A 56,990-nucleotide genomic window follows, 5' to 3' on the forward strand; every position below is an offset into this window, starting at 1 on the left:
GCCGTGGATCGCAAGGCGGAGGAGGGAGACAACGCGGAGCGTTGGCGACCGACGACAACGCGGCGAGGCGCGGTGCCAGGGCACGCGAGCCCGGCCTGATCGACAAGACACCCCCTAGAGCGGGCGCTCGTGGCCCTTCCAGTACGGGGCGCGCAACCGCCGCTTGTAGAGCTTGCCGTTGGGGTCGCGCGGCATGGCGGCGATGAAGTCGACCGACCTGGGGCGCTTGTAGCCGGCGAGGCGCTCCTCGCAGTGCGCCAGGATGTCCGCGGCGAGCGCCTCGTCCGGCTCGTGGCCCTCCGCGACTTCGACGACGGCCTTGACCTCCTCGCCCCAGTCCGCGTGCGGGATGCCGAAGGCCGCGGCGTCCGCGACCGCGGGGTGGGTGAGGAGCGCCGACTCGATCTCGGCGGGGTAGATGTTGACCCCGCCCGAGATGATCATGTCGATCTTGCGGTCGCGGAGGAAGAGGTAGCCGTCCTCGTCGAGGACGCCCAGGTCGCCGACGGTGAAGAAGTCGCCGATGCGGCTCGATGCGGTCTTCGTCTCGTCCTTGTGGTACGAGAATCCGCCGGTGGTCATCTTCATGTAGACGGTGCCGAGTTCACCGGGCGGGAGGCGGTTGCCGTCGTCGTCGAAGACGGCGAGCTCGCTGATCGGCCAGGCCTTGCCGACCGTGCCGGGCTTCTTCAGCCAGTCCTCCGCCGTGGCGAAGGCGCCGCCACCCTCGCTCGCCGCGTAGTACTCCTCCACGCAGGTGCCCCACCAGTCGATCATCGCCCGCTTGACGTGATCGGGGCAGGGCGCGGCGCCGTGGATGGCGTGGCGCATCGACGAGACGTCGTACCGGCTCCGTACCTCCTCAGGAAGTGCGAGGAGCCGGTGGAACTGGGTCGGGACCATGTGGGTGTGGGTGCAGGCGTACGTGTCGATGAGCCGCAGCATCTCCTCGGGGGTCCACTTGTCCATGAGGACGAGCGGATGGCCGATGTGCAGGGCGGCGCCCGCGAACTGGAGCACGGCCGTGTGGTAGAGCGGCGAGCAGACGAGGTGAACGTTTCCGTCGAACGGCCGGATCCCGAAGATGCCGAGGAAACCGCCGAGGTACGTCTCCTCGGGCAGCTTGCCGGGCAGCGGACGGCGGATGCCGCGGGGCCGGCCCGTGGTGCCCGAGGTGTAGTTCATGACCCAGCCGAGGGTGCGTCCCTCGGGGGCGGACTCCGTGAAGCCGTCGAGGAGTTCGGCGTACGGGCGGAAGCCGGGGATCGTGCCGACGGCGTGACGGTGCGAGGCGGGCAGGGCCGCCTCGTCGGCGGCGGCCGTCGCGGCGGCCGCGAACCGCTCGTGGGCGATGAGGACCTTGGCGCCGGAGTCGGCCACGATCCAGGCGATCTCCGGTCCGACCAGGTGGTGGTTGACGGGGACGAGGTAGAACCCGGCCTGGGAGGCGGCGAGATGGGCGGTGAGGAACTCGACACCGTTGGGCAGGACGACGGCGAAGGCGTCCCCCCGCTCCAGACCGGCCGCGCGCAGCCCGTGGACCATGCGGTTGACGTCGGCGTGGAGGCGGCCGGCGGTCCACTCCTCGCCGTCGGGCGCGATCAGGACCGTACGGGCCGGGTCGGCGGCGGCCTGGGACCAGAAGCCGTTGAGTTCGCTCACGGTGCGCTCCGTCCGGCGATGCGGTTGATGCGGTCGACGGCCTTCTCGAAGCCGCGGGTGAGTTCGTCGAAGACCTGCTGCACGCTACGCTCGGAGTTCATCCGTCCGACGATCTGCCCGACGGGCGTGCCGAGCAGCGGCTCGACCTCGTACTTCTGGATACGGGAGACGGCCTCGGCGACCAGCAGTCCCTGCAGGGGCATGGGGAGGGTGCCGGGCCCGTCCGGGTCGTCCCAGGCGTCAGTCCACTCGGTGCGCAGCTGGCGGGCGGGCTTTCCGGTGAGCGCGCGGGAGCGGACGGTGTCTCCGGAGCCGGCCGCGAGGAGTTTGGCGGTCAGGGCGCGCGAGTGGAGTTCGGCCTCGGTGGTGGTGAGCCAGAGGGAGCCGAGCCACACGCCCTGGGCGCCGAGCGCGAGCCCGGCGGCGATCTGTTCGCCGCTGCCGATGCCCCCGGCGGCGAGGACCGGCAGCGGGGAGACGGCGTCGACGACCTCGGGGGTGAGGACCATGGAGGCGATCTCGCCGGTGTGGCCGCCGGCCTCGTAGCCCTGGGCGACGACGATGTCGATGCCGGCCTCGGCGTGGTGGCGGGCGTGCCGGGCGCTGCCGGCGAGGGCCGCGACGAGGACGTCGTGGTCGTGGGCGCGGGCGACGACGTCGGCGGGCGGGGAGCCGAGGGCGTTGGCGAGGAGCTTGATGGGGTAGTCGAAGGCGACGTCGAGCTGGTTGCGGGCGACCTGTTCCATCCAGCCGGTGATGCGCCAGCCGGAGGCCTCGCCCTCGGCGAGTTCGGGGACACCGTGCTTGGCGAGGGTGGTGCGGACGAACTCCCGGTGCCCTTCGGGGATCATCGCCTCGACGTCGGCCTCGCTCACCCCTTCGACCTTCTTCGCGGGCATCACGACGTCGAGGCCGTAGGGCAGCCCGTCGGTGTGGTCCTGCATCCAGTCGAGGTCGCGGGCGAGGTCGTCGGGTGCGGTGTAGCGCACCGCGCCGAGGACGCCGAATCCGCCGGCTCTGGTGAGGGCGGCGGCCACCGCGGGGAAGGGCGTGAAGCCGAAGATGGCGTGCTCGATCCCCAGTTTTTGGCTCAGCTCCGTCTTCATGGGCGGCAGGATGCCGCAAGGGACCGGCCGAGGGAAGAGATTTTCTGATGCAGCGTCAGATTCTTTGCCCTGTCGGCCGCTTCCTCGACCCGCCCCCACCCGGTAAGAAAGTTTCAGACGTCGCGCGTGTGTCCGAAGGATTCTTTCAGAGGCATGGGAGAGGGTGAGGGATGATGGAGGAATCGGCGGGGAGAGCGGCGGGCCGGGGACTCGGCCGTCGCGCGTTCGGCGGCCGGCTGCTGGCCCTGGGAGGTGCGTTGATGGTCGGCTCGATTCCGGGGGCCGCCGCGGCCTCCGCGCCGGGAGGCGGGCGGACGACCCTGCGGCACGGGTCCGCCGAGCGGGCCGGGCTGCTGCCCGAGCATCTCGACCGGCTGGTCGCCGACGCCGAGGCCTTCCTCGCCCCCTCCCCCACGCACCCCTGGTACGCGGGGGCGGTGCTGCTCGCCGGGCGGGGCGGAACGGTCGCGCTGCACCGTCCGATCGGCATGGCGGTGCGGTACTCCGGATACGACGAGAAGACGGACACCGGCATCGAGCTGCCGCCGGACCGGCAGATCCCGATGGCCGAGGACACGGTCTTCGACCTGGCGTCCGTCTCGAAGCTCTTCACGTCGATCCTGGCTGTCCAGCAGATCGAGCGCGGAGCGCTGGACCTCGAGGCGAGGGTCACGACGTATCTGCCGGAGTTCGGGGGCGGTGGCAAGCAGGACGTCACGGTACGTCAGCTCCTCACCCACACCTCCGGGTTCCGTGCCTGGATTCCGCTGTACAAGGAGCCGACGCGGGAGGGGAAGCTGCGCCTGCTGTGGAACGAGGCTCCGGCGAGCGCGCCGGGGACCCGCTATCTGTACTCGGATCTGAACCTGATCTCGCTTCAGCTGGTCCTGGAGGAGATCACCGGTCACCCTCTGGACGCACTGCTCCGGAACGAGATCACCGCTCCCCTCGGGATGCACCGCACGCGCTTCAATCCCCCGCTCTCCTGGAAGCCGAAGATCGCGGCGACGGAGGACGCCCGGCTCCCCTGGTCGGGTCTCGACCGGGGCATGGTGTGGGGCGAGGTCCACGACGAGAACGCGTACAGCCTGGGCGGGGTCGCCGGCCACGCCGGGGTCTTCTCCTGCGCCTGGGACCTCGCCGTGCTCGCCCGTACGCTGCTCGACGGCGGGGCGTACGGCGGCGCCAGGATCCTCTCGCCCGAGTCCGTGGATCTGATGTTCACCGACTTCAACACCGCCTTCCCGGGTGACGAGCACGGCCTCGGCTTCGAGCTCTACCAGCACTGGTACATGGGCGCGATGGCGACCCCGCGCACGGCCGGCCACACCGGGTTCACCGGCACGAGTCTGGTCCTGGACCCGACCACCGACGCGTTCCTGGTCGTCCTCGGCAACTCCGTCCACCCCGTCCGCGGCTGGCGCTCCGGCTCCGCTCCCCGGGTCGCCGCGGCCGACAACCTGGCCCGCGCCGTCCCCGTCCGCCCGGCCCGGGGGCGCACGGCCTGGTTCTCCGGCATGGCCGGCGCCACCACCGCCACGCTGACCTTGCCGGACCTCCCCGAGGCCGCACGCCTCGAGTGCGCCCTGTGGTGGGACACCGAACCGGTCGCGGACGGCGTCTTCCTGGAGGCGTCGACGGACGGCGGGGCGAGCTGGACGGCGGTGCCGTTCACGACCGCGCGGCCCGGCCAGGAGCCCCGGTCGCACCCCTCGGGCGCGGCGAGCGGCTGGTCCGGCCGCGTCTGGCACACCGTCAGGGCCGCGCTGCCCGGGGATCCGGCCACCGGCCCCGTACGGCTGCGCTGGCGCTGCACGACCGACCGGCGGTACGTCGGACGGGGCGTGTACGTGGACGCGCTGCGGGTCCTCGACGCGGCGGGGCGCCCGCTCTTCGACGAGGTACGGCCCGCGGACGGGGCGCGCGTCGAGGCGAAGGGCTGGGTCCGGTCGGCGGACTGACCGGCGGAATGAGCGGAGTGGGGCGGGGCGGGCGACACGGGGCCCGCACAGGCGGACGGGGTGCGTCCGCATGATCATCCGGTATACCGTCCACCGAGAAGATCTCACCGCGGGGACGAGACGAACGCGAAGGCGAGCGTCTGTCGCGTCGCCCGTCGTCGGTGACCTTTCCTCGCGCGGGGGTCGCCGCAACCGACCCGCCCACGAACGGCACAACCGTTCGAGGCCCAGCCGCCCCACCGTCCTCCGCCTTCGTACCGAGGTGTCACTTCATGCTGCCGCTTTCCGAGCGCCGCCGGCCGGGCGCGCGCCGATTCGTCCTGTCCGCGTGGGTGTGCGCGCTCGCCCTGGCCGTCCTCGCCGCGCTCGTCGCGGCGCTCGTGCCGCCGTCCCCCGCGGCCGCCACGACCGCCACAACCGCCACAACCGCCGCAACCGGCACCGAGAGCGCGGTCCCGGCCCAGCTGTCCACGCCCTTCCCGGCGAACACGGCCTACCCGGCTCCGGTGGGCCAGACCTACTACTGCACGCGGATCCCGGCCGTCGTCACCGCCCGCGACGGCGCTCTGCTCGCCTTCGCCGAGGGACGCGTGCGGCACACGAGCGTCCGCTGCCACGACGTCGGTCACAACGACCTCGTGCTGCGGAGGTCCACCGACGGGGGCAAGACCTGGCAGCCGCTCCAGGTGGTGGTCGGCGCCACGGACGTGCTCGCGCACGGCAACCCCGCCCCGGTCGTGGACGCGGTGACCGGCCGGATCACCCTGCTGTACTCCAGCAGCGACTGGAACCGCAACGAGCTCGCCCCTCACCGCGACGGGCCCGCCTACCCCCGTACCGTGCACGCCGTCCACAGCATGGACGGCGGCGTGACCTGGTCGCCGAGCGTCGCCCTGCCGCAGCTCAAGGCCACCGGATGGGTCTGGGTGTCCACCGGTCCCGGCCACGGCATCCAGCTCACCCGCGGAAAGCACCACGGCCGGCTGATCGTTCCGGGCGACCACACGGCGGGCGGCAACACCACCGCCGGCGGCCAGCTGTACTACAGCGACGACGGCGGCCTCACCTGGGAGCTCGGCGCCACCTCCGAGGTGAGCAAGACCGGTGCGTACCCGGGCGAGCTGACCGTCGCCGAGACCGTCGACGGGTCCGTCTACGTCAACGCCCGCAACTCCGAGCCCACCCGCTGCACCACCAACGAGCACCGGCTCGCCACCACCAGCGACGACGGCGGCGCCACCTTCGCCGCCCCGTTCACCTCGGTGCCCAACCTGGACACCTCTCCCGTCTTCGGCTCGCTGCTGCGCCTGCACGCCCAGGACATGGACGGCAAGCCCAACCGCCTGCTGTACTCGGGCCCTTCCCGGCTCGGGCCCAGCGTGCTGGAGGACCGGCGCGAGCTGGCGATCCGTTCCTCCCTCGACGAGGGCCGCACCTGGCAGACCGTCGGCACCCTCGTCTCCGCCGGCCGCACCGGCTACTCCGATCTGACCGTCCTGGACGGCGGCTCCATCGGCGTGCTGTACGAGACCGGCGTCAACGTCCCGCACGCCAACATCGTCTTCACCGCGTTCGACGAGGCCGGCATGGACGCCGCCAGGACCGAACTGCGCCGCCCGCGCACGACCGACACCGGCGTCAATGCCCACCGCAACCACGCGATCGTGCACGGCGGAGCTCAGCTCGGGACGCGCGGCACGGGCGCGGCCATGGAGTTCGACGGCCAGGACGACTATCTGCGTCTGGTCTGCCGGAACTCCCTGCGCGTGACGGCGGACTTCACCGTCACCGCCTGGTTCCGGCACTCGGCGACCACCGGCACGCTGCCGATCGTGTGGGCGTACGGCACCCCCGCCACCGGCACGACGGTCCGGCACTTCTCCGTCCGCGCCGAGTTCGCTCCGGGGGAGACCGGCCCGGGCGTGCTGCGCGCCACCGTCGGCACGGACAAGGGAACCGGCGAGGTGACGCTGCCGTCCTCGTACAACGACGGTCGCTGGCACCATGTCGTGTTCAAGCGCCAGGGCACCACGCTCGTCCTCGCCGTGGACGGCGGCACGGAAGCGGCAGGCGGTGCGGAGGCCACGGCGACCGCCGACGCCGGGAGTGTCACCCCCGCCGGCGAGTTCAACGTCCACATCGGCGCGCGGCCGGACTTCCCGAACCAGGCGGCCGGGGTCAAGGCGCTGTTCCGGGGCGGTCTCGACGATGTCCGCCTCTACACGACGGCGCTGAGCTCCGCTCAGGCGCTGGCCGTCAAGAACGGCGCCCTCGACGTGGCCACCGCCGACGAGCAGGTCGTCCTCGGGTTCAGCACCCTCTGGTGAGACCGCTGAGGCCGCCGGGACCCGGCGGCCTCAGTCCCCCGAGGCGGCCGCGTCCCGCAGGGCCGCGAGGACCGGGCTGATCAGCGGGTGGTCCTCGGCTCCGCGCCGTACCGCCGCGAAGACCCGGCGAGTGGGCGCCACGCCGTCCACCGGGCGGATCAGCACCTCGTCGAGCTCCATCCCGCGCAGTGCCGAGCGCGGGACGAGCGCCACGCCCGCCCCGGCGGAGGCGAGGGCGACCACGGCCCGGAAGTCGTCGGAGGAGTGTTCGAGACGGGGTGCGAATCCCGCGTACTCGCAGGCCAGCACGGTCACGTCATGGCAGGGGTTGCCCGCGGACTGCCCGATCCAGGCGTCCTTGGCGAGGTCGGCGAGCGCGACCCGCTCGCCGCCGCCGAGCCGGTGCCCGAGGGGCAGGACGGCGTCGAAGGGCTCCGCGTACAGCGGTACGCGGGTGAGCCGGGCGTCGTCCTCGCCGGGCGCCCCGCGGTACTCCACCGCCACGGCCACGTCGACCTGCCGGTCCAGGACCATCAGCAGGCTCTCGTCGCCCTCGGCGTCCCGCACCCGTACCCGGATGCCGGGCGCGGTCCCGGCGAGCTGGGTGATGGCCGGGGCGACGACCAGGCCGATGCCGGTGGCGAAGGCCGCCACCGTGACCGTGCCGGCCTCGCCGGAGCCGTAGGCGGCGAGCTCCGACTCGGCGCGCTCCAGCTGCGCCAGGACGGCGTTGGCGTGGGAGAGCAGGATCTCGCCGGCCGGGGTGAGCCGGGCCCCGCGGGCGCTACGCTCGACCAGCCGGTGGCCGGTCTCCTGCTCAAGCGCCGCGAGCTGCTGGGAGACCGCCGAGGGGGTGAGGTAGAGCGCGGCGGCAGCGGCCGTGACCGTGCGGTGGTCGGCCACCGCCCGGAGGATGTGCAGCCGCCGCGCTTCGATCATGCCCCTAGGGCCCTTCTTTCGGATCAGGCCGGATCAGCGAGCGGCGTCTGGTGCGTGCAGATGCAAGGCGGAGGAGGGAGTCCATGCGAAGCATAGGCGACCGACGACAACGCGGCAGATGCGCGTGCCAGACGCCGCGAGCCCGGCAAGATCCGGAAGAAGGGCCCTCAGTCTCGCAGGGCGGCGCGGGCGTCGACGAACGCGTCGACCGCGCGGTTGACGTCCTCGGTGGAGTGCGCCGCCGAGAGCTGGACGCGGATGCGCGCCTGGCCCTGCGGAACGACGGGGTACGAGAAGCCGATCACGTACACACCGCGCTCCAGGAGCAGCTCCGCCATCCGTCCGGCCTCGGACGCGTCGCCGATCATGACGGGCGCGATGGCGTGGTCGCCGGGGAGGATGTCGAAACCCTCGGCCGTCATGCGGGTCCGGAACAGCTCGGTGTTGGCGCGCAGCCGGTCGCGCAGGTCGCCGGCCGACTCCAGAAGGTCGAGGACCTTCAGGGAGGCGGCGGCGATCACCGGGGCGAGGGTGTTGGAGAAGAGGTACGGGCGGGAGCGCTGGCGCAGCAGGGCGACGATCTCGGCGCGGGCGGCGACGTAGCCGCCGGAGGCGCCGCCGAGGGCCTTGCCCAGGGTGCCGGTGATGATGTCGACGCGGTCCATCACGCCGTGCAGCTCGGGGGTGCCGCGACCGCCGGGGCCGACGAAGCCGACGGCGTGCGAGTCGTCGACCATCACCATGGCGTCGTGGCGCTCGGCCAGGTCGCAGATCTCGTCGAGCGGGGCGACGTAGCCGTCCATCGAGAAGACGCCGTCGGTGACGATCAGCTTGCGGCGGGCTCCGCCGTCGGCCGCCTCCTTGAGCTGCTGCTCCAGGTCGGCCATGTCGCGGTTGGCGTAGCGGAAGCGGCGGGCCTTGGAGAGGCGGATGCCGTCGATGATGGAGGCGTGGTTGAGGGCGTCGGAGATGACGGCGTCCTCGGGGCCGAGGAGCGTCTCGAAGACACCGCCGTTGGCGTCGAAGCAGGAGGAGTAGAGGATCGTGTCCTCCTGGCCGAGGAAGGAGGACAGCCGCGCCTCCAGCTCCTTGTGCACCTCCTGCGTACCGCAGATGAAGCGGACGGAGGCCATGCCGTAGCCCCAGCGGTCGAGCGCCTCGTGGGCGGCCGCGATCACCTCGGGGTGGTCGGCGAGGCCGAGGTAGTTGTTGGCGCAGAAGTTGAGCACCTCGCCGGGCCGGCCACCGGCGGTGACGGCGACGGTGGCCGACTGGGGGGTGCCGATGACGCGCTCGGGCTTGTGCAGACCGGCGGCGCGGATCTCGTCGAGGGTGGTACGGAGGTCGTCGCGTACGGAGTCGAACATCGTGGGTTCCTTAGAGGGGGATCTGACGGTCGGACGGACGGATCGGACGGATCAGCCGGATCAGCCGGATCCGACCGATCAGACGGTCCAGTCGAGGATGATCTTGCCGCCCTTGCCGGACGCGGCGTCGTCGAAGGCGGCCTCGAAGTCGCGGTAGTCGTACCGGCCGGTGATCACGGGAGCGAGGTCGAGACCGCCCTCCAGGAGCACGGACATCGCGTACCAGGTCTCGAACATCTCGCGTCCGTAGATCCCCTTGATGGTGATCATCGAGGTGACGATCTTCGCCCAGTCGACGGCGAAGTCCTCGGCCGGAAGGCCGAGCATGGCGATCTTGCCGCCGTGGGTCATGTTGGCGACCATGTCGCGCATCGCGTGCGGGTTGCCGGACATCTCCAGGCCGACGTCGAAGCCCTCCTTGAGGCCCAGCGTGCGCTGGCCGTCGGCGATGGTCTGCTCGGCGACGTTCAGCGCGAGCGAGACGCCGGCCTTGCGGGCCAGGTCCAGGCGCTCCTCGCTGACGTCGGTGATCATGACGTGGCGGGCGCCCGCGTGCTTGGCGACGGCGGCGGCCATGATGCCGATCGGGCCGGCGCCGGTGACCAGGACGTCCTCGCCGACCAGCGGGAAGGACAGCGCGGTGTGCACGGCGTTGCCGAAGGGGTCGAAGATCGCGGCGACGTCGAGGTCGACGGGGACCCGGTGCACCCACACGTTGGACGCCGGCAGGGCGACGTACTCGGCGAACGCGCCGTCGCGGCCGACGCCGAGGCCGACGGTGGCGCGGCACAGGTGACGGCGGCCGGCCAGGCAGTTGCGGCACTTGCCGCAGACGAGGTGGCCCTCGCCGCTGACCAGGTCGCCGACGGCGATGTCCGCGACGTCACGGCCGGTCTCGACGACCTCGCCGACGAACTCGTGGCCGAGCGTCAGCGGCGTGGCGATGGTCTTCTGCGCCCAGCCGTCCCAGGAACGGATGTGCAGGTCCGTCCCGCAGATTCCGGTGCGCTTGACCTTGATCAGTACGTCTCCGCTGCCGATCTCCGGCTCCGGCACGTCCGTGAGCCAGAGTCCCGGCTCCGCCTTCTGCTTGACCAGCGCCTTCAATGCCTTGGCTCCTGACGTACGTGTCCTGTGACCGACCGGGTCCGGGCGCGGTTTCGCTCCCAAGATCCCCGAAGGGAATCTTCCGTATGTCGGGCTCGCGGTCCATCGAGGTTTTCTTAACCTCGGCCACAGGTGAGCTTCACGCCACCGGAGGCGGCGGTCGGGACGACCCCTCCTCATCGTCCCAGCGCCGCCATCGCCGCGTTGTGACCGGGGATCCCGCTCACTCCGCCGCCCCTGACCGCGCCCGCGCCGCAGAGCAGGACGTTGGCGTGCGCGGTCTCGACGCCCCAGCGGCCGGTGCCTTCTTCCCCGAAGGGGAAGGAGAGGTCGCGGTGGAAGATGTGACCGCCGGGCAGCCGCAGATCGCGTTCGAGGTCGAGCGGGGTCTTGGCCTCGATGCAGGGGCGGCCCTCGGCGTCGAGGGCGAGGCAGTCGGCGAGCGGCTCGTCGAGGACGGCGTCGAGTTCGGCGAGGGTCGCCTTGAGGAGCGTGGAGCGCGCGGCGTCGTTGTCGGCGGCGAACAGCCGGGCGGGGGTGTGCAGCCCGAAGAGCGTGAGTGTCTGGTAGCCGCGCGCGGCGAGGTCGGGGCCGAGGATGCTCGGGTCGGTCAGCGAGTGGCAGTAGATCTCGGAGGGCGGCGCGCTCGGCAGCCGGCCGGCGGCGGCCTCGGCGAACGCGGTGGCCAACTGACCGTATCCCTCGGCGATGTGGAAGGTGCCGGCGAAGGCCTCGCGCGGGTCGACGGAGCGGTCGCGCAGCCGGGGCAGCCGGGTGAGCAGCATGTTGACCTTGAGCTGGGCCCCTTCGGCGGGCGGAGGGAGCGGCTCGCCGAGGAGGGCGGCCAGGGCCTGCGGGGAGGCGTTGACGAGCACGTGGCCGGCGGCGACGGTGCTCTCGCCGTCGGCGGTGCGGTAGGTGATCTCGGCACGGGTGCCGTCGGTCTCGATCCGGGTGACCTCGTGCCCGGTGCGGATCTCCGCACCCGCCGAACGGGCGGCGTCAGCGAGGGCGTCGGTGAGGGCGCCCATGCCCCCTACGGGGACGTCCCAGTCGCCGGTGCCGCCGCCGATGACGTGGTAGAGGAAGCAGCGGTTCTGCAGGAGGGAGGGGTCGTGGGCGTCGGCGAAGGTGCCGATGAGCGCGTCGGTGAGGACGACACCGCGGACGAGGTCGTCGCTGAAGGTCTCCTCGACGGCGGCGCCGATGGGCTGTTCGAACAGCATCCGCCAGGCGGTCTCGTCGGCCACGCGGGCACGGAGTTCCTGGCGGGTGGGCAGCGGCTCCGTGAGCGTGGGGAACACGCGCTCGGCCACCTGTCCCGTACGACCGTAGAACGCCTGCCACGCCTCGTACTCGCGGTCGGATCCGGTGAGCGCGGCGAAGGAGGCCCGGGTCCGCTCGGGACCTCCGCCGACGAGCAGCCCGCCGTCACCCTTCGGGGTGTACGAGGAGATGGACCGCTTCCGCACGGAGAACCGCAGCCCGAGATCGCGCACGATCTTCCGGGGCAGGAGCGAGACGAGGTACGAGTACCGGGAGAGCCGGGCGTCGACCCCGCCGAACGGCCGCGTGGACACGGCGGCGCCCCCGGTGGACCCGAGCCGCTCCAGAACGAGAACGGTGCGTCCGGCGCGGGCCAGGTAGGCGGCGGCGACCAGTCCGTTGTGGCCACCGCCGACGATGACGGCGTCGTACGAGCGCTGTGCGGTCATGTCTCTTGCTAGCACGCGAAGATCGCTTGCGATACCCCACGTGCCGCACGTGTCCGGGCGGGGGGCGCCCCTCCTGGTGTCACCGCCCCGACTCCCCCGACCGGCAGGCTCGAGGTGTCACGCCGACGGATGCCCTGCCGTGCGGAGCCTGGGCCCTGGTGTGTGCGTGACGCCGAGGAACTCGGGATGGTCGAGCTTCACCGGCACGACCGCCGGCCGGCCCCAGGCCCTGCCCCCGTGGGCTTCGTGTCCGCCGGCTGCGTCACGATGGCGCCCATGGCCAGCGACTCCGGTGAACGACGTGTGCGCGGCCCCCTGAACTGGCGATGGTTCCAGCATCGGCGCCCATGGGGACGTCCATCGACGGACTGATCGAGACGCGCGGCCGAGCACCGTTCTGGTGGGCCTGGCACTGATCGCCGGCGCCGCCGTCGAATTCCAGCGTGGAACACTTTTCTGTATTCACCCTTGTGCATGGCACTCGCGACCCTGAGTGGCATCGTTGCCTGCAACCCCCGGCTCCCGGACCGGCGATGACAGGGGCACGGCTGCGGTGTCAGTCTGCTGACGTATCCTTCCCGCCACCGCACACCGACTGGGAGGACCAAGAGAATTGTCTGGCCTGTCCGCTTTCCCGCTGCCTTTTCATGCTTCCCGTTCCATATCGTTCGCAACACCCCGAACGCTGCGGGAACTTCAGATGATGCGGTGCAGCTCACACATTCGGGCGAAGCCTGGGTGGTTCGACAAGATGAACGATGCCGACATCGTCGCCCGGTGGACGGAAGAGGCGGTCGCCCAGGGCCTCACCGAAGCGCAGGTTCGTTACGTGCTCGCCGAACTCATGCATTACGCCGCGCTGCGGGACGAGCGAACCGGTGTCGAGGTGTCCGCCGTCGACGGGGTGTGGCAGTCGGACACATTGGTCGACGACACGCTCAGATCCCGGCTGCGCGAGGCGGTTCGGGTTCTGGAAGAGGTCCCCGAAGCAGAACAGGACTGGCATCCCGGATCCGACGGTCAGGTACTGGATCTGGTTCATCCCTCACTGTTCTGCCTGGTGAGAGAGGTGAGCGGGGCGCCCGAGCGGGCTTGGCAGAACCCGACGGACCGCTACTCCACGTACGAGTTCTCGGAGAAGTTCCAGTGGCTGCCCACGGACGTCGACGTCAGTGACGACGGCGATGTCACCTTCCGTTCGTACGTCAACAACGTCCACCCCGAGACTCATCGCGAACTGGCCTCCGTCCTGCCGGAGTTGTTCGCCCGCTTTCGCCCGCTGCTGGAGAACGTGCTCACCGATCTGCGCCATCCGCGGCCTCTGCGGATCGAGGCCGATCCTTACGGGTGGTACGACTCGGAGCCGGAATATCCGGACAAATCCTCCTACAGTGATGAGGGGGCCTACGCAGAGGCCCTCCGTGCATGGGAAAAGGCCCAGGACGACTGGTGGGAGAACCGCCGCCCGGTCGTCCCGGACGCCCCGGCCTTCACCCCGCCCCAGTTGCCCGACGAATCCGCCCGAGTCGACCTGCGCGGCCGCCGTCTCCAGGTCATCGTCAAGCTCGCCACCATTCATCTCACCCCGGACAAGCCCGAGTACCCCGGCGGTTCCTGGCATGTCGAGGGGATGATGAACGAGCGGATCGTCTCGACCGGCATCTACTACTGGGACAGCGAGAACATCACCGAAAGCCGGCTGAGTTTCCGGGCCGCACTCGACGACCCGTCCTATGAACAGAACGACGACAACGGACTGCGTGAGGTCTACGGCCTGGAGAACGAGGACGCACTGAACCAGATGCTCGGATCGGCGTCGACCCCAGCGGGCCGCTGCCTGGCGTTCCCGAACATCCTGCAACACCGCGTCGGCTCATTCCGCCTCACGGACCCCACCCGCCCGGGACATCGCAAAATTCTCGCGTTCTTCCTGGTCGACCCGTCGGAAACCATCGTCTCGACATCCGATGTGCCACCGCAACAGCCATGGTCCGACACCTCGCCCATGACGCTTGAACAGGCCAGGACCTACCGCGAAGAACTCATGAAGGAACGCAAGTTCTTCGTCGACGAGCACAACGAACAGCTCTACGAACGAGAATTCTCCCTCTGCGAGCACTGAACCTCCTCGATCCGTCCGCTACGGGGTCGTGTTCCGGTCCGGGGCTTCACGGTGGACGGCGGCCACGTGGCGGTAGCGGTCGACGGCCTCCTCGTGGCGGCCGAGCTGTTCCAGGCAGTGGGCCTCGTCGTGGCGGCTCGCCAGGGTGTCGGGGTGGTCGGTGCCGAGGACACGCTCGCGGGCGTCGGCCACCTGGCGGTAGACCGCGAGGGCGTCCGACCAGCGGGCCAGCCAGCCGAGGCCGACCGCGATCTCGCGGCGGCTGACGAGGGTGTCGGGGTGGTCAGGGCCGAGGACCCGCTCGCGGATCGCGCAGACGTCCCTGGCCTCCTCGACGGCCTCCTCCCAGCGGGAGAGCCGGCCGAGGTTGACGCCGAGGCCGTGGCGGGCGCGCAGCGTCTCCGGGTCGTCGGGGCCGTGCACGCGCGTGCGGGCGTCGACCAGGTCGCGGTAGAGCTCCAGCGCCTCCGCGCTCCGGCCGAGCCGCCCCAGACAGATGCCGACCTCGTAGCGGGCCGCGAGGGTGTCCGGATGGTCCGGTCCGAGGACGGCGCCGCGCGCGGAGGCGACGTCCCGGTAGGTGGCGAGCGCCTCCGGCCAGCGCTCCAACTGCCCCAGTGTGTACGCCACTTCGTAACGCGTCACGAGCGTGTCGGGATGCTCGTCGCCGAGCAGCCGGGCGCGCGCCTCGGCCACCTCCCGGGCCATCCGGTACGACTCCTCCAGGCGGCCGAGCCGGCCCAGGTTGAACGCCAGGTTGTGGCGGCAGCGCAAGGTGTCGGGGTGCTCCGGGCCCATCGTGCGTTCGCGGGAGGCGAGCACCGCCGCGTACACCTGATGCGCCTCGAAGTGCCGCCCGAGCCTGCCGAGTACGTACGCCGTCTCCTGGCGCGCGGCCAGGGTGTCGGCGTGGTCGGGGCCGAGGACGCGCTCACGGGCCTCCGCGACCTGGGCGAACGCGCCCAGGGCCTCGGCCGGGCGGCCCGACCGGCTGAGCGTGAAGCCGACTTCGTACCGGCTGGCAAGGGTGTCGGGGTGGTCGGGGCCGAGCACCCGCTCGCGGTCCTCGGCGACGGAGCGGTGCACGTCCGCCGCCTCCTCCCAGAGGCCGAGCCGTCCCAGGCTGAGGCCCGCCCTGTGCCGGCTGGCGAGCACGGCGAGGAGCTCGGCCGGCACCGGGGCAAGCACCACGCGGTCATCGGGCCGCTGGGGAACGACCCGGGACGGCGTCGTCCACTGCCCCGTCAGCCCGGCGGCCGGGTCGTACGCCATGGTGCTCAGCGCGAGGGACCCTCCGGTGGCCCGGTGGCCGCTGCTCATCCGCCGGGCCCAGGAAGGGAGCCCGGGCAGGGCCGCCGCCGGTACGCGTACCTCCAGGGAGAACCGCTCGGGACCGGTGCGGGCCGAGACGATCCGACGGCGCAGGTCGGTCGCGTCGGTGGGCCGTTCCTCCGGCGTCTTGGCGAGCAGATCGAGGATGATCCGGTCCAGGTAGTCGGGGAGTTCGGCGCGGTGCGTCCGCAGCGGCTCGGGCGGGGTGTCGCGGTGGCCGACGAGGACGGCCCACGCGTCGTCGAGGTCGAAGGGCGGGGCTCCGGTGGCGATCTCGTACAGCACACATCCCAGCGAGTAGAGATCGCTGCGATGGTCGACCTCGCCGCCGCTGATCTGCTCGGGCGACATGTAGTGCGGAGTGCCCATCGCGATGCCGGTGCCGGTGAGCCGGGAGGTGAAGCCGATGTCGGCGCCGAGGCGCGCTATCCCGAAGTCGCAGATCTTCACGGCACCGTCGCCCAGCCGCATGATGTTGGCGGGCTTGAGATCGCGGTGCACGATCCCCTGGCGGTGGGTGTAGGCGAGGGCGTCGGCGACCTGCTCGGCGATGTCGACGACGTCCCGCACCGGCAGCGGGTGCTGCTTGTTCTCCTCCAGGAGCTGGCTGAGGTTGTGGCCCTCCAGGAGCTCCATGACGAGGAAGAGAACACCGTCGGACTCGCCGAAGTCGTGCACGACGGTGACACCTCGGTGCTGGAGCGAGGCGGCGACGCGCGCCTCGCGCCGGAACCGTTCCCGGAGCACCGTCACGAAGTTCGCGTCCTGCTGCGGTCCCAGCGGCTTGAGGCATTTGACCGCGACGCGGCGGCCGAGCGACTCGTCGGTGGCGCGCCACACCTCGCCCATGCCCCCGCGCCCGATCACGTCGTGCAGCCGGTACCGGCCCTGGATCAGCCTGGTTTCCCCCATCGCGTGCTGTCGCCCCCGTCGATTCGCTGCGCCCTCCCCGGCCCGTCCAGTATGGCCGTCTGGCTGCGGACTTTGTACGGGTCGGGGCGCGCGGCGGGGCTCCGAAGGGCCATCGCGTTCAAGATGTGACCTGGCGCCCGCCCCCGGCGCGGCAGAAGCGGCCCAGGGGTGGTGCTGCCGTGGGGTGCGACCGTGCCGTGCGCGGGGCGTAGGGGGGCAGTCGGTGGTACGGACGTGCGGCCATGCGCCGCCGGACGATCTCGCGCGCCGGGCGCGGAGCGGGCGCGGGCCCCGCGCGTCGCGGACCCGGGCCCGGCACCGTCTCAGTTCCGGCCCTCGGGATCGTCCGTCCAGGTGAGGGACTGGATGCGCCACTCGCCGGAGGCGTCGGTGGCCAGGGCGATGTGGTGACGCCCCCACCCGGCGAACGGCACGCCGTCGCGGACGCCGTGCTTGTGGTAGAGCGAGCTGCGCAGTGTCCGCCCCTCGGTGACCATGGTGGAGAAGGTGACCTCGAACTCCTGGAACTCCGTCAACTCCGGCCCGTTCAGCCGTGTCTGCCTGGGCGTCAGGAATGCGTCGACGTCCATCCGGTCGACGCCGCCGTCCTCCCGTACGCGCTCGACGACCGCGTCGGGCGCCAGGATCGCGCGGGCGGCGTCCAGGTCGACCGGCTCTCCCGCACGGCGGGTGAAGGCGGAGAGGAACCTGGCGACCGTCACGTCGACGGCGCGCTCCTGGGCCGAGGGCGGCGGGGTCCGACGCCACTCGCCGGCGAGCACCGCGAACACCGAGTCGCTGCACCAGGCCCCCTTGAGGAAGGCCCCGTCGCGCAGGACCGCCTCGTGGCGCATGCCGATGCGCCGCATCAGGGCGGCGGAGGCGAGGTTGCGCACGTCGCAGATGCCGATCACGCGGTGCCAGCCGAAGTGGTCGAAGGCGATGTCGAGACCCGCCGTGACCGCCTCGGTGGCGATCCCGGTGCCGTGGACGTCGGGGTGGAACGCGAACCCTATCTGCCCGGTGTCCGGTTCCTCGGTCTCCCGCCGGAGGAACACCTCGCCGACGACCCGGCCCGACTCGTTCTCCACGGCCAGGCCGAGCCAGTCACCCGGGGTCGCGAGCGCCTGCCCGGAGATCAGTCGCTCCAGGGTCTGCTCGGTCACCTCCCGGGTGTGCGGCTCGTGCGGCAGGTAGAGCGCGACGTCCGGCAGCGAGCGGTACGAGTAGATCGCTTCGAGGTCGTCCCTGCGCACGGGTCGCAGCCGCAGCCGCTTCGTCCGCACCGGGTACTCCGGGTGCGTCGGGGCACCGCCGGCTGTCGGATCGGTCGGACCGGTCGGATCGGACATCGAATCTCCGTTCGTGTGGTGGACGCGCACAGTGTGCCGCGTCCCGGACCGCCGAGGCGACCGTGTTCTTTCAGACTCGGCGCAGGACATGGAGCAGGTACTCCTTCCTGTTCAGCGGGTTGTGGTCCGTACGGGCCCGGCTCGGGGCCGCGCCGGTGACCGGACGGTAGTGGGAGAACGAGCTCTCCAGGACGCCCTCCCCCTGGGTGAGGGAAGGCAGGCGCCGCTGCAGGTCGTGCACGCGGGCCGCCGGGATGTCGCCCTCCAGGGCGAGGGAGCGACCGTGCTGGATCGTCGGGCCCGGGAGTGCCCCGAGCCGGATCAGGACGTGCAGCATCGTGTCGAGGGTCTCCTCGGGGAGCTCCAGCCGGAACCGGTGGACGGGTTCGTGCACCCGCGTGCCGGCCTCGCGCAGGGCGCTCATCAGGACGAGCGGGGTCAGGTCGCGGAAGTCCCCCGCCGTGCTCGACATGCTCTTGTCGAAGGTGCCGCGCGCGTGACTCTGGCGGGCGAGGTAGCGGGAGCGGGTCAGGGTGACGGTGCAGTCGGGGATCCGCCAGCCATGGACGCCCTGACCGAGCGTCACGTCGACGGTCTCCCGGACGGCCCTGAGGAAGGCGGGCGGGAGCGAGCCGAGTTCGATGCCGAGGCGGAACTCCACGCCGTGGCCGGGCGGTGCCGGTTCGACGCGCAGACCGATCGCGGCGAGGAAGGGGTTGGCGTTCTCGCCGATCGCCTCGAACGCCGAGCCCGTGCCGGTGAGTCGCTCGATGCAGAGGGTGGTGGTCTCGCGGAAGGTGACGCCGATGCCGTACTCCTCCGCGAGGGTCGCCTGGATCACCTCCTTCTGCACCTCGCCGTAGAGCGAGATGTGGGTCTCCTGCCGGAGCTCGTCGCGGCGGAGGTCGATCAGCGGGTCCTGCTCGGCGAGTTGGGTGAGCGCGACATGGAGACGCCCTCGGTCCGGCTCCCGCTCGGGAACGACGACGGTCTCCAGGGTCGGCGGAGAGAAGTGGCCCTGTACGTCGTGCACCGGGGCGGGCGCTCCCGGAGCGCCGAGGGTGTCCCCGATCCGGATGCCGACCAGGCCCCGCAGCCGCGCGATCCGGCCCGCGGACACGGCATCGCGGGCGACCGCGGCGCCACGGTCGAAGACGTCGAGCGAGGTGACCTTCCCCACGGCCGCCGGGTCGTCGCTCCTCCCCCGGCCCCAGCGCACGGTCTCCCGGGTTCGTACGGTCCCGGAGACCATGCGTACGTACGCGATTCTCTCGCCCGCAGTGCCGCGCTCCACCTTGAAGACCGTACCGAGCAAGGGTCCTTCGCCGTCTCCCCGTACGGCGGGCAGGAACTCCCTGATGCCCGCCATCAGGTCGGTCACTCCCGCGCCGGTCGTCGCGGAACCGAAGAAGACGGGGTGGGCCAGCACGCGCCCGGTCTGGCGCGCCAGCTCCGCCCGCAGTCGCTCGTACGGGACAGGCTGCGGGCTCTCCAGGCAGTGGGCGAGGAACGCGTCGTCCTGTGCGGTGAGGAGGTCGAGCAGTCCGGTGACAAACGCGCTGTCGGTCTCGGCGTACGGGAGGAAGTCCGCCGTGCTCGTCCCCGGGGAACGTGTCGCACCCAGGGGGACGACGGCAGGGGTGAGCTTCTCCCGGACGGCGCGGAGGGTGCGCTCGTACGCGGCGCCACGGCGGTCGATCTTGTTGACGAAGATCAGGGTCGGAATGCGCAGCCGCCTCAGCGTCCGCATGAGGACCCGCGTCTGGGCCTGCACACCTTCGACGGCCGAGACGACGAGCACCGCCCCGTCCAGCACGCTCAGGACGCGCTCCACCTCGGCGATGAAGTCCGGGTGGCCGGGGGTGTCGATCAGATTGACGGTGACGTCGTCGAGGTCGAAGGAGACGACGGCGGATTTGATGGTGATTCCGCGTCGGCGTTCCAGTGCGAGGGAGTCGGTCTGTGTGTTTCCCGCGTCGACGCTGCCGATCTCGTCGATGATGCCGGCGGTGTGGAGAAGCCGCTCGGTGAGACTGGTCTTTCCCGCGTCAATGTGCGCGAGGATTCCCAGGTTCAGGGTTTTCGGTGCGAGCGATGAGCTCATCAAGCCTCAGGTCCTCTTGGTGGATGGTGACTCCTTCCTCGGGGGCCGGCTTGGCGGGCACGCGCATGGTGGTACTCCTTGCCGTAGGTGTGGTTCTTGGTACGTGGTTCTCGGTACGTGGTTCTCGGGGCGGTCGGTGGGACCCGCTCGACGCTATCGCTGGAGCACCGCGTCGTCATGTGGATATGTGGGGGTCCCCGCGACCGGGGCCGCGCGGTGCGGCAGGGTCGCGCGGTGGCGGAAAGCCGCGGGACGTGGGTCGGCCCCGCCAGGCGGGGGGATGCTGGCGGGGCCGGGGAGCCCGTGTGACGGGGGAGACACTCGGGGCTCGTGTTGTGGATTGTGGCACGGCGAGGTCCGGAAAGAGGCCAGGACACCGCGGCTCTCGGACCGGCCGCACGAGAATCACGCGGACGGACGAACGACCGCCCGTCCCGGTCCCCCGGCACCACCGCCCTCGGCGGCCGACATCCGCTTGTCGTGCCCGAGGCAACAGCAGCCACGTGAGGCTTGTCGTGGAGGGCTTGGTGGTGGCAGGCTTCCGGGCATGATCAAGAGAATCGAGTCGTCCACCCGCCTGTGAGCGAGATGCCCGGGGCTCGACTGCCCGGCTCTCCGACCACGCTGTTCCAGCATGCCCTCCGGCTGCATCGTCTGACGCCGGATGAACCGCTCTTCCGTTGCGGAGATCCGTTTCCCGACGCGGAACGGCGACGACGCCGACGACGACGGGAGCAGCCGTTCGACCATGACCGTGTCGACGTCGAGGCCGCGAAGGTCCTCGACGCGTACTTCCGCGACATCTGGGTTTCGCCCCGTCAGTTGGCCATCAGGCTCCGCGACGTTCCCGTGTCGTGTCGCTACGACGAGCACATCAGTGCTGCCGCCCTGAGGGCACCGGCAGCCAGAGCCAGGGAAACCGGCCGGTGGCTGGTCCGGCACGGGGCCGACCTGGCTCCTGTGGCCGTCGGGCTCGCCCTGCTGGCCGAGGTCGGCACGGTGACGGACATCCCGAAGATCCAGACCATCGGCCTCCTCTCGAACGCCTTCGGCGCTCTGGCGGTGCGCGCCCTGGACCGCCTGCCGGGTGGTGTCGAGGCACTGATCTGGCTCGCGGATCGCGTGACCGTCTGGGGTCGGGTCCATGCGGTGGAGGCGCTCTGCCGGCACGTGGACGATCACCCGGCCGTCCGGCCGTGGCTGCTGCGCAGAGCCGTCGACGGGGATCACCTCAACGGCTACTTCGCCGCCGAGGTCGCGCGAGTGACCAGGCTCCACGAGATCATCGCGCGGTCGGGGGACGACGCCGAACTCGTGGACCACACAGGTCGGATCCTCCACACCATGACGTTCTGCGACGGCATGGGCGCCTCTCTGCGCTATTACCCTCCCGCGCTCGCGGTGTTGGAGACTCACGTCCGCCACATCGGACACCTGGGGCCGACAGTCGGGCGCTACTTCGTGGCGGCGTCCGTCGCCCGGTACCTGACCAAAGAGGCACCCGCCTGGTCCGACGACGCCACACTCAAGGCCCGTTGGGACGCGGCCCGGGCGTCGTATCTCGCCCTGCTCGACCGTGCGGACTGGTGCGGCACGGCGCGGGAGGGCCTTGCGGCCGGGGACTGGCGGATGAACTGGCTCGTGGAGTACATGGCACCGGAGATCGATCTGCGTGCCTTCCGCGACGACGGGCCGAGAGCCGAGGAGTGGCGCGTATGAGGAACGCACGCCCGATCCGCCGGTCGGCGCCGTGCCGTCCGGGGCGCCGAGCACGCTCCGATCAACCGTGCGACACCCCTCGTTCACCTGGACTCCATCCAACCCTCCCTCACCTCGATGAATATCGAGGAACGGGCCGGCGATGCACGGCGGCCGTTCATCCGCCGTAGGGCCATGGGGAGATCACAGTGCGCATCCGACGTCCGTCGCGGCATGACCGGTGGAAGAGGGCGGTGGTTCTCGCCCTCGGGGCGGGGCTGCTGGTGAGCTGCGGAGCGGGAGGCACCGACGAGAAGGCGGAGCCGGCCGCCTCGGCCGCCGTGCCTGACATCGACTGCCCGAGCGGCGGCGGTCAGGTGCGCGGTTCGGGTTCCTCCGCCCAACAGAACGCGATGAAGCGGTGGATGAAGCAGTACCAGGCGGCATGCGGTGACGTGCAACTGGCTTACAACCCCCTCGGGTCGGGCGCCGGAGTCGCTCAGTTCCAGCGCGGCGCCACGGCCTTCGGCGGCACCGACCAGCCTCTGACGAGCGAGGACCGCAGCGTTCCGCAGGACGTCTGCAGCGGTGGTCGGGCCATCGACCTTCCCATGGTCGGCGGGCCGATCGCCCTCGGCTACAACATCCCCGGCGTGACCGGGCTGGTGCTCGACGCGCCGACCCTGGCCCGCATCTTCGACGCGCGGATCACGAGGTGGAACCACTCGGCGATCCAGCGGCTCAACCCGGACGTGAAGCTGCCGGACCTCCCCGTGGTCCCCGTGCACCGCGCGGACGACTCCGGCACCACGCAGAACCTCAACGCCTACCTCAAGGGCGCGGCCAGCGACCGGTGGCCGTACGCGGCGGACAAGAAGTGGCAGGCGCGGGGCGGTCATTCGGCGAACGGATCGGATGCCGTCTCCACCGCCGTCACGCAGACCGAAGGCGCCATCGGCTACTTCGAGCTGTCGTTCGCGGTGAAGCGCAAGATCGACACCGTCCATATCGCGACGGGCGCGGCCGAACCGGTGGCACCGACCACGACGAGCGCCTCGGCCGGCATCGCCGCCGCGAAGGTGGCGGGCGAGGGCAAGGACCTACGGCTGACCTTCGACTACAAGACCTCCGCCGAGGGGGCGTACCCGCTCGTCCTGGTGACGTACGAGATCGTGTGCGACACCGGCAACAGGCCGGAGAGCCTGCCGGCGCTGAAGTCCTTCCTCGCCTACACGGCCGGTGAGGAGGGACAGGAGGAGCTGCACGCCATCCACTACGCGCCGTTGCCCGAATCCGTCGCCGTGCAGGTACGCGAGGTCATCAGCACCTTGTCGTGAGGACGCCGTGACCGGGGGGGCACGGCGTGACCGGGGGGCACGGCGTGACCCGGGAGCAGCCGGGTCGATCAGCGCGGCGCGGTCCCGGGCTCCTCGATGATCGCGCAGACGGTGACGAGCTCGTCTCCTGCGCAGTCGTCCGCCCGCTCGCGCGTGTCGGCCAGGGTCCGGCGCAGCGCGCGGAGTTCCGCGATGGCCGCGTCCGCCTCGACGATACGGGCGTCCAGGAGGTCGCGGACCGTGCCGCAGGCGGGTGCGCCGCCTCGGCGGACCGTGAGGATGTCCCGGATGTCGTCGAGGTGGAATCCGAGGCTCCGTGCACGGCGGATGAACACCAGCAGCTCGACGTCGGCCGCGCTGTAGAGCCGGTATCCCGTCGTACTGCGCTCCGCCTCGGGCAGCAGGCCCTTGGCCTCGTACACGCGGAGTGCCTTACGGGTGAGCCCGGCCGCCGCGGCTGCCTGCCCGATGGTGAGTCCTGCCAATGCCATGGTTCCGCCTCCTCCCCTCCATTGTTGACCTTGCCCCTGGGGCCGGGTTCTAGCGTCGCTCATGCCGGTCCGAACAGAAGGACCGAGACGGCAGAACCGAGTCGGCAGAACCGAGTCGGAAGAACAAGGAGGCGATCGCGATGGCGTTCCACGAGGGAGAGATCTACCGGTGCCAGGAGACGGGCTGCGGCTGCGAGCTCACCGTGACCAAGGCCGCTCCCGCCGACTGCACCTGTGAGGCGGCGCCGACCTGCTGCTGCGGCACGGCGATGGTCAAGGCCGAGTAGCGGTCAGCCGGCAGGGGCCGCTCCCGTCCGTCGGAGGGGCGGCCCCCGCTCTTCTCAGCGCCGGCCGAGCAGGTCCGCGATCGCCCGGGCCGCTTCGCGGGCCGGGCGGCCGACGCCGATGAGGGTGGCGGAGGCGGGGCCGGTCCAGTCGCCGTAGCCGAGGAGGTGGAGGCGCGGTTCGCCCACCGCCTGCGTGCCCAGCGTGGGGATGCGGCCGCGGGCACCGCGGAGGCCGAGCGGGGCGAGGTGCGAGAGGGCGGGGCGGAATCCGGTGCACCAGATGATCGCGTCGGCTTCGGCGGTCGTACCGTCGGCCCACTCCACGCCGGTGGGGGTGAGCCGGGTGAACATCGGCTGGGCCTTGAGCAGCCCCGCGTCACGGGCTTCGCGTACGGGCGGTACGGCCACGATGTCCCCCAGCGAGGCGACGCCTCCGGTGTCGCCGCCGCCTTCGTCGAGCGCGCGGCGGCGGGCGGTGGCGTGGTCGAAGAGGGCGCGGCCGTCGATGTCGTCGGCGAGGTAGCGCGGCTCGCGGAGGGTGACCCAGGTCAGCTGGGTCTCGTACGCGAGGTCGGCGGCGATCTGGGCGCCGGAGTTGCCGCCACCCACGACCACGACCTTCCGGCCGGCGAGGTCGGCCGGGCCGCGGTGGTCGACCGTGTGGAGCTGGTCGCCGGTGAACTCGGCACGCCCGGGGACGGCGGGGACGAAGGGGCGCCACCAGGTGCCGGTGGCGCTGACGACCGTACGGGCACGCCAGGTGCCGGAGTCCGCTTCGACCCGTAGGTGATCACCGTCGCGGTGGACCGCTTCGACGCGTACGGGGCGGACGACGGGGAGGTCGTAACGCTGCTCGTAGTCGGTGAGGTACGTGACGACGTGCGCGGCGTCCGGGTACGTCCGGCCCGGCTGCGGGGGCATCAGCCTTCCCGGCAGGGAGGAGTACGCGGCCGGGGAAAAGAGGTGGAGGGAGTCCCAGGTGTGCTGCCAGGCTCCGCCGGGGGTGGGCTGGGCGTCGAGGACGACGAAGTCGAGGCCGAGCCGGCGCAGGTGGTAGCCGGCGGCGAGCCCCGCCTGCCCGCCGCCGATCACCACGACATCGACGTGGTCCGTGGGCCGGTGGCCCGTGATCCTGTGGCCCGTCATCCCTTGGGCCGGGCGAAGACGACCGCCACCAGGGCGAGGCCCACGACTGCGCCCACCAGTTGCATGGCGATGAAGCCCGGGACGGAGGCGGGGGCGATGCCCGCGAAGGTGTCCGTGAACGCGCGGCCGATGGTCACCGCCGGGTTGGCGAAGGACGTGGAGGAGGTGAACCAGTAGGCCGCGCCGATGTACGAGGCCACCGCGACGGGCGCGAAGCGGAGGCGGTCGGTACGGGCGAGGCCGAAGATCAACAGGATGAGCCCGGCGGTGGCGACGACCTCGCCGAGGAGCAGGTTCCCGGCCGAGCGGTCGTGCGTGGACCACGTGGCCAGCGGCTCGCCGAACATCGCGTCCGCCAGGATCGCGCCCGCGATCGCGCCGACGATCTGGGAAGGGATGTAGAAGGCGAGTTCGCGCGCGTCGACGCCCGCGCCGCCGCGGCGGGCCGTCCACCACTCGGCCAGGGTGACGGCCGGGTTGAAGTGCGCGCCGGAGACCGGGCCGAGGAGGGCGATCAGGACGCCGAGGCCGAAGACCGTCGCGGTGGAGTTCGCGAGGAGCTGCAGCGCCACGTCGTCGGTGAGGTCGGTGGCCTGGATGCCGGAGCCGACGACGATCGCCACCAGGGCCGCGGTGCCGACCAGTTCGGCGGCGGCCCGGGCGACGAGCGGAGTGCGCGGTGGGGGGGCGCCGGGCGCGGGCTGAGGCGCGTCGGCGGCTATGACGTTCTCCGCGACGGGGGCGGCGCCGACGGGCTCGGTGGCGGTCAAGGCAGGTTCTCCTGGGGCGGTGAGGAAGGACGCGGGTGAGGCGGGTGAAGCGAGGGAACGCTACGGACAGGACCGCTTGAGGTTCGCTCCGGCGGTGGCACGCGCCGTCCGGGCCAGGTCGGCGAACTGGCCGGCGAGAGCTTCGATGACGTCCGGGCGCAGGCGGTAGTAGGTGAACCGTCCGCACGGCTCCGTCTCCACGACCCCGGCCTCGCGCAGCACCTTCAGGTGGTTGGAGAGGTTCGTCTGTCTGGCGCCCGTCTCCTCCACGAGGTGGCTGGTGCAGAGCGTCTCCTGGGCGAGGAGAGTCACGATCCGGAGCCTGAGCGGGTCGGCCAGAACCCGGATCAGATCAGTGTCGACTGACGTCATCATGGACTGATACTGTCACATCACCCGAAGCTGATACCAGTCCGGGCTGATACCAGTTCGGACCGGCCTTTCGGAACCCCGCCCTAAGGAAGAAACGATGACCGCTCCGCTCGCCTCCGTGCTCTTCGTCTGCGTGCACAACGCCGGCCGCTCACAGATGGCCGCCGGATTCCTGAACCACCTGGCCGGGGACCGCATCGAGGTCCGCTCCGCCGGCTCCGTCCCGGGCGACCAGGTCAACCCGGCCGCCGTCGAGGCCATGCGGGAGGTCGGCGTCGACATCTCCGGCCAGAAGCCGAAGGTGCTCACCACCGAGGCGGTGCAGGCGTCCGACTACGTCATCACCATGGGCTGCGGCGACGCCTGCCCGATCTTCCCCGGCAAGACGTACCTCGACTGGGCCCTCGAGGACCCGGCCGGCCAGGGCGTGGAGGCGGTCCGCCCGATCCGTGACGAGGTCAAGGGCCTCATCGAGGGTCTCATCGCCGAGATCGACGCGAAGCAGGAGGCGTGACCTCAGTGACCGGCACGACCGCCGTCACCGCCGCTACGGGTGCCACCGGCGACGACGTGCGCAGCGTCATCGTCATCGGCTCCGGCCCCGCCGGATACACGGCCGCCCTCTACGCCGCACGGGCCCAGCTGAAGCCCCTGCTCTTCGGCAGCTCGGTCTTCGTCGGCGGCTCGCTGACCACGACGACCGAGGTCGAGAACTTCCCCGGCTTCCCGAACGGCATCGACGGTCCGGACCTCATGGAGAACATGCGGGCCCAGGCCGAGCGGTTCGGCGCCGAGATGATCGACGACGACATCGTCTCGGTCGACCTCACCGGCGAGATCAAGGAAGTCACCGACTCCGAGGGAACCGTCCACCGTGCCAGGGCCGTGATCGTCGCGACCGGCTCCGGCTACCGCAAGCTCGGCCTGCCGAACGAGGACGAGCTGTCCGGCCGGGGCGTCTCCTGGTGCGCCACCTGCGACGGGTTCTTCTTCCGCGACCGGGACATCGTCGTGGTCGGCGGCGGCGACACCGCCATGGAGGAAGCCACCTTCCTCACCCGCTTCGCCCGATCCGTCACCGTCGTCCACCGCCGGTCCGCCCTGCGCGCCTCCAAGACCATGCAGAACCGGGCCTTCGCCGACGACAGGATCACCTTCGCCTTCGACAGCGAGGTCGCCGAGATCAGGGCGGAGAACGGCATGCTCGCCGGCCTGACCCTGCGCGACACCTTCACCGGCGAGACCCGCGCCCTGGACGCCACCGGCCTCTTCATCGCGATCGGCCACGACCCGCGCACCGAGCTGTTCACCGGCCAGCTCGACCTGGACGACGAGGGCTACCTGAAGGTGGACTCCCCCTCCACGCGTACGAACCTCCCTGGCGTCTTCGCCGCGGGCGACGTCGTCGACCACACCTACCGGCAGGCCATCACCGCGGCGGGGAGCGGCTGTCAGGCGGCTCTGGACGCCGAGCGCTACCTCACGGCCCTCGCCGACCGGACGCCGGCCATGGTCGTCACCGCCTGAGCCGGACCGCCCGAGTGTCTCCCGGCGTGTCGCCGGGAGACACTCGGGCGATCACTTGACGGTGACCGTCCTCTGCGCGGTCATGGTGCGGGAGCCTCGTCCGGTGGCGAAGGTGTAGAGGCCGGGGACGAGGGTCCAGGTTCCGGAGTTCCAGACGGTCAGGTCGTCGGCGGGACGGTGAAGGTGACGCGCTGGTCGGCGCCCGGGGCAAGGGTGACCTTGCGGAAGGCGACGAGGCGGCGCGGTTCGGCTGCCGCGGCACCGGGGAGGGTGGCGTAGATCTGGACGACGTCGGTGCCCTGGCGGTTGCCGCTGTTGGCGACGGTGACGGAGAGGGTCGCGGTCTCGCCGGCGGCGTTGTAGGTCGCTTCGAGGGAGCCGTGCGCCGATGTGGCGGTCCCCTGTGTCACCACCGCTCCTCGGGTGGCAGACCGGCGCCGGCAGGGACCGTCCGGGCCGCAGGCAGGAGTGCGGCGGAGACGGCGACGGTGAGCACACCGAGGAGGGCGACCGCGGAGGCGAGGCTGCCTGCCGGTTCCTTGCCGGCCAGGAGGACCAGGGGGCAGAGGAACTCGCCGAGGAAGAAGGCCGCCGTCCACAGGCCCATGCCGCGCCCGCGGTCGGCGAATTCGAGCCGGGCCATCGCGCGGGTCACCAGCGACGGCAGCAGCATGCCGGTGCCCACGCAGTTGACGACAGCCCCGATGATGAGCAGGGGAAGGCTGTCGGCGACGCCCATCAGGAGGAATCCGACGGCGCAGACCCCGAAGAGGACAGGCAGGCGGTGGCGCCTGTTCGGGGAGAGCCGGGTGAAGATGACGGAGCCGAGGACGGTGGCGGCACTGGCCACGGCGGTGACGGCTCCGATGGCGCCGGTGGAGGCGACTCCCAGGTCGTCCAGCAGATAGGCCATCTCGACCGGCACCGTGTAGAAGACCACGGCCCCGAAGACGGTGAGCAGGCTGAGTCCGACCATGCGGCGGACGGGGAAGGGACGCGGGGATACCTGCTGGTCCGTCTTCTCACGGTGTGCCGTGGGCATGGGGTTCGGCAGGACGCGAGCCATGACGGGGGCGAGCAGCAGACCGACGGCGTAGAGCCAGAAGGGGGCGCGCCAGCTCGCTGCTCCGAGTACGCCGCCGAGGACGAAGAAGACAGTGGCCGAGGCCGAGGCGCACATGGTCTGCAGGGCGAGGTAGCGGTCGCGGAGTTCTCCGCTGTAGTAGTCGCCGATGAGGGTCGTGCAGGCGGTCATGATGGCCGCTTCCGCGACGCCGACGAGGATGCGGCTGATGAGGATCTCGTGCAGCGAGTCCAGCCACAAGGGTGCGGTTCCGAACACCGCGTAAAGGGCTGTGGCGACGATGAGCAGGCGCTTTCGGCCGAGCCGGTCGACCATGACCCCGGCGAAGGGGGCGAGGAGGGCGAGGGCGAGCGCGGGGATCGTCAGCACCACGGGAACCAGGGCCGCGTTGCCCGGCACGTCCGTGAAGTGGTCCTGCATACGGGGCAGTACGGGGGCGAGGAGGACCGCCCCGAGAACGGGCAGGCAGCTGCCTGCCATGAGCACAGCGGCGGGGAGCCGTCCTGCGGGTGCGGTGCCGTGGGCGGCGTCGTGGGCGGTGCCGGGGGCGGGGGCGGGCAGGCCGGTGGGTTCGGGCATGACGGCACTCCAGAGCGCGAGGGGAGGGGGCGCCCGTTGGGGGCGTGCCTGTGCGAGGCAGTGCCGGAACCCAGGGCGAAGGTGCCCTCGACTATGCGTGCCGGCGATCGCACTGCCCACCCCTTGCACCATTTGTGTTCGCGATGACCTCCATCCACCGGACGGATGCGCGCGTGCCCCCGGCCTGAGGACCTGCGGGACCCCGCTCCCGCCCAGGAGCGGGGTGGCCAGACACTATTGGTCCGACGAATGGCAGCGATCCATACAATCGATTTCCCTGATTGCGGTGGGCGGGTCCAGATTGGTCCCATCGCAATCAGGAGGACATGTCGGTGAAACCTCGAACCGCTTCTGCTCTTTTCACCGGGCCTTTCGCGCTCGGCACCCTCTCGGCCGCTGACGGCCCGGCGTTCCCCGCTCTTGTCGACCCCGAGGGGCACGTCCTCGACCTGCGGACGGCCCTGGCCGAGCCGGTGCTGACGATGCGGGACCTGCTGGAGCGGTGGCCGGCCGTTCTTCCGAGGCTGCGGGAACTCGCCGCCGATCCCGGAGTCTCCCGCCGCCCGCTGTCGGATTTCCGTGTCCTCGCCCCTGTCGAGCCGCGGCAGGTCTTCCAGTCGGGCGCCAACTACCGCCGGCACGTCATCGACCTGCACGTCGCCCACCGGGACCCGTCCGACGGTCGGTCCGAGGAGGAGGCGCGCGCCGAGGCCGCCGAGATCATGGACCGGCGTGCCGCGGAGGACCTCCCGTACGTCTTCATCGGCCTGCCCAGTTCGATCACCGGCCCCTACGACGACGTCACGCTGCCCGCGTGGGCGGCGAAGCCGGACTGGGAGCTGGAGCTCACCGCGGTGATCGGCCGCCCCGCCCACCGGGTGTCCCCCGCCGAAGCGTTGGAGTACGTGGCGGGCTACACGATCGCCAACGACCTGACCGACCGGGCCACGGTGTTCCGCAGGGACATGCCGCAGATCGGGACGGACTGGCTGCGCAGCAAGAACGCTCCCGGCTTCACTCCGCTCGGACCGTGGATCGTGCCGGCCGAGTCCGTCGGCGACACCGGTGACCTGCGGCTGACGCTGTCCCTGAACGGCGAGGTCATGCAGGACGAGTCGACCAAGGACATGATCTTCGACGTGGCGCGCATGGTGTCGTACGCCTCCCAGAGCGCGCGTCTGCTGCCCGGGGACCTCGTGCTCACCGGTTCGCCCGCGGGCAACGGCATGCACTGGGGCCGGCTGCTGCGCGACGGCGACGTCATGGATTCCTGGATCACCGGCCTCGGTGCCCAGCGCACCCGATGTGTCGCGGAGGACGCGTGAACCGCACCGATCCCGAGGGCGCGATCGCCCAGGCCGCGAAGGCGTGCTCCAACTGGGGGCGCTGGGGCGAGGACGACCGTCTCGGCACCGTGAACTTCCTCGACGAGACCAAGCGCCGTGAAGGCGCCTCGCTCATCCGCCGGGGAGTCGCCTTCTCCCTGTCGCAGCGGTTCGACATCGACGGCCCGCAGAAGGGCTGGCGGCGCCGGACCAACCCGGTCCACACCATGCTCGACACCGGCACGGACGCGGCCCTCGGCAACCAGGGGCTCCCCCACGGCATCGGCGGCGCCGACGACGTGATCGCGATGCCGCTGCAGTGCTCCACGCAGTGGGACGGCCTGGGCCACATCTTCGATCACGGCCTCGCGTGGAACGGGCGTCCGGCCGAGCAGGTCGTCACCTCCGACGGCGACCAGGTCACCGGCATCGAGCACATGGCACCCCACATCGCCGGTCGCGCCGTGCTCCTCGATGTCGGCCGGACGGCCGGAGAGGCCGGTGAACTCCCCGACGGGTTCGCGATCACCGAGGAGCACCTGACGGCCGCCGCCGAGGCCCACGGGGTCACGGTCGGCCGCGGCGACATCGTGCTCGTCCGTACCGGCCAGCTCGCCCGGGTGCGCCGTGACGGGTGGGGCGACTACGCCGGCGGGGCCGCCCCTGGACTGTCGTTCACCACGGCGTCCTGGCTGCACAGCAGCGAGATCACCGCGATCGCCACGGACACCTGGGGCTTCGAGGTACGGCCCAACGAGTTCGACGACGCCTTCCAGCCCCTGCACCAGGTGGTCATCCCGCACATCGGTCTGCTGATCGGCGAGATGTGGGACTTCGAGGCCCTCGCGGAGGACTGTGCCGCCGACGGCGCGTACGAGTTCTGGCTCACCGCCGCCCCCTTGCCCATCACCGGCGCCGTCGGGTCTCCCGTCAACCCGATCGCCGTCAAGTAGCCCGGGGCCACCGGCCCGAGGAACGAGGGAGTTCCCCATGAGCACACCCCGCAAGGTTCTCGTCATCGGCGGCGGCGCGGCCGGCAACGCCGTCACGATCCTGCTGCGCCGCGCCGGGATCGGCGTCGACCTCGTCGAGGCGAAGGACGACTGGAACGCCACCGGCGGATCCGGCATCACCCTCCAGGGCAACGCCCTGCGCGTGCTGCGCGAACTGGGCGTCTGGGAGCAGGTCAAGACCTCCGGCTTCGCCTTCGGCTCCGTCGGGATCACCGCGCCCGACGGCACCGTCCTGCACGTCCAGCGCGACCTGCGGACCGGTGGCGACGACCTGCCGGCGACCGTGGGCATGCAGCGCCCGCACCTGCAGCAGATCCTGATCGACGCCGTCCGCGCCGGCGGCGCCACCGTCCGCCTGGGCACCACCGCCACGATCGTGGACCAGGACGCGACCGGCGTCTCCGTCCGGCTGAGCGACGGCAGCGAGCACCGCTACGACCTCGTCATCGCCGCCGACGGGCTGGGCTCGGCCACCCGCGCGCAGATCGGAATCACGGACAAGCCCGAACCGACCGGCATGGCCATCTGGCGCGTCGCCGCCCCGCGGCCCGTCGGCGTCGAGCGCACCGACCTCGCGTACGGCGGCCCGGCCTTCATCGCCGGTTACTGCCCCACCAGCGACACCACGCTCTACGCGTACGTCGTCGAGCAGAACCGCGACCGCGCCTCCATACCCCCCGCGTCGTACGCCCAGGAGATGAGGCGGCTGGCCGGGGCCTACGGCGGAGCGTGGCCCACCATCACCGCCACGATCACCGACCCGTCCAAGGTCAACTACACGTGGTTCGACCGTCTCCTCATCGAGGGCTCCTGGCACCGAGGCCGGGTCGTCCTGGTCGGCGACGCCGCCCACTGCTGCCCGCCCACCCTCGCCCAGGGCGCCGCGCTCTCCCTGGAGGACGCATGGGTCCTCGCCCAGCTGCTCACCGAGTCCGACGACTGGGACGAGGAGCTTCTCCAGACCTACTACGAACGCCGGATCACGCGAGTCCGCCCGGTCGTGGAGGCGTCCGTACAGATCGGCCGGTGGCAGCTCGACCATGTCCGCGACGCCGACGTGCCCGGCCTGATGGCCCGCACCATGACGATGCTCAGGGAACTGCCGTGACCGCACCCACCGTCGACGTGCACGCCCACGTCCTCCTGCCCCAGATCGAGGCCCTCGTCGCCGGCCGCCCCGGGCACGCGCGGGCCAGGGATCTCGACGCCCGCCGCAACGGGCCCGCCGCGCTCGCGGTCAGCGGTCCGATGGTCCGCGACCGGCTGCCCCGCATGACCGATGTGACGGTGCGCCTCTCCGGCATGGACGCGCAGGGAGTCGACGTCCAGCTGGTCAGTCCGTCGCCGTCGCACTACCACTACTGGGCCGACGTCCCGACGGCCGAGAAGGTCTACCGCCTCGCCAACGAGGCCACCGCGGCCCACTGCGCCGAGGCGCCGGACCGTCTGCGGGGTCTGGGGCTGATCCCGCTCCAGCACCCCGAGCAGGCCGTCGCCGCCCTCGACCACGCGCTGGAGCAGGGGCTGGCCGGTGCGGAGATCTCGAGTCACGCTCCGGGCAGGGAGCTGTCCGACCCGGCCTACGAGCCGCTGTGGTCGCGCGCCGAGGAGACCGGGGCGATCATCTTCCTCCACCCGTTCGGCTGCACGCTCGACGAGCGCCTGGACCAGTGGTACCTGTCCAACACCGTGGGCCAGCCCACCGAGAACGCCGTCGCCCTCTCGCACCTGATCTTCTCCGGGGTCCTCGACCGGCATCCCGGGCTGAAGATCGTCGCGGCCCACGGCGGCGGCTATCTGCCCACCCACATCGGCCGCAGCGACCACGCGTGGCGCGCGCGTTCGGACGCGTCGGCCGGCTGCGCGCGGCTGCCCAGCAGCTACCTCGAGCGCCTGTACTTCGACTCGCTCGTACACGATCCCCGGGTCCTGCGGGCGCTGGTGGAAGCCGCCGGCGCCGACCGCGTCCTGCTCGGCTCCGACTTCCCCTTCGACATGGGCGCCGAGGACCCCGTCGGCGCCCTCCGGGCCGCGCGCCTGCCCGAGGCCGACGTCGAAGCCATCCGCGGCGCCAACGCCACCGCCCTCCTCCAGCTGGAGCGAAAGGACTGACATGCGTCTGCTCACCCACCTGCGGCACGTCGACCTCGCCGTGCCCGACTACGACAAGCAGCTCGACTTCTACGCCGGCGTCTGGGGCCTGACCAAGGTCGTCGAGGACTCCGGCATCTCCTTCCTCGCGGCGGAGGGCAGCCCGGAGCAGTACGTGGTCCGCCTGCGCAAGGCCGCCGAGAAGCGCCTCGACCTCGTCTCGTACGGCGCCGCGAACCGTACGGACGTCGACACGCTCGCCGAGCAACTCCTGGCGGGCGGAGTCGAGTTGATCTCCCGGCCGGGGACGGTCGACACCCCTGGCGGCGGATACGGCTTCCGCTTCTTCGACGTCGACGGCCGCACCATCGAGGTCTCCGCCGACGTCGAGGTCCGGCAGCACCGCAAGATCGAGGAGAAGGAAGCCATCCCGGTCAAGCTCTCCCACGTCGTCCTCAACTCCCCCGACCTGGACCGCACCCGCGCCTGGTACGAGCGGCACCTGGGCTTCGCGCTGTCCGACACCCTCAGCTCGCCCCACATGGGCGAGGTCATGCACTTCATGCGGATCAGCAACCAGCACCACTCCATGGCGCTCGCCAAGGGTCCGCACACCTCCCTGCACCACGTCTCCTTCGAGATGCGCGGCATCGACGAGTACATGCGCGGCTCGGGGCGCGTGATCCGCGCGGGCTTCCAGAAGATCTGGGGTCCGGGACGGCACATGGCGGGCGACAACACCTTCACGTACTTCCTCGACCCCCACGGCAACACCGTCGAGTACACCACCGAGCTGGAGGAGCTCGACGAGGACACCTGGCACCCCCACGTCTACGACTTCTCCCAGCCCGAGGTCACCGACCAGTGGGGCACGGCGAACCCGATGAACGAGCTGGTCGCCAAGGAGTCCTTCAACGACCCCGACCGCGGCTGCTTCGTCGCCCCGCCGGTCTAGAACCGCGGCGGTACGGCTCCGTCGGCCGTCGCCGCCGCCCCGCCGGTCCAGAACCGCCCCGCCGGTCCAGAACCGGCCCATCTGATCCCCGGGGCGCGGCGGCAGTGTCCCGCCCTGACTCGTGCCGCCGCGTTCCGGCCCCGGACCACGAGGCCGGAGCTGTCCCGAGGAGGCCGACGCCGGCGTTCCTCTTCGTCCAGGGCAGCCCGGCCCCGTGTCCGACCTCCCTCTTCCCTTTGGAGCCGCACCATGCGCTTCGCCTCTTTCGCGTACCGGCATCGCCGCCGCGTCGCCGTCGTGGAGGCCGACGGCACGCTCTTCCCCGTGCCGGGGGTCGCCTCCCTGACCGATCTGATCCGTGAGACCGACGGCCTCGCCGGCCTGCTCGCCGCCGGCGCGGCGGCGCTCGATGTGCCGCCCGGTCCGCACGTCTCCCAGGTGCGGCTGCTGCCGCCCCTGCAGCCTTCGTCCGTGCGGGACTTCGTCACCTTCGAGGAGCACGTCGAGGGCGTACGCCGATCCGTGAGCGGCGAAGCCGGTGTGCCCGACCAGTGGTACGTGGCGCCCACTTTCTACTTCACCAGTCCGCACGCGATCTACGGTCCCCAGGACGACGTGCCGATGCCTCCCGGGTCCTCCGTGCTCGACTTCGAACTCGAGGTGGCGGCCGTCATCGGCCGTGACGGCGGGGACCTCACCCCGGAGACGGCACGGGACCACATCATCGGATACACGATCTTCAACGACTGGTCCGCACGGGACCTTCAGTCCGCCGAGATGCGGGTCGGCCTCGGCCCGTGCAAGGGCAAGGACACCGCCTCCACCCTCGGCCCCTACCTGGTGACCGCCGACGAACTGGAGCCCTACCGTGACGCCGAGGGCTTCCTCCGGCTCGCGCTGACCGCCGAGGTCAACGGCGAGAAGGTCGGCAGCGACCTGCTGTCCAACATGAGCTGGACCTTCGAGGAGATGACCGCCTACGCCTCGCGCGGCACCCGGATCGTCGCCGGCGACGTACTCGGATCAGGTACCTGCGGCAACGGCGGCTGCCTCGCCGAACTGTGGGGCCGACGCGGTGAACAGGTTCCGCCGCCGCTGAAGCCGGGTGACACGGTCACCCTCACCGTCGAAGGCCTCGGATCCCTCACCACCCGCGTCGTGCCCGGCACGGCCCCGGTCGAGCTGCCCCGCGGACGGCGCCGCGACCGGGAGCGGCCGTGAACGGAGGGCGGCTCATGGGAAGGGTCGTCGTCGTCACGGGCGCGGCACGGGGCCAGGGCGCTGCCGAGGCCGAGGCGTTGGAGCGCGAAGGTGCCACGGTCGTCGCCACCGATGTGCGGGGTGGCGGGGACAGCGTACGGCGGCTCGATGTCACCCTGGCCGAGGACTGGGCCGATCTCGCCGATCACCTGCGCGCGTCGTACGGGGCCGTCCATGGCCTCGTCAACAACGCCGGCGTCACCTGGCGTGCCCGGCTGGACGAGGTGACCACCACGGACATGAGCCGTGTCCACGCCGTCAACGTGAACGGTCCCCTGCTGGGCATGCAGCATCTGGCGCCGCTGATGCCGCCCGGCTCGTCGGTCGTGAACGTCGGCTCCTCCGCCGCACTGACCGCCCACTATCCGGTGGCGTACACGACGAGCAAGTGGGCGCTGCGCGGCCTGTCGAAGACCGCCGCCATGGAGTTGGGGCCTCGCGGGATCCGGGTGAACACGATCCATCCCGGGTTCATCGAGACGGATATGACGGCCTCGGCCGCGCCGGCCTTCCGTGAGGCGAACATCCGCGAGACGCCGCTGGGCCGCGTCGGGAGCGTCGAGGAGATCACACCGCTGGTCGTGTTCCTGCTGTCCGACGAGTCGTCGTTCATCACCGGCGCCGAGATACCCGTCGACGGCGGACTCACCTCGCACGGAGGCGTGAAGTCCGTGTCCGACACGCTGTTTTCCTCCTCGCCTCCGACGACGCCGCTTACGGCTCCGGCACCGACCTCGTCGTCGACGGCGGTGGTCGGCCGTGCTGCCGATCCCCTCACCTGAAAGGAACTCCGGAACCGTGGACAAGGTCATCCGTGAAGCCGCGGATGCCGTCGCCGACATCCCCGACGGCGCATCGCTCGCCGCCGGGGGATTCGGCCTCGGCGGCATCCCCGAGACCCTGATCCGCGCCCTGCACTCCCAGGGCGCCGCCGGCCTCAGTGTCGTGTCCAACAACTGCGGAGTCGACGACCGAGGTCTCGGCGTTGAGGTCGAGCTCGTCCCGCGCGGGCGGGGCGGGGCCGGGCGGGGCCGACGGCGCGGGCGGCCTCATGGAAGGCCGGGCGGGCTGGAGCGGTGGGCGACACGTTCCGGCTGGAGCACCATGCCGGGCCTCACCGGCACACGTCGCGGCGCAATTCTCTCGACATGATCGTTCCGGGCGACCATCCTGGGTCCGTGGAATTCCTCTGCTATCACCGTGACCGGTCCGGATCCATGCCCCTGCGGCAGGCACTGCTGGAGGCGCACTGGGCGTACATGGACGGCTTCGCGAAGCAGCTGATCGCGCGTGGGCCGACCTTCGACGCGGCGGGCGAGAGGTGCACCGGGAGCGTGCACATCGTCGACCTGCCCGACGCCGCCACGGCCCGGGCGTTCGCCTTCGACGAGCCCAACTACCAGGCGGGGGTGTATCGGGACGTCCTGCTGCGGCGGTGGCGCAACACGCTGGGACGGACGATGTGGGAGTTCCCCGGCGGCCGCGAGGGCGGCAACCGCTACCTGGTCCTGGGCTTTGGGGAGGGCGAGCCCGTCGACCTCACCCCTCCGCCCGCCCCGAGCGAGCCGTCCGACCGGGACGACCTGATCGCCTACGGCCCCCTGCTGTCCGACGACGGCACCACCTGGGTGGGCACGGCGGCCCTGGTCCGCGCCCCGGACGCGGCGACGGCCGCGGCCGTCCTGCGGACCCCCGAGCGGTACGCCGACATCGAGGTCCACGACTGGTTCTTCGGCGGCCGCCCGACGACCTGACCATCCGGCGAGCCGGCCGAACGGGCTGGGGCCTGCGGCGTCCAGCACGTGAGACCGGCTTGGGGGGCCGCCCGCCGGCTGCCCCTGTCCCGTTAAGGTTCCCCCTGCCCGACGGTCGGTGTGCGATGCCCCGGCCCCCTCTTCCGCCTGATTTCCCCGAGGACGCCCATGTTTACGGTCAACGAGTATTTCGACGGCACGGTCAAGTCGATCGCGTTCACCCAGGAGCAAGGCCGGGCGACCATCGGCGTCATGGCACCGGGTGAATACGAGTTCGGCACCGCCGCTCCGGAGATCATGCACGTGGTCAGCGGCGCGCTGACGGTCAGGCTGCCCGACGCCGACGAGTGGCAGACCTTCGCCGGCGGGGACCACTTCAAGGTCCCCGGAGACAGCAGGTTCCAGCTCAAGGTCACGGTGGAGACCGCCTACCTCTGCGAATACCGCTGACCTCGCCGGCGCGTACCCTCAGCGCCGGACGCGGGGCATGCCGAGCCCGATCCAGGAGATGATCTCGCGCTGGATCTCGTTGTTGCCGCCGCCGAAGGTGAAGATGACGGCTGAGCGGTAGCCCCGTTCGAGTTCGCCGTGGAGGACCGCCCCGGCGGACCCCTCCTTGAGGGCTCCGGCCGCGCCGACGACCTCCATGAGCCAGGCGTAGGCGTCGCGGCGGGCCTCGGAGCCGTAGACCTTCACCGCGGACGCGTCCTGGGGTGTGAGGGTGCCGTGCTGGACGGCGTTCACCATCTGCCAGTTGAGGAGTTTCATCGCGTCGAGTCTGGTGTGCGTACGGGCGAGGCCGCGGCGCACCCAGCCGAGGTCGATCACGCGGCGGCCGTCGGCGAGCTTGGTGTCGGAGGCCCAGCGCTGGACGTCGTGCAGGGCCCGGATCGCCATCGTGCCGTGGGCGGCGAGCGTCACGCGCTCGTGGTTGAGCTGGTTCGTGATCAGCCGCCAGCCCTTGTTCTCCTCGCCGACGCGGTGGGAGACGGGGACACGGACGTTCTCGTAGTAACTGGCGGTGGTGTCGTGCGAGGCGAGGGTGTTGATGAGCGTGCAGGAGTATCCGGGGTCGCTCGTCGGGACGAGCAGCATGGTGATGCCCTTGTGGGCGGGGGCGTCCGGGTCGGTACGGACGGCGAGCCAGACCCAGTCGGCCGTGTCGCCGTTGGTCGTCCAGATCTTCTGTCCGTTCACGACGTACGCGTCACCCTCCGCGTCCCTGACCGCGCGGGTCTTGAGCGCGGCGAGATCGGTGCCCGCGTCGGGCTCGCTGTAGCCGATGGCGAAGTCGATCTCGCCGGAGAGGATCTTCGGCAGGAAGAACGCCTTCTGCTCGTCCGTACCGAACCGCATGATCGTGGGACCGACGGTGTTCAGGGCCATCAGCGGCAGTGGGACACCGGCCTGGGCGGCCTCGTCGAAGAAAATGAACTGCTCCATCGGGCTCAGCCCGCGCCCGCCGTACTCGGTGGGCCACCCCACCCCGAGCCAGCCGTCGGTGCCGAGCCTGCGCACGGTCTCCCGGTAGAACCGCTTCTGGGCGGCGCGGTCGGCGTACCGGGCGTGGACGTCCTCGGGCACGAGCTCGGCGAAGTAGGCACGCAGCTCCTCGCGCAGGCGGTGCTGGGCGGGCGTGTACTCGAGGTGCATGGGGCCTCCCGTGGCGGCGTCCTGGGTACCGTGCGCGCGACGGCGCCACGGTAGAACGTGTTCCACAAATGGGGAAGCCCCGTGACCGGCCCGGCACCCGAGGCACGCACCGCCCCGGCCCGACCGGGTGGCCGGACCGAGGCGGTGGCGCGGGGTCCGAGAGGGGTACGGGGTTCAGGGCAGAAGCTCGTCCAGGGAAGCGCGTCCCTTCTGCGCCATGCGGCGCTCCGCCCACGCGAGGTTCTTCGGATTCACGTCACGCCCGGAGGCGAGGACCAGGTCCTCCGCCGTGTATTCGCCCTCCGACCCGGCGTGCAAGAGGCGATCGGGCGTCGGGCTCTCCCCCGGAGATGTCTTGTCGGACTCAGCGTTCATGCCGCCTCCTACTAGTTCTTCCGGCTCTCGCCATTCTCGTGTCCGGCCACCCGTCCCGCATCCGGGCCGGGCCGCGGCCCGCCGCCCGCTCCCGCGACACGCCGCCGACACGTGGGTGGCCGAGCCACGACACACGGGAGCCCTCGATGCCTCAGTCCCAGCCCTTCCCTCTCCGCCGCGTCCGGGTCGTCGCCGTCCGGCCGGTCACCCCGCGCACGATCAGGGTGACGTTCGGCGACGACACCCTCTCCGGCCTCCGGCTCGCCGGCCGCCGCGGACCCGGACGGTGACGTGATGCGCTGGTACGCGGCGTACGGGGCGATTCCGGAGGCCGAGCGTGCCTGGATGCGCAGCTACACCTCCGGGCCCATGATCCGGCCGCGGCCACTGTGGACATCGACTTCTTCCTCCACGGGGAGGGCGGGAAGGGCGGAGAGGGTCCCGCGACACGCTGGGCGCGGGCCACGCGGCCCGGCGACACGCTGGGGATGTTCGGCCCGTCGGAGCACATCGCCCAGCCGGTCGCCGTCGGGGCGGCGGACTGGACCCTGCTGGTCGCCGACGGGTGCTCCCTCCCGGCGCTCGCCATTCGATCACCAGCGGCAGGCCGTCGAGGCGTCGGCAGATCTCCGCGCGCGCCTCGGGGCCGTCCGCCGGGTCGAAGCCGGCCCGCGCGGCCGCGCCGCGCTCCGCCAGCAGGCGCAGCGCGCCGTCCTGCGGCAGCGGCTCCACCCGCCGTACGCCCCAGTGGCTCTCGGCTGGTGGCGAGCACGGTGACCCCCGGGCAGCGGACCAGCAGCCGCTCCACCAGTTCCGCCGCCGCGGCGACCACGTGCTCGCAGTGGTCGAGGACCAGCAGGAGCCGGCGCGACGCGCAGTGCTCCACGAGCCGGGTGAGCGCGTCACGATCGCCCGGCTCCGCGACCGACGTCCCGCTCCACAGCTGCGTCTCCCTGCCGCCGAGTGCGGTGAGGACGGCGGAGGCGACGTCGGACTCCGTTCGTACGGAGGCGAGTTCGGCGACCCGTGCACCGTCCGGCCAGTGCGGAAAGGCCCGCTCGGCGGCCTCCAGGGCGAGCCGGGTCTTGCCGACACCGCCGGTTCCCACCGTCGAGGAGCCGGGCCGCCCGTGCCGGGTCCCCCGTCGCGAGCGCGCCGGACCCCTCGGCGGCCCGTCGTTCGAACACGTGGAGGTCGATGTCCTCGGGGCCGGCGGCGAGCCGGTACCCGCCGGTCGTGGCGGCGGCGGCCTCCCGCCCCAGCGTCCGGCGCAGGCGCCCGACCAGCGCCTGCAGCGCTCCGGTGGGATCCTGGGGCGGGCCGTTTTCCCAGATCCGGTCGATCAGCTCCCCCGCGCCGACGCCGCGGCCGCCCGCCGCCGCCGGCGCGGCCAGCAGGGCCCGGAGCCGGGCTCCGCTGAGCAGGGCCTCCTGGCCGTCGGCCCGGAGGGCGCGGCTCGGGCCGAGAACGCGGTAGCGCGGGATCACCGGCCCATTCTGCCCCGGGCCGGAAATTCTCCGGCACGCCGCGTGTCGCCGCCATGGCGTCGGAGGGGTGCCGGTTCGACAATGGGGGGGATGACCGACGACGACCGGCGCACGCGCAGTGGTGAGATCGGGCCCACCGAGCGGCTCGCCATGAATCGGACCGGCAGCTTCGACTGGGACCTCGACGCGGGCACGATCGACGTCGACGAGGCCGGGCTGCTGGTCTTCGGGCTGGACCGGCGCACGTTCGACGGGCGCCCCGACTCGCTCGTCCGGCGCCTCGGCCCCCTGGAGCGGGCCCGGCTCGACGCGGTCGTGCGCCGCGCGATCACCAGTGGCGAGACCTCGTACTCCGCACAGTTCCGCACCGAGGACGACGACGGTTCACCCCAGTGGACGCATGTGCAGGCACGGATTCTGCGCTCGCCGGACGGCTGGGCGCACCGGATCGTCGGGGTCGTCCGGGACACCACCGCCGAGGTCACGCACTCCGCGTTCGTGCTGGAGCTGGAGAAGCGCCGCGAGGTGCAGACCAACATCGTGGAGCGGACCACGCACGCGCTGTCGCGCGCGGTGACGGTCGACGACGTGACGGCCGCGCTGACGGGCCCCAGCGGGCTCGCCCGGCTCGGCGTCGACGGGCTCGCGCTCGGCCTGGTGGAGAACGGCTCGCTGAACCTCATCGCGCTGAGCGGGGAGTCGCTGGACGTCCTGAACGACTTCCGTTCGCGCCGGCTGGAGCGGGGGCTGCCGTTGGCCGAGGCGGTGCTGAGCGGGCGGCCGCGGTTCGTGCCCACGGTCTCCACGCTCGGACGGGACTACCCGGAGCTGGCTCCGTACGTCGAGCGGCTGAAGTTCGCGTCCGCCTGCTATCTGCCGCTCGTCGCGCAGGCCCGGTCGCTCGGCGGGATGGCGCTGTTCTACCGGCGCCGCTCGTCCTTCAACGCCGACGAGCGCAATCTGCTGCTCGGTCTCGCGGCGATCGTCGCCCAGTCCCTCCAGCGCGCGCTCCTCTTCGACGAGGAGCGCGAGCTGGCCACCGGCCTGCAGGAGACGATGCTCCCCCGTCGGATTCCGGTGATCTCCGGCGGTGAGATCGCCGTCCGCTACCACGCGGCGTGGAGCGGCCGGCGGGTCGGCGGCGACTGGTACGACGTGATCTCGCTGCCCCGCAGCCGGGTCGGCATCGTGGTGGGCGACGTCCAGGGCCACGACACCCATGCCGCCGCCATCATGGGCCAGTTGAGGATCGCGCTCCGGGCGTACGCGGGTGAGGGCCATGCCCCCTCGACCGTACTGGCCCGGGCCTCGCGCTTCCTCGCCGAGCTCGACACGAACCGCTTCGCGACCTGCACCTACGCCCAGGTGGACCTGGGCACCGGAACGGTACGCGCGGTGCGCGCCGGGCATCTGGGGCCGATGATCCGCCACACGGACGGCCGGGTCGGGCAGCCCAAGCTCCGTGGCGGGCTTCCCCTCGGTCTGGCGACCGTGTTCGGGGACGAGGAGTTCCCGGAGACACGGCTGGACCTCGTGCCGGGCGAGACGCTGGTGCTGTACACGGACGGCCTGGTCGAGCAGCCGGGATCGGACATCGAAACCGGTTTGAACGCGCTGTCGGAGGCGGTGAGCAGCGGTCCCCCGCAGGCGGAGGCGCTCGCGGACCATCTGTCCGAGCAGCTGTGGGAGCGGTGGGGCGCGGGTGACGACGTGGCCCTGCTGGTGCTGCGGCGCAGCCCGGACCCGGGGACGCCGAGGGCGCCGCGCATCCACCTGTACGTCCACCAGGCGGATCCGCAGGGTCTGTCGGACGCGCGGGCGGCGGTGGGCCAGGCGCTGCGGGACTGGGGGATGCCCGAACTGGCCGACGACGCGGAACTGTTGACGGGCGAGCTGCTGGTGAACGTGCTGCTGCACACCGAGGGCGGGGCGGTGCTCACGCTGGAGGTGCTGCCCGAGCCGGTGCGGCGGGTGCGGCTCGCCGTGCAGGACCGGTCGAGCGCGTGGCCCCGCAGGCGCACACCGGGCGAGGCGGCGACCTCGGGGCGCGGTCTGCTGCTCCTCGACGCGCTGGCGTCGCGGTGGGGTGTGGAGCCGCGCGGCGAGGGCAAGGCGGTGTGGTGCGAGATCGGTCCGGCGCAGGTGCCGGCCGCGGCCGAAACACCTGGTCGAGGGTGAGGTGACCGCATGGATCCCGTGGCGGCGCTGGACCGGATCGCGTTCCTCCTGGAGCGCTCGCAGGCACCGACGTACCGGGTCAAGGCTTTCCGTACCGCGTCCGCGGCAATCGCGGCCCTGCCGGACGGCGAGGCGGAACGGCGGGCGGCGGCCGGCACCCTGGAGTCGGTCAAGGGCATCGGGCCGAAGACGGCGGCGGTGATCCGGGAGGCCCTGGAGGGCAGGGTGCCGGAGTATCTGGCACGCCTGGAGGCCGAGATCGACGTGCCGGCGGTCAGCGGCGGCGAGACGTTGCGGGCGGCGTTGCGCGGCGACTGTCATCTGCACTCCGAGTGGTCGGACGGCGGCAGCCCGATCGCGGACATGGGTCGCACGGCGGCGGGGATCGGCCATGAATGGGCGGTCCTGACCGACCACTCGCCGAGCCTGAAGGTCGCCCGCGGGCTGTCGCCGGACCGGCTGCGCGAGCAACTGGACGTGGTGGCACGGCTGAACGAGGAGTGGGCGCCGTTCCGGCTGCTGACCGGGATCGAGTGCGACATCCTGGAGGACGGTTCGCTGGACCAGGAGCCGGAGCTGCTCGACCGCCTCGACGTGGTGGTCGGTTCGGTGCACTCGAAGCTGCGGATGGACGCGCCGGCGATGACCCGGAGGATGGAGAAGGCGGTACGCAATCCCCTGATGGACATCCTCGGGCACTGTACGGGGCGGCTGGTGAGCGGGGGACGGCTGCGGCCGGAGTCGACGTTCGACGCGGACCGGGTCTTCGCGGCGTGTGCCGAGTCGGGGACGGCGGTGGAGATCAACAGCCGTCCGGAGCGGCTCGATCCGCCGCGGCGGCTCCTGCGGCGGGCGGTGGAGGCCGGGGTGTGGTTCGCGGTGGACACGGACGCGCACGCGCCGGGGCAGTTGGAGTGGCAGATCTTCGGCTGTGCGCGGGCGGAGGAGTGCGGGGTGCCGGCGGAGCGGGTGATCAACACATGGTCGGCGGAGAAGTTGCTGCGGTGGACGCGGGATGGCTAGGACGTGTCCGGCCGATCATGTGACTACTGGGTGTCAGACAAGGGTGCGGCCATCCTTGCTCGGTCACCAGCAGCCGAGGAGCTGTGCTTCGACCAGGGTGATAACGACCCGTTCGGCTTCGGTAGGCGCCTTGTCCGGTGTGGGCGGTCACAACTCGTCGTCCTCGTCATCTTCGTCCTCGTCGTCGTCTTTGAGGTATGCGGGGTCGAGGACGTCGACCAGGCGCTCATCGATCGGCATACCAGAGGAGTCTTCGTCTTCCAGGATCCGGCACAGGATGTTCAGCGGGTAGAACCCCTCATCCGGCCCGGCATCCGGGAAGGCGACACTGGGGGTGTCGAGGGCCGGGGTGTCCGCTGGGTCGAACAGCGGCGGATAGCCGCCCTCGTCCAACGGCTCCGGCGTGTATCGCCACACCATCCCGTGGGTGCGGCACATCATCTCGCCGACGTACCACACGGCGCCCTGCACGAACGGGGTCCGGCGCTGCTCTGTGAGCTGATCCAGGCCGCTGGCGGTCTCGCGGATCAGGGTGTCGAGGACGTCGAGGGAGGCCGGGGTGAAGTCGAACAGCGCGGCGCCCCCGGCCTGGTCGGCCCAGGACGGGAAGGTGTTCTGGCGTTCCAGCAGCCACGCCATCAGCTCGGGGTGACGGGTGGGGTGTTCGGTGGGGTTCACGTCGTCGCTCATGGGACATCACGGTAGCGGGCCGTGCTGACACAGGCCCAACGGGCCGTACTCTTCACTGAGTTGACACACGCCCCGTGAAGGAACCTGTTGCATCTGGCGTGCCGTCAGTGGCTAGGCTGGCCGGCGAACGGGTGGCAAGCCACGGGGGCCCTTACGCCGCCCGGTTCCTTCTCTGTCCCATGAGCCCCCACCCAGGGACATGTACGTGAGAAAATCCATGACCACCCGCATACGGCGGCGCCTGACTTCGTGTCTCGCGGTCGCCGCGGCGGCGGGGATGATGCTGGTCGGTCTCCCGGGCGCCGCGCAGGCTGCGCCCGGTGACTACGCCAAGGTCAGCTCCGGCGGCAGGTGCGACACCATGCACCTGAAGAAGGCGTTCCCCCGCACCCCGAACAACTCCGGCGCTCCGACCGGGCAGCACCACTGGACCCGGTCCGGCCCGGACGAGGAATACTACTTCAACCTCTTCTACAAGGGCTTCGAGAACGTCCCCACCCCCACCCAAGCCGACCTGAACGCGGCCGGGTACAGCCGGGCGGACATCGACAAGTGGGACAAGGCGTACGCCGCGTCGAAAAACCCCGAGGACATGAAGCGCGCGATCTGGGCGCGCTACAACCGCTACAAGCGGGACACGAAGGGAACCCCGAAGCCGTTCGCCAAGTGGGTGCCCCAGCACCTGATCGGCGGTCAGCACGTCCGCGAGAAGGGCGGTGTCTTCGAGCGGAAGACCGTCCAGGACTACAACCTCATCGGGCCCGACTGGCTGTGTGAGGTGAAGGTCGAGATCTTCGACAAGAACGGCAACAAGATCGCCTCCCGCCGCTACGACGCGTGGAACCAGCGGACCGGCGACCTGGGCGAGTTCAAGTCCAACGGCAAGCGCATCAAGGGCCAGTTCGCCAACGACAAGATCATCCTTCGCCACAAGGACGCGAAGTACGACTTCACGAAGTCGAAGTTCACCATGTTCACCGGCGAGAAGCCCAACAACGTCACCACCCGCGAGTACAAGGCGGAGAACGCCAAGCTCCGCGGCGAACGTGGCACCGGGAACAACCCGATCCGGATCGCCGAACGCCGCGCGACCGCCAAGGGCGTGTATCCCCAGACGAAGTACACGAAGACGTACATGCCGTTCTCCCCCAAGCCGAACATCGGCACGCAGGGGCCGATCAACTCGCTCGCCTACGGCTCGGGGAAGAACCCCGCGCAGGCCCGGCAGCTCCAGAACCAGTACAACCAGATCGACACCCGGGGCGCGCTCGGCCGCGGCCCCGGTGGCGTCGACTTCTCCACCCTGGAACTTCAGTACGTCGGCAACCCCGTCAAGGGGAAGGGCCTGGACTACTCCATGAAGGCCGACTTCGTGGACGACGAGGACACCAACCCGGGCTGGGGTGGTCAGGCGAAGCTCGAACTGGCCTCCGACGCCCTGTTCACGTGGCTGGCCCTCACACCGGACCGCATGTGGGTGAACCTCAACCCGGACCAGCCCGAGACGATCATGGACAAGGGCTTTGGTGAGACCGACACCGGTCGTGTCCTCCTCGAAGCCGACATGGAGATGAAGCGGGACTTCTCCCGCGCCATGGACCCCAAGAAGTCCCCCGGACGCGAGTTCATGAACGCCGCCCCCAAGGTCAACGGCGTCCCCTGCTGGGGGTCGGGCCGTAACTGGATCGTCCCCGGCCCGGCGAAGGTCCGCGAGCAGGACGGCGGCATCTACATCCTGGACGCGCCGCTGAAGGTCAACCACGCGGCGATGGAGTTCAGCACCCCGCCGAACGGCGAGCGCTGCGACACAAAGCTGACCAAGGCGGAGAAGGACTACAGCCACCGCCTGATCACGCGTCTCCTCGTCCCGCACGTGCAGAAGCAGATCAACACCGAGGCGAAGTACGCCGACCTGCGGCGCGTCTACAAGTCCCGCGTGGCCGCCGAGTGGATCCGCCTCCAGGACGCCAAGACGCCCACCGACTTCCGGCCGATCATCAACAGCAATGATCTGAAGCGGTGGCCCCTGCGGGCCCCCCACGCGGACTGGGACAAGCGGACCGTGTGGAAGGAGATGGTGAAGTCCTTCACCAAGGGTGACTTCACCTACGAATGGCCCCTCGCAGACGGACGGATCTACACCTTCTTCGTCGGCGGCGTCGACTTCTCCAAGGCTCCCAAGCGGAACATCACCCCCGTAGAGTTCCAGACCCAGCACCGCACCCTCCCCAAGGAGACGAAGGACTCCGTCCGCGCGGAGACGTCCGCCCGGAACGCCGACATCGCGTTCCTCGGCGGGAACGGGTCGGCCAAGACCGACGACGGCAGGCCCGACCCCACCCCCACGCCGACACCGACCGACCCCGGGAAGCCCGACCCGACCGACAAGCCCACCCCCACGCCGAGCAATCCCGACCCGACGGACCCGACGTCGCCGCCCGCCACCAGCGGGCCCGGCACGAAGGACCCTGACGGCGACCTCGCCGACACCGGATCCGACACGCCCATCGGCCTCATCGGCGGCATCGCCGCCGCCCTGGCCGCCGCGGGCAGCGCACTCGTCTGGTGGCGCCGCCGCCAGACCCGCACCGAGCACTGACCCGGCGCACTGACGTGTAGGACCAGCAGAGGGCCCCTTCCCGCGGGAAGGGGCCCTCTCGCATGTCCCGGCCGCCTCGGCGGGTCGAGTCGAAATCGACCGCAGTCCTTTCGATCGAAACGCTTACGTTCGCTTCGGTCAGCAGCCCTCCACGTCTGCACCACGAGACCATGCCGAGGTGGCTGTGGCGCAGCACGATCATCGCTCTCGTGCTTGGCGTCGCCATGGTCCTTACCGGCATCTTCATCAGAGGTGTGACCGGCAACGTTTGCCGGGGTGGGCGGTCACACCGCGTTGGGTAGCGGTTCACCGCCCCGGCGGATGCCTTTCTCACTGCGGATGCGGGCGCGTTCGCGTCGTTGGGCGGCCAGGACGTCAGGGTGGCGGGCATTGGCGTTGGGCCAGCGCAGGTAGGCGTGCAGTGCCCGGGTCTGGACGGTGCGGTTGGGGTGGTTCGAGTTGGCCAGGGTGAGCTGCCGCAGTGGCCCGGAGTGAGCCTCGATGGGGTTGGCCCAGGACGCGTAGGTCGGGGTGAAGCACAGCTCGACCTTGTTCCGCGCTGCCCGGGGGATCTCCAGAAGGAGCCGCCCGGTGGGGTCTTTGCCGAACCAGCCGATCACGGACTCGGACGTTCCCGGGGCGGGCTGACCACCAAGATTCATCTTGCGGTGGAGCAGGACAGAAGCCTCTGTCGATCGTGATCACAGCCGGGCAGCGTGGTGACTCGCCGCAGTTCGAGCCGGTTCTGGAGGCGATTCGGGTGCCTCGGCTGGGGCTTGGGCGACCACGCAAACGTCCGGACCGGGTCCGCGCGGACAAGGCATACGACTCCCGCAGTAACCGCTCCTACCTGCGACGACGCGGGATCAAGGCCACGATTCCCATCGCTGCAGATCGTGCCAGCAACCGGGCCAAGCTCGGCTCCCGCGGCGGCAGGCCGCCGAACTTTCGACAAGACCGACTACCGCGAACGCCACGCTGTCGAGTGCGGAATCAACCGCCTCAAAAGGCGACGGGCAGTGGCGACCAGATACGACAAACTCGCCGTCCGCTACGAAGCCACGGTGCTGGTCGCAGTTCTCAACGAGTGGCTATGAGCCTCAGGCTCAGTCGCCCAAAACGGGTGTCTCACCGCGCGACGCGTCGCTGTCCATGACCACGTTCGCCGGCAAGTGTCTCACCGCGAGAGCGGCGGCTTCCGCCGGCGTCGCGGCCTCGCCAAGGAGGTCGGCGTAGCCGGATGAGTAGACCTTGTATGGCGGTCCGCCGTACAGAATGAAGGGGAGGTCGTCGTGGCCTGGTTCAAGCCACGGCGGCGCGCTGCGCAGGAAGTGCAGTGTGCCGTGAGTCGGGAAGGGATAGAGACCGCGCAAGCGCGGCTCAGCATGCGCGGCCTCAACGACGACAGGCAGGGAGTCATGCATGGCTCCCCGCGTGCCCGGCCTGCGTTCCAAGAGCCAGCACCAGGCTGTCGCGACATCGGGGGCTTCAGACATGGCCCCTATCTTCGACGCCCCAAGGTCAGCACACAACCGACTCAGCTTCTCGGCGAGCGGTCAAAAGCTGCGACTTTCCCAACAGGCCCTAGGAGCAGTCCTCTCGATCTTCGCTGTGGGAGGATGCCGTCCATGATTGATATTCGAAGGGGCCGTGCCGCGTAGAACGCCAGCTTCACTTCGGCCGCGGGAACGTGGCTGGAGGAGCCCCTGGGCGCGTTATCGCGATGTCCCTGGCCTGTCGGGGGCGGCGAATGCGGCCGTCCGCATGCTCGAGCGGGGCAGCCTGGCGCCGGGCATTGTGTCTGTCGCGCTGAGCGTATGGTCGGTCCGCGTCCATGGCACCGAACGCCGGTGGAGGTGGTGGGAGGCCCAGTTCACCTGCCCGTGCTGCGGCGAGGGTTGGGCCCGAGACAAACTGCAAGAGGCTCTGTCCATGCTGCCGCCGAGGGCCGCCGCCGAACTGCGGGTGAAGGTCGAGCGCCTGGACGAGGTGCTACTCAAACGAACGCTCCACGAGCCCACGACAGATCCAGAGTTGGCATGGTGGCATCGCAGGTGCTGACCGTGCCGATGCCGTCCAGTGGATCGTTGGTCCTCGGTATGACGGGTCGGGGGGATCTGACAGAGGCGGAGTGCCGACGCCTGGAGCCGTTCCTGCCAGCGGGATCGACTAGGGCATCTCAGTCGACTCACCTCGATCCGTTCCCACCACGGGGTGGCGATGGCACACCAGATCGGGGTCCCGTGGGCGAGGCCACGCGCCCGTCTGGTGGAGGTGGTGCAGGAGGCGAGGCGCCCACAGCAGCCGCCGGACCCGCCGGTACCTGCGGCGACGCGGCATCCGCCACCTCAAGCTCAAGAACGACGACAAACGCGCCTACGCCTACCTGGATACCGTCACCGCCACAGCGATCATCATCTGGCTCCGGCCATGATCGGCCGGACAGAACCTAGCGACGCGGGCCCCAGAGGCACGCACGGCCACCAGGAAGTGGTCAGGCGCGGCGCTGCCAGACGGTGGTCGCGTTGCAGAACTCGCGGATGCCGTGACCGGAGAGCTCCCGGCCGTAGCCGGAGCGCTTCACGCCGCCGAAGGGGAGCGCCGGGTGGGAGGCCGTCATGCCGTTGACGAAGACGCCGCCGGCCTCCAGGTCCCGTACGAAGAAGTCGATGTCCTCGTCGCTTCGGGTCCAGACGTTCGAACTGAGGCCGAAGGGGGAGTCGTTGGCGACGGCCACCGCCTCCTCGATGTCCGACACCGGGTACAGGGTGGCGACCGGGCCGAAGGTCTCCTCCAGGTGGATGCGCATCCGGGGGGTGATACCGGTGAGGACGGTCGCCTTGTAGAACCAGCCGCGGGACCGGTTCTCCGGGCGTGCTCCGCCGCACAGGACGGTAGCGCCCTTCTGTACGGCGTCGTCGACCAGTTCCTCGAGGTCGGTGCGGCCCCGCTCGGTGGCGAGCGGGCCGATGTCGGTCGATTCGTCGAGGGGGTCGCCGACCGTCAGGGCGTTCATGGCGGCGGTGAAGCGTTCGGCGAAGTCGTCGTAGACATCGGTGTGGACGATGAACCGCTTGGCCGCGATGCAGGACTGGCCGTTGTTCTGGACACGTGCGGTGACGGCGGTCTTGACGGCGCGCGGGAGGTCGGCGGAGGGCATCACGATGTACGGGTCGCTGCCGCCGAGCTCCAGGACCGTCTTCTTGACCTCGTCGCCCGCGATGGCGGCGACCGAGCGCCCGGCGGGCTCGCTGCCGGTCAATGTGGCGGCGGCGATCCGGCGGTCGCGCAGGACGGCCTCGACCGCTCCGGAGCCGATGAGGAGGGTCTGGAAGCAGCCTCCGGGGAATCCGGCGCGGCGGAAGAGATCGCCGAGGTAGAGGGCGGTCTGGGGGACGTTGGAGGCGTGCTTGAGGAGCCCGGTGTTGCCGGCCATGAGGGCGGGCGCGGCGAACCGGACGACCTGCCAGAGCGGGAAGTTCCAGGGCATGACGGCGAGGACCGGGCCGAGGGGACGGTAGTGGACGCGAGCGGTGTCGGCCCCGGAGTCGTGGACGTCGGCCTCGGCGGGGTGCTCGTCGGCGAGCAGGGCCTCGGCGTTGTCGGCGTACCAGCGCATGGCCTTCGCGCACTTGGCCGCCTCGGCGCGGGCGGCCACGATCGGCTTGCCCATCTCGGTGGTCATCGTGCGGGCGATGTCCTCGGCGTCCTCGTCGAGAAGGTCGGCGGCACGCCGCATGAGGCGGGCGCGTTCGGCGAAAGAGGTGGTGCGGTACTGCCGGAAGGTCTCGTGGGCGGCGGCGATCCGCCGCTCGACCTCGTCGTGCCCGTGGGCGTCGTAGGTACGCAGCGTCTCACCGGTCGTGGGGTTCACGGTGGCGATACCCATGTCGTCTCCTCCTGCCCGTCCGCCCCACAGGAACCCTCCCGCGCGCCGTCGCGCACCGCAATCGGGGAGGGGGCGCCGGGGTGACGACGCCTCCGGGCGGCCGGAGGACCGGCCCGCGACGGGCGGGGCGGGCCGGGCGGGGGCGGCCCCGGGGCCGTATCGGCGGCCTGTTCCGCGGCAGGGTCAGGACTTCTCCGTGCCCGACACCCACCGCAGCGCGCCCGAGAGGTGTGCCCGGAAGGTCTCGTCGCCGTACGCCTCCGCCGCGTGGCCCAGTGCCGTGAAGAAGACGCGGCCGCGGTCGGCCTCGCGGCACCAGACCAGGGGATGGTCCGCGCCCAGCGTGCCGCCCCGGTAGGTCGACTCGTCCGCGCGGGCCAGGACCCGTACCCCGGTCCCCCGGGGGTTCGACGTGAAGTTGTACCACTCGTCCGTCCAGGACCACCGGCCCGGCAGCGGGGCCGTTCCGGGGTGGTCATGGGTGTCCACGCGCACCACACCCGGCTGGATCTCGGGGTGGCCGTCGAAGCGGGTGCCGAGGAGTTCGCCGTAGAAGGGCCAGTCCGGTTCGGCGTTGGCCGCCGCGTGGATCGCGAGGAGACCCCCGCCGCCACGGACGTACGCCTCGAATGCCTCCCGTCCGGACGGCGTCAGGACCGTGCCGGTCGTCGACAGGAGGACCACCGCCACGCACCGCCCCAGCCGCTCCTCCGTGAACACGGCCGGGTCCTCGGTCGCCTGGGCCGTGAACCCCGCCTTGGTCGCCAGCTCCGCGAGCGCCGCCGCGCCGGCCGGAATCGAGTCGTGGCGGTAGCCCGCGGTGCGGGTGTAGATCAGGACGTCCGTGTTCGGCACGAGGTCAGCTCCCTGGGGCAAGCACGCCGGTGAGCGCCGGTAAGCGCTTTCCGTCCGACGGTAGTCAGCGAGGTCCCGGCCCCGCAAGGCCGTTCCCCCGAGGGAGCTCCGTGCGATCCATTGGCGCATCGGATACGCCTCTGTATCTTTTGGCGGGCACCGCGTCACGCCGCGTAAGGAGCATCGATGAAAACACTCCCGCCCGCCCTGGCCGCCGCAGTCGGTCCCCTGCCCGAAGGGGTCACCCTCCCCCTGCCGCCCACCTTCGACACCGTCGAGGAGGAACGCCGGTACCGCAAGGAGCAACTCGCCGCCGGTTTCCGGCTCTTCGGCAGGTTCGGGTTCTCCGAGGGGGTCGCCGGGCACATCACCGTCCGGGACCCGGAGAACCCGGAGGCCTTCTGGGTCAACCCGTTCGGGATGAGCTTCAGCCAGATCAAGGCGTCCGATCTGATCCTCGTGGACCAGGACGGCACCCTGCTCTCCGGGAACCGTCCCGTGAACCGCGCCGCGTTCGTCATCCACTCCCGCGTGCACGCGGCCCGCCCCGACGCGGTCGCCGCCGCGCATGCGCACTCGCTGCACGGCAAGGCGTTCTCCAGCCTCGGCATCCCGCTGGATCCGATCACCCAGGACGCCTGCGCCTTCTTCGAGGACCACGGGATCTACGACGACTACCGGGGTGTGGTCAACGAGCTGGACGAGGGCGAACGGGTCGCGAAGGCGCTCGGGGACCACAAGGCGGTCATTCTCAAGAACCACGGGCTGCTCACGGTCGGGCACTCGGTGGCGGAGGCCGTCTGGTGGTTCATCACCATGGAACGCTCCTGCCAGGCGCAGCTGTTGGCGATGGCGGCGGGAACGCCACAGCTCATCGACCGCGAGACGGCGCTGATCACGCGGGGGCAGGTCGGTACCCACCTCGCGGGCTGGTTCCAGGCCCGCCCGCTGTGGGATCAGATCACGGCGTCGGACCCGGACCTGTTCGACTGACCGACGTCTCCGTCTGCGGCCCGATCCCCGGCGTCGACGCCGAGGTCCACCGGCCCGACCTCACACGTCGTCGCGAGGTCCACCCGCCCGTCCTCATCCACGGCGGAGGGCCCGATCACCCGCGTCGACGCTGCCAACAGCGGGGCCAGGAACTCCCGTTCGAGGCTGCCCGGGGGAAGCTCCGCCGGTTCGACATAGCTCTGCGCGAGTCCGCCCTCGCGCAGGGCGATCAGCAGCCGGGCGAACCGGTCAGCGTCCACGGTCAGTTCCCGGCCGGCCCGGCGCAGCACCGCCGTCAGCCCGCGGGCGATCTCGGCCCGCAGGCGGGCGTCGTGCCGGGCGAGCACCCACGCCGCCTGCGGGTCCCGGATGGCGTGCAGGGTGAACTCGGTGGTGACGAGGAACCAGTCCCGCTCGTCCGGATCGACCCGGGAGGCGAGTTCGGCCAGCCGCTTCAGGGTGTACTCCTCGGCGGGCAGGGCGTCGATCGCCTCCGCCAGCCGGCGCACGGTCCGCTCGCTGTGCTCGTCGAAGAGTGCGAGGAACAGCTCTTCCTTGCTGGCGAAGTTCGAGTAGTAGGCGCCACGGGTGTAGCCGGCCCGCTCACAGATCTGCTCGATCGAGGTCGCGTGGAAGCCGTGCTCGGCGAATGTCTCCAGAGCGGCCTTCAGCAGGGCGGCCCGGGTCCGGGGCCGGCGCTTGGTGACGCCTTTCGGCACGGGTGGGCCCTCCTTCGTCGCGATCGGGGCGCCCACGATACCGGCGCCTCGCGCAGGCACGGATCGGCCCCGGAAGATAAGATTCACGCATGGGAGAGCGGCCCGTCGCACCCGCCGCACCCGAGCTCGTCCTCGAGATCGACGGGGACGCGACACTGATGAGTCCGAGCCGGGTCTATCGCATCGGGCGCGACCCCACCAGCGACATCGTGCTATCGGACGATCGGACGTCCTGGCACCACGCGGTCCTGCGCGCCGTCGGCGGGCACTGGACGCTGGAGGACGAGGGGAGCACCAACGGCACCTTCGCGGACAGCCGCCGCGTCGCTTCCCGCGAGGTCGGCCCGGGTACGGTCATACGCTTCGGGCATCCCGGGGACGGCCCGCGCGCGGTCCTCTCGGGGCGCGATTCGGCTCCCGTGGCGGGGCGCAATTCGGCTCCCGCGGCGGGGCGCGCGCCGGCGCCCGCGTCACGGCCCGAACCGGCCCCCGCGCGGGAGCCCGGCTCCTCGGGCCCGGCGCCACCGCCCGTACCGACCCCCGAGCCGCCGACTCCCGTGCCTCCTCCCCTCCCGGCCCCGGAGCCACCGGCCCCCGCGCCGCCGCGGACTCCGCCCAGGCCTTCGGCCGTCTCCCATCCGGCCGCCACGGGCACCTTCCGGCAACCCACCTCCGTACGACCCCTCCCCACCCGCACCGTGCGCATCGGCCGGGGGCCCGACAACGATCTGGTCGTCGACGACCTCGTGGTCTCACGGCGCCACGCCGAACTGCGGGCGCAGCCGGACGGCACGTACTGGATCCACGACCTCGGCAGCCACAACGGCACCTTCCTCAACGGCCGTCCCGTGGTCGACTCCCGCGTGACCCCCGACGACATCGTCGGCATCGGTCACTCCGCGTTCTGCCTCATCGGCGGACAGCTCGTCGAGTTCACCGACACCGGTGAGGTCTCCCTCGACGTACAGGATCTGGCGGTCACCGTCGACCACGGCCGCAAGACCCTCCTCGACGACGTGTCCTTCCCCGTCGGGCAGAAGTGCCTCCTTGCCGTCGTCGGGCCGTCCGGCGCCGGCAAGTCCACCCTGCTCGGCGCGCTCACGGGCCAGCGCCCCGCCGACCGCGGCACCGTGTTCTACGACGGGCGGGACCTCTACCGCGACTACGCGGAGCTGCGCCAGCGCATCGGGCTTGTCCCGCAGGACGACATCCTGCACCACCAGCTCACCGTACGGCGGGCCCTCGGGTACGCCGCCGAGCTGCGCTTCCCCGAGGACACCGCGACGGCCGAGCGCCGGGCCCGGGTCGACGAGGTCATCGGCGAACTCGGTCTGGGCGAGCGGGTGGACCAGCCCGTCCACAGTCTCTCCGGCGGTCAGCGCAAGCGGGTCAGCGTGGCCCTGGAGCTGCTCACCAAGCCGTCGCTGCTCTTCCTCGACGAGCCGACCTCCGGCCTCGACCCGGGCATGGACCGCTCGGTGATGCACATGCTGCGCGACCTCGCCGACGACGGCCGTACGGTCATCGTCGTCACGCACAGCGTGCTGAGCCTGGACGTCTGCGACCGGCTGCTGGTGCTCGCGCCGGGCGGGCGGGTGGCCTACTACGGGCCACCGGGCGACGCACTGGAGTTCTTCGGGTTCGCGCAGTGGCCGGAGGCGTTCGAGGCCTTCGAGAACGAGCGCGACCGCGACTGGGCGGAGCAGTACCGCTCCTCCCCCTCCCACCGCCGGTACATCGCCGACGCGATGGACCGGCCGGGCCCGGCCCGCTCCGGAGCGGCACCGGAACCCGGGCCGCCGCCCAAGGCGCAGAGCTGGGGCTCCCAGCTCCGTACGCTCGTGCGCCGCTACTCCGCCGCCCTGGCCGCCGACCGGACGTTCCTCGCCATCATGATCGCCCTGCCGTTCGTGATGGGCGCGATGGCCCGGGCCCTGTCGGAGGGCAGCCTCAACCCCGAGTCGACGCTGAACGTGCTGCTCATCCTCTGTGTCGGCGGTGTCCTGACGGGGGCCGCGAACGCGGTGCGCGAGCTGGTCAAGGAGCGCACGATCTACCGGCGGGAGAGAGCCGTCGGCCTGTCGCGCTCCGCGTATCTGATGTCGAAGGTCGTGGTGCTCGGTCTGATCACGATCGTCCAGGCGGTCGTCCTGACCCTGGTGGCGCTGATCGGGGTGCCGCTGAACGTGCCGGACGGCAAGGGTGTGCTCCTGCCGCCCCTCGTGGAGCTCACGCTCGCGGTGGCCCTGCTCGCCTTCACGGCGATGATGCTCGGGCTGTTCGTCTCCGCCCTGGTCCGCAAGGAGGAGGTGACCATGCCGCTGCTGGTCCTCCTCGCCATCGTCCAGGTGGTGTTCTGCGGGGCGCTGCTCACGGTGCACGGGTCGCCGGTCCTCGAACAGCTGGCGTGGCTGGTGCCGTCGCGGTGGGCGTTCGCGGCGATGGGCGCCACCATCGACATCGGGAGGACCGCACCGAGCGAGAAGACGGCGGATCCGCTTCTGGACCACACCCTGGGCGCATGGCTGTTCGACATGGGGATGCTGGTCGTGCTCTGTCTCGTCCTCGGCTTCGTCGTCGCGCGGCTGCTGCGCCGGCACGAGCCGGTGATCATGCGCAAGTGAGCCGAGCGAACGAGCGGAGCAAGGAGCAGAGAGGCAGGCGGTTCATGGGTTTCCCGGTCACTCCCCCCGTACCGGACTACGTGCCGGACTTCCGGCCGACGCACGTCGTGCCGCGCGACGGGATGCCCGCGTGGGAGGCTCCCGATCCGGGCCTGCCCACCGTGCCGCTCGACGCGTTCCTGCCCGTGGAGCTCGTGCAGCGGCTCGGCG

At 71.2% G+C, this 56,990-nt stretch carries 46 protein-coding genes and 5 pseudogenes (1 of these 51 running past the window's edge); 27 read left to right on the forward strand and 24 right to left on the reverse strand.

Features of this window, described 5'->3' with window-relative positions; translation table 11 throughout:
* Nucleotides 1-114: 114 nt before the first annotated feature.
* Nucleotides 115-1,662 (reverse strand): acyl-CoA synthetase, encoded by a 1,548-nt coding sequence (locus tag ACFYV5_RS09695; RefSeq protein WP_389166418.1) that lies wholly within the window; start codon nt 1,660-1,662, stop codon nt 115-117.
* Entirely contained in the window at nt 1,659-2,768 is a 1,110-nt protein-coding gene (locus ACFYV5_RS09700) for an NAD(P)H-dependent flavin oxidoreductase (protein WP_389166421.1), read from the reverse strand. The genes ACFYV5_RS09695 and ACFYV5_RS09700 overlap by 4 nt, the downstream gene beginning before the upstream one ends.
* Nucleotides 2,769-2,938: 170 nt before the next feature.
* Between ACFYV5_RS09700 and ACFYV5_RS09705 the strand changes: the two genes are divergently transcribed.
* Nucleotides 2,939-4,729, forward strand: coding sequence for a serine hydrolase (locus ACFYV5_RS09705; protein ID WP_389166424.1), 1,791 nt, complete (start codon nt 2,939-2,941; stop codon nt 4,727-4,729).
* Between the two features lie 272 nt (nt 4,730-5,001).
* A complete protein-coding gene (locus ACFYV5_RS09710) occupies nt 5,002-7,056 on the forward strand; it encodes an exo-alpha-sialidase (protein WP_389166427.1) in 2,055 nt (684 codons plus the stop codon).
* A 30-nt stretch (nt 7,057-7,086) separates the two neighbouring features.
* Here ACFYV5_RS09710 and ACFYV5_RS09715 read toward each other — a convergent pair whose 3' ends face one another.
* The 4 genes from ACFYV5_RS09715 to ACFYV5_RS09730 all read right to left on the reverse strand — a co-directional run bounded on the left by ACFYV5_RS09715 (nt 7,087) and on the right by ACFYV5_RS09730 (nt 12,184).
* Nucleotides 7,087-7,995, reverse strand: coding sequence for a LysR family transcriptional regulator (locus ACFYV5_RS09715; RefSeq protein ID WP_389166430.1), 909 nt, complete (start codon nt 7,993-7,995; stop codon nt 7,087-7,089).
* Nucleotides 7,996-8,162: 167 nt separating this feature from the next.
* On the reverse strand, nt 8,163-9,362 hold the full coding sequence (locus ACFYV5_RS09720; RefSeq protein ID WP_389166434.1) for a glycine C-acetyltransferase: 1,200 nt from the start codon (nt 9,360-9,362) through the stop codon (nt 8,163-8,165).
* Nucleotides 9,363-9,440: 78 nt separating this feature from the next.
* Nucleotides 9,441-10,469: an L-threonine 3-dehydrogenase gene (gene tdh / locus ACFYV5_RS09725; RefSeq protein WP_355112696.1), complete on the reverse strand. Its 1,029-nt coding sequence runs from the start codon at nt 10,467-10,469 to the stop codon at nt 9,441-9,443.
* A gap of 176 nt (nt 10,470-10,645) precedes the next feature.
* Entirely contained in the window at nt 10,646-12,184 is a 1,539-nt protein-coding gene (locus tag ACFYV5_RS09730) for a phytoene desaturase family protein (RefSeq protein WP_389166437.1), read from the reverse strand.
* 613 nt (nt 12,185-12,797) lie between these two features.
* Between ACFYV5_RS09730 and ACFYV5_RS09735 the strand changes: the two genes are divergently transcribed.
* Nucleotides 12,798-14,306 (forward strand): DUF4246 domain-containing protein, encoded by a 1,509-nt coding sequence (locus tag ACFYV5_RS09735; RefSeq protein ID WP_389166440.1) that lies wholly within the window; start codon nt 12,798-12,800, stop codon nt 14,304-14,306.
* 18 nt (nt 14,307-14,324) lie between these two features.
* Here ACFYV5_RS09735 and ACFYV5_RS09740 read toward each other — a convergent pair whose 3' ends face one another.
* The 3 genes from ACFYV5_RS09740 to ACFYV5_RS09750 form a co-directional block, all read right to left on the reverse strand.
* The gene (locus ACFYV5_RS09740; protein WP_389166442.1) at nt 14,325-16,550 is read right to left on the reverse strand and encodes a tetratricopeptide repeat protein; all 2,226 of its coding nucleotides are present in this window, start codon (nt 16,548-16,550) and stop codon (nt 14,325-14,327) included.
* A gap of 323 nt (nt 16,551-16,873) precedes the next feature.
* Nucleotides 16,874-17,902 carry a GNAT family N-acetyltransferase gene (locus ACFYV5_RS09745; protein ID WP_389166445.1) on the reverse strand — a complete coding sequence of 343 codons (1,029 nt, stop codon included), beginning with the start codon at nt 17,900-17,902 and terminating at the stop codon, nt 16,874-16,876.
* A 70-nt stretch (nt 17,903-17,972) separates the two neighbouring features.
* Nucleotides 17,973-20,006, reverse strand: coding sequence for a GTP-binding protein (locus ACFYV5_RS09750; protein WP_389166448.1), 2,034 nt, complete (start codon nt 20,004-20,006; stop codon nt 17,973-17,975).
* Nucleotides 20,007-20,966: 960 nt separating this feature from the next.
* On the opposite strand from ACFYV5_RS09750, the gene ACFYV5_RS09755 reads away from it, so the two are divergent.
* Together ACFYV5_RS09755 and pstS are read left to right on the forward strand one after the other, a co-directional pair.
* Nucleotides 20,967-21,725, forward strand: a complete 759-nt coding sequence (locus ACFYV5_RS09755; RefSeq protein ID WP_389166451.1) for a hypothetical protein — start codon at nt 20,967-20,969, stop codon at nt 21,723-21,725.
* Nucleotides 21,726-21,913: 188 nt separating this feature from the next.
* Nucleotides 21,914-23,041, forward strand: a complete 1,128-nt coding sequence (gene pstS, locus ACFYV5_RS09760; RefSeq protein ID WP_389166454.1) for a phosphate ABC transporter substrate-binding protein PstS — start codon at nt 21,914-21,916, stop codon at nt 23,039-23,041.
* 68 nt (nt 23,042-23,109) lie between these two features.
* Here pstS and ACFYV5_RS09765 read toward each other — a convergent pair whose 3' ends face one another.
* Complete coding sequence (locus ACFYV5_RS09765; protein WP_355112681.1) at nt 23,110-23,532, reverse strand: MerR family transcriptional regulator; 423 nt, start codon at nt 23,530-23,532, stop codon at nt 23,110-23,112.
* Nucleotides 23,533-23,672: 140 nt separating this feature from the next.
* Here ACFYV5_RS09765 and ACFYV5_RS09770 point away from each other — a divergent pair, with 140 nt between their 5' ends.
* Nucleotides 23,673-23,819 carry a hypothetical protein gene (locus tag ACFYV5_RS09770; protein WP_355112680.1) on the forward strand — a complete coding sequence of 49 codons (147 nt, stop codon included), beginning with the start codon at nt 23,673-23,675 and terminating at the stop codon, nt 23,817-23,819.
* Between the two features lie 54 nt (nt 23,820-23,873).
* Here ACFYV5_RS09770 and ACFYV5_RS09775 read toward each other — a convergent pair whose 3' ends face one another.
* The 3 genes from ACFYV5_RS09775 to ACFYV5_RS09785 are packed head-to-tail and all read right to left on the reverse strand — an operon-like array spanning nt 23,874 to nt 26,110.
* The gene (locus ACFYV5_RS09775; protein WP_389166457.1) at nt 23,874-24,965 is read right to left on the reverse strand and encodes an ArsO family NAD(P)H-dependent flavin-containing monooxygenase; all 1,092 of its coding nucleotides are present in this window, start codon (nt 24,963-24,965) and stop codon (nt 23,874-23,876) included.
* Nucleotides 24,962-25,735, reverse strand: a complete 774-nt coding sequence (locus tag ACFYV5_RS09780) for an aquaporin (RefSeq protein ID WP_389166460.1) — start codon at nt 25,733-25,735, stop codon at nt 24,962-24,964. Before ACFYV5_RS09780 ends, ACFYV5_RS09775 begins: the two co-directional genes overlap by 4 nt.
* A gap of 60 nt (nt 25,736-25,795) precedes the next feature.
* Complete coding sequence (locus ACFYV5_RS09785) at nt 25,796-26,110, reverse strand: ArsR/SmtB family transcription factor (RefSeq protein ID WP_389166463.1); 315 nt, start codon at nt 26,108-26,110, stop codon at nt 25,796-25,798.
* Between the two features lie 94 nt (nt 26,111-26,204).
* Here ACFYV5_RS09785 and ACFYV5_RS09790 point away from each other — a divergent pair, with 94 nt between their 5' ends.
* A complete protein-coding gene (locus ACFYV5_RS09790) occupies nt 26,205-26,621 on the forward strand; it encodes an arsenate reductase ArsC (RefSeq protein ID WP_389166466.1) in 417 nt (138 codons plus the stop codon).
* A gap of 5 nt (nt 26,622-26,626) precedes the next feature.
* Nucleotides 26,627-27,634, forward strand: a complete 1,008-nt coding sequence (trxB, locus tag ACFYV5_RS09795) for a thioredoxin-disulfide reductase (protein ID WP_389167790.1) — start codon at nt 26,627-26,629, stop codon at nt 27,632-27,634.
* Nucleotides 27,635-27,792: 158 nt separating this feature from the next.
* Here trxB and ACFYV5_RS09800 read toward each other — a convergent pair whose 3' ends face one another.
* Together ACFYV5_RS09800 and ACFYV5_RS09805 are read right to left on the reverse strand one after the other, a co-directional pair.
* Entirely contained in the window at nt 27,793-28,044 is a 252-nt protein-coding gene (locus tag ACFYV5_RS09800; RefSeq protein WP_389166469.1) for a fibronectin type III-like domain-contianing protein, read from the reverse strand.
* Nucleotides 28,041-29,297: an MFS transporter gene (locus ACFYV5_RS09805; protein ID WP_389166472.1), complete on the reverse strand. Its 1,257-nt coding sequence runs from the start codon at nt 29,295-29,297 to the stop codon at nt 28,041-28,043. The genes ACFYV5_RS09800 and ACFYV5_RS09805 overlap by 4 nt, the downstream gene beginning before the upstream one ends.
* A 326-nt stretch (nt 29,298-29,623) precedes the next feature.
* Here ACFYV5_RS09805 and ACFYV5_RS09810 point away from each other — a divergent pair, with 326 nt between their 5' ends.
* From ACFYV5_RS09810 to ACFYV5_RS09855, 10 genes and pseudogenes are all read left to right on the forward strand, one after another.
* Complete coding sequence (locus ACFYV5_RS09810) at nt 29,624-30,622, forward strand: fumarylacetoacetate hydrolase family protein (RefSeq protein ID WP_389166474.1); 999 nt, start codon at nt 29,624-29,626, stop codon at nt 30,620-30,622.
* Nucleotides 30,601-31,575: a cyclase family protein gene (locus ACFYV5_RS09815; protein WP_389166477.1), complete on the forward strand. Its 975-nt coding sequence runs from the start codon at nt 30,601-30,603 to the stop codon at nt 31,573-31,575. Before ACFYV5_RS09810 ends, ACFYV5_RS09815 begins: the two co-directional genes overlap by 22 nt.
* Nucleotides 31,576-31,612: 37 nt before the next feature.
* Nucleotides 31,613-32,743, forward strand: coding sequence for an FAD-dependent oxidoreductase (locus ACFYV5_RS09820; protein ID WP_389166479.1), 1,131 nt, complete (start codon nt 31,613-31,615; stop codon nt 32,741-32,743).
* A complete protein-coding gene (locus ACFYV5_RS09825; RefSeq protein WP_389166481.1) occupies nt 32,740-33,747 on the forward strand; it encodes an amidohydrolase family protein in 1,008 nt (335 codons plus the stop codon). The genes ACFYV5_RS09820 and ACFYV5_RS09825 overlap by 4 nt, the downstream gene beginning before the upstream one ends.
* A 1-nt stretch (nt 33,748) precedes the next feature.
* On the forward strand, nt 33,749-34,681 hold the full coding sequence (locus ACFYV5_RS09830) for a VOC family protein (RefSeq protein ID WP_389166484.1): 933 nt from the start codon (nt 33,749-33,751) through the stop codon (nt 34,679-34,681).
* A 249-nt stretch (nt 34,682-34,930) separates the two neighbouring features.
* Entirely contained in the window at nt 34,931-35,902 is a 972-nt protein-coding gene (locus ACFYV5_RS09835) for a fumarylacetoacetate hydrolase family protein (protein ID WP_389166487.1), read from the forward strand.
* A gap of 14 nt (nt 35,903-35,916) precedes the next feature.
* Nucleotides 35,917-36,723, forward strand: a complete 807-nt coding sequence (locus tag ACFYV5_RS09840; protein WP_389166490.1) for an SDR family NAD(P)-dependent oxidoreductase — start codon at nt 35,917-35,919, stop codon at nt 36,721-36,723.
* 16 nt (nt 36,724-36,739) lie between these two features.
* Nucleotides 36,740-36,928: pseudogene (locus ACFYV5_RS09845) on the forward strand (CoA-transferase); the annotation flags it as partial.
* 191 nt (nt 36,929-37,119) lie between these two features.
* Nucleotides 37,120-37,695 (forward strand): YciI family protein, encoded by a 576-nt coding sequence (locus tag ACFYV5_RS09850; protein ID WP_389166493.1) that lies wholly within the window; start codon nt 37,120-37,122, stop codon nt 37,693-37,695.
* A gap of 168 nt (nt 37,696-37,863) precedes the next feature.
* Complete coding sequence (locus ACFYV5_RS09855) at nt 37,864-38,145, forward strand: pyrimidine/purine nucleoside phosphorylase (RefSeq protein WP_389166496.1); 282 nt, start codon at nt 37,864-37,866, stop codon at nt 38,143-38,145.
* Nucleotides 38,146-38,163: 18 nt separating this feature from the next.
* On the opposite strand, the gene ACFYV5_RS09860 is transcribed toward ACFYV5_RS09855, so the two are convergent.
* Both ACFYV5_RS09860 and ACFYV5_RS09865 read right to left on the reverse strand, forming a co-directional pair.
* Nucleotides 38,164-39,348 (reverse strand): acyl-CoA dehydrogenase family protein, encoded by a 1,185-nt coding sequence (locus ACFYV5_RS09860; RefSeq protein WP_389166499.1) that lies wholly within the window; start codon nt 39,346-39,348, stop codon nt 38,164-38,166.
* Nucleotides 39,349-39,522: 174 nt separating this feature from the next.
* Nucleotides 39,523-39,723, reverse strand: a complete 201-nt coding sequence (locus ACFYV5_RS09865) for a hypothetical protein (RefSeq protein ID WP_355112652.1) — start codon at nt 39,721-39,723, stop codon at nt 39,523-39,525.
* 146 nt (nt 39,724-39,869) lie between these two features.
* On the opposite strand from ACFYV5_RS09865, the gene ACFYV5_RS09870 reads away from it, so the two are divergent.
* Nucleotides 39,870-40,013, forward strand: coding sequence for a hypothetical protein (locus ACFYV5_RS09870; RefSeq protein ID WP_389167897.1), 144 nt, complete (start codon nt 39,870-39,872; stop codon nt 40,011-40,013).
* Nucleotides 40,014-40,064: 51 nt separating this feature from the next.
* Nucleotides 40,065-40,214 (forward strand): annotated as a pseudogene (locus ACFYV5_RS09875) (siderophore-interacting protein); the annotation flags it as partial.
* Between the two features lie 88 nt (nt 40,215-40,302).
* On the opposite strand, the pseudogene ACFYV5_RS09880 reads toward ACFYV5_RS09875, so the two are convergent.
* Nucleotides 40,303-41,237, reverse strand: a pseudogene (locus tag ACFYV5_RS09880) (AfsR family transcriptional regulator); the annotation flags it as partial.
* Between the two features lie 63 nt (nt 41,238-41,300).
* On the opposite strand from ACFYV5_RS09880, the gene ACFYV5_RS09885 reads away from it, so the two are divergent.
* Entirely contained in the window at nt 41,301-43,388 is a 2,088-nt protein-coding gene (locus ACFYV5_RS09885; protein WP_389166503.1) for a SpoIIE family protein phosphatase, read from the forward strand.
* Nucleotides 43,389-43,397: 9 nt separating this feature from the next.
* Nucleotides 43,398-44,411, forward strand: coding sequence for a PHP domain-containing protein (locus ACFYV5_RS09890; protein WP_389166506.1), 1,014 nt, complete (start codon nt 43,398-43,400; stop codon nt 44,409-44,411).
* 147 nt (nt 44,412-44,558) lie between these two features.
* On the opposite strand, the gene ACFYV5_RS09895 is transcribed toward ACFYV5_RS09890, so the two are convergent.
* Nucleotides 44,559-45,101, reverse strand: a complete 543-nt coding sequence (locus ACFYV5_RS09895) for a hypothetical protein (protein WP_389166509.1) — start codon at nt 45,099-45,101, stop codon at nt 44,559-44,561.
* A gap of 217 nt (nt 45,102-45,318) precedes the next feature.
* Between ACFYV5_RS09895 and ACFYV5_RS09900 the strand changes: the two genes are divergently transcribed.
* Nucleotides 45,319-47,700, forward strand: coding sequence for a hypothetical protein (locus tag ACFYV5_RS09900; protein ID WP_389166512.1), 2,382 nt, complete (start codon nt 45,319-45,321; stop codon nt 47,698-47,700).
* A 284-nt stretch (nt 47,701-47,984) separates the two neighbouring features.
* Here ACFYV5_RS09900 and ACFYV5_RS09905 read toward each other — a convergent pair.
* A pseudogene (locus ACFYV5_RS09905) lies at nt 47,985-48,263 on the reverse strand (IS630 family transposase); the annotation flags it as partial.
* 51 nt (nt 48,264-48,314) lie between these two features.
* On the opposite strand from ACFYV5_RS09905, the pseudogene ACFYV5_RS09910 reads away from it, so the two are divergent.
* Nucleotides 48,315-48,797, forward strand: a pseudogene (locus tag ACFYV5_RS09910) (IS5 family transposase); the annotation flags it as partial.
* A gap of 9 nt (nt 48,798-48,806) precedes the next feature.
* On the opposite strand, the gene ACFYV5_RS09915 reads toward ACFYV5_RS09910, so the two are convergent.
* From ACFYV5_RS09915 to ACFYV5_RS09925, 3 genes are all read right to left on the reverse strand, one after another.
* Entirely contained in the window at nt 48,807-49,196 is a 390-nt protein-coding gene (locus ACFYV5_RS09915) for a DUF6193 family natural product biosynthesis protein (protein ID WP_389166514.1), read from the reverse strand.
* Between the two features lie 998 nt (nt 49,197-50,194).
* The gene (locus ACFYV5_RS09920; protein WP_389166519.1) at nt 50,195-51,589 is read right to left on the reverse strand and encodes an NADP-dependent succinic semialdehyde dehydrogenase; all 1,395 of its coding nucleotides are present in this window, start codon (nt 51,587-51,589) and stop codon (nt 50,195-50,197) included.
* A gap of 183 nt (nt 51,590-51,772) precedes the next feature.
* Nucleotides 51,773-52,444, reverse strand: coding sequence for a ThuA domain-containing protein (locus ACFYV5_RS09925; RefSeq protein WP_389166522.1), 672 nt, complete (start codon nt 52,442-52,444; stop codon nt 51,773-51,775).
* A 186-nt stretch (nt 52,445-52,630) separates the two neighbouring features.
* Here ACFYV5_RS09925 and ACFYV5_RS09930 point away from each other — a divergent pair, with 186 nt between their 5' ends.
* Nucleotides 52,631-53,437, forward strand: a complete 807-nt coding sequence (locus ACFYV5_RS09930) for a class II aldolase/adducin family protein (RefSeq protein WP_389166525.1) — start codon at nt 52,631-52,633, stop codon at nt 53,435-53,437.
* Here the strand turns inward: ACFYV5_RS09930 and ACFYV5_RS09935 are convergent.
* Nucleotides 53,401-54,156: a TetR/AcrR family transcriptional regulator gene (locus ACFYV5_RS09935; RefSeq protein ID WP_389166528.1), complete on the reverse strand. Its 756-nt coding sequence runs from the start codon at nt 54,154-54,156 to the stop codon at nt 53,401-53,403. The genes ACFYV5_RS09930 and ACFYV5_RS09935 overlap by 37 nt on opposite strands.
* A gap of 89 nt (nt 54,157-54,245) precedes the next feature.
* On the opposite strand from ACFYV5_RS09935, the gene ACFYV5_RS09940 reads away from it, so the two are divergent.
* Nucleotides 54,246-56,780 carry an FHA domain-containing protein gene (locus ACFYV5_RS09940; RefSeq protein ID WP_389166531.1) on the forward strand — a complete coding sequence of 845 codons (2,535 nt, stop codon included), beginning with the start codon at nt 54,246-54,248 and terminating at the stop codon, nt 56,778-56,780.
* Between the two features lie 44 nt (nt 56,781-56,824).
* Nucleotides 56,825-56,990, forward strand: the start of a protein-coding gene (locus ACFYV5_RS09945) for a hypothetical protein (RefSeq protein WP_389167792.1). The gene runs 569 nt beyond the window's last position; only the first 166 of its 735 coding nucleotides appear in the window; the start codon lies at nt 56,825-56,827; its stop codon lies beyond the right edge, outside the window.

This window comes from Streptomyces sp. NPDC003035 (assembly GCF_042888285.1).
Classification (GTDB): domain Bacteria; phylum Actinomycetota; class Actinomycetes; order Streptomycetales; family Streptomycetaceae; genus Streptomyces.

Coding starts and splice junctions, on each gene's coding strand:
- ACFYV5_RS09700 (WP_389166421.1), bottom strand. CDS start 2,768: ATGAAGACGGAGCTGAGCCAAAAACTGGGGATCGAGCACGCCATCTTC.
- ACFYV5_RS09705 (WP_389166424.1), top strand. CDS start 2,939: ATGATGGAGGAATCGGCGGGGAGAGCGGCGGGCCGGGGACTCGGCCGT.
- ACFYV5_RS09710 (WP_389166427.1), top strand. CDS start 5,002: ATGCTGCCGCTTTCCGAGCGCCGCCGGCCGGGCGCGCGCCGATTCGTC.
- ACFYV5_RS09715 (WP_389166430.1), bottom strand. CDS start 7,995: ATGATCGAAGCGCGGCGGCTGCACATCCTCCGGGCGGTGGCCGACCAC.
- ACFYV5_RS09720 (WP_389166434.1), bottom strand. CDS start 9,362: ATGTTCGACTCCGTACGCGACGACCTCCGTACCACCCTCGACGAGATC.
- ACFYV5_RS09730 (WP_389166437.1), bottom strand. CDS start 12,184: ATGACCGCACAGCGCTCGTACGACGCCGTCATCGTCGGCGGTGGCCAC.
- ACFYV5_RS09740 (WP_389166442.1), bottom strand. CDS start 16,550: ATGGGGGAAACCAGGCTGATCCAGGGCCGGTACCGGCTGCACGACGTG.
- ACFYV5_RS09745 (WP_389166445.1), bottom strand. CDS start 17,902: ATGTCCGATCCGACCGGTCCGACCGATCCGACAGCCGGCGGTGCCCCG.
- ACFYV5_RS09750 (WP_389166448.1), bottom strand. CDS start 20,006: ATGAGCTCATCGCTCGCACCGAAAACCCTGAACCTGGGAATCCTCGCG.
- ACFYV5_RS09765 (WP_355112681.1), bottom strand. CDS start 23,532: ATGGCATTGGCAGGACTCACCATCGGGCAGGCAGCCGCGGCGGCCGGG.
- ACFYV5_RS09770 (WP_355112680.1), top strand. CDS start 23,673: ATGGCGTTCCACGAGGGAGAGATCTACCGGTGCCAGGAGACGGGCTGC.
- ACFYV5_RS09775 (WP_389166457.1), bottom strand. CDS start 24,965: ATGACGGGCCACAGGATCACGGGCCACCGGCCCACGGACCACGTCGAT.
- ACFYV5_RS09785 (WP_389166463.1), bottom strand. CDS start 26,110: ATGATGACGTCAGTCGACACTGATCTGATCCGGGTTCTGGCCGACCCG.
- ACFYV5_RS09790 (WP_389166466.1), top strand. CDS start 26,205: ATGACCGCTCCGCTCGCCTCCGTGCTCTTCGTCTGCGTGCACAACGCC.
- ACFYV5_RS09805 (WP_389166472.1), bottom strand. CDS start 29,297: ATGCCCGAACCCACCGGCCTGCCCGCCCCCGCCCCCGGCACCGCCCAC.
- ACFYV5_RS09810 (WP_389166474.1), top strand. CDS start 29,624: ATGTCGGTGAAACCTCGAACCGCTTCTGCTCTTTTCACCGGGCCTTTC.
- ACFYV5_RS09815 (WP_389166477.1), top strand. CDS start 30,601: ATGTGTCGCGGAGGACGCGTGAACCGCACCGATCCCGAGGGCGCGATC.
- ACFYV5_RS09820 (WP_389166479.1), top strand. CDS start 31,613: ATGAGCACACCCCGCAAGGTTCTCGTCATCGGCGGCGGCGCGGCCGGC.
- ACFYV5_RS09830 (WP_389166484.1), top strand. CDS start 33,749: ATGCGTCTGCTCACCCACCTGCGGCACGTCGACCTCGCCGTGCCCGAC.
- ACFYV5_RS09835 (WP_389166487.1), top strand. CDS start 34,931: ATGCGCTTCGCCTCTTTCGCGTACCGGCATCGCCGCCGCGTCGCCGTC.
- ACFYV5_RS09840 (WP_389166490.1), top strand. CDS start 35,917: ATGGGAAGGGTCGTCGTCGTCACGGGCGCGGCACGGGGCCAGGGCGCT.
- ACFYV5_RS09855 (WP_389166496.1), top strand. CDS start 37,864: ATGTTTACGGTCAACGAGTATTTCGACGGCACGGTCAAGTCGATCGCG.
- ACFYV5_RS09860 (WP_389166499.1), bottom strand. CDS start 39,348: ATGCACCTCGAGTACACGCCCGCCCAGCACCGCCTGCGCGAGGAGCTG.
- ACFYV5_RS09865 (WP_355112652.1), bottom strand. CDS start 39,723: ATGAACGCTGAGTCCGACAAGACATCTCCGGGGGAGAGCCCGACGCCC.
- ACFYV5_RS09870 (WP_389167897.1), top strand. CDS start 39,870: ATGCCTCAGTCCCAGCCCTTCCCTCTCCGCCGCGTCCGGGTCGTCGCC.
- ACFYV5_RS09885 (WP_389166503.1), top strand. CDS start 41,301: ATGACCGACGACGACCGGCGCACGCGCAGTGGTGAGATCGGGCCCACC.
- ACFYV5_RS09890 (WP_389166506.1), top strand. CDS start 43,398: ATGGATCCCGTGGCGGCGCTGGACCGGATCGCGTTCCTCCTGGAGCGC.
- ACFYV5_RS09895 (WP_389166509.1), bottom strand. CDS start 45,101: ATGAGCGACGACGTGAACCCCACCGAACACCCCACCCGTCACCCCGAG.
- ACFYV5_RS09900 (WP_389166512.1), top strand. CDS start 45,319: ATGACCACCCGCATACGGCGGCGCCTGACTTCGTGTCTCGCGGTCGCC.
- ACFYV5_RS09915 (WP_389166514.1), bottom strand. CDS start 49,196: ATGTCTGAAGCCCCCGATGTCGCGACAGCCTGGTGCTGGCTCTTGGAA.
- ACFYV5_RS09920 (WP_389166519.1), bottom strand. CDS start 51,589: ATGGGTATCGCCACCGTGAACCCCACGACCGGTGAGACGCTGCGTACC.
- ACFYV5_RS09930 (WP_389166525.1), top strand. CDS start 52,631: ATGAAAACACTCCCGCCCGCCCTGGCCGCCGCAGTCGGTCCCCTGCCC.
- ACFYV5_RS09940 (WP_389166531.1), top strand. CDS start 54,246: ATGGGAGAGCGGCCCGTCGCACCCGCCGCACCCGAGCTCGTCCTCGAG.